Source organism: Pantoea agglomerans NBRC 102470 (assembly GCF_001598475.1).
GTDB lineage: Bacteria > Pseudomonadota > Gammaproteobacteria > Enterobacterales > Enterobacteriaceae > Pantoea > Pantoea agglomerans.
In genome coordinates this window covers 287,975-345,645 of the sequence record NZ_BCZA01000004.1, presented here as the reverse complement: position 1 = coordinate 345,645, position 57,671 = coordinate 287,975, and the positions used below count along the sequence as shown (strand labels likewise).

General features: G+C 52.5%; 50 protein-coding genes, 1 tRNA gene and 4 pseudogenes (2 of these 55 running past the window's edge). 32 read left to right on the top strand and 23 right to left on the bottom strand.

The features are described from left to right. Window positions 1-154, top strand: the 3' portion of a protein-coding gene (locus PAG01S_RS10045; RefSeq protein ID WP_062758482.1) for a UxaA family hydrolase. The gene continues 1,337 nt to the left of window position 1, outside the view; the window shows 154 of its 1,491 coding nt (coding positions 1,338-1,491); its start codon lies beyond the left edge, outside the window; the stop codon is at window positions 152-154. Between the two features lie 196 nt (window positions 155-350). Here PAG01S_RS10045 and sstT read toward each other — a convergent pair whose 3' ends face one another. From sstT to PAG01S_RS10030, 3 genes are all read right to left on the bottom strand, one after another. Beyond that, the gene (sstT, locus tag PAG01S_RS10040) at window positions 351-1,583 is read right to left on the bottom strand and encodes a serine/threonine transporter SstT (protein WP_033785571.1); all 1,233 of its coding nucleotides are present in this window, start codon (window positions 1,581-1,583) and stop codon (window positions 351-353) included. Between the two features lie 235 nt (window positions 1,584-1,818). Continuing rightward, a complete protein-coding gene (locus tag PAG01S_RS10035) occupies window positions 1,819-2,787 on the bottom strand; it encodes a TerC family protein (protein WP_010699777.1) in 969 nt (322 codons plus the stop codon). A 257-nt stretch (window positions 2,788-3,044) separates the two neighbouring features. Next, window positions 3,045-4,031 carry a Gfo/Idh/MocA family protein gene (locus PAG01S_RS10030; RefSeq protein ID WP_031590933.1) on the bottom strand — a complete coding sequence of 329 codons (987 nt, stop codon included), beginning with the start codon at window positions 4,029-4,031 and terminating at the stop codon, window positions 3,045-3,047. A 146-nt stretch (window positions 4,032-4,177) separates the two neighbouring features. On the opposite strand from PAG01S_RS10030, the gene PAG01S_RS10025 reads away from it, so the two are divergent. Beyond that, window positions 4,178-5,866 carry a chloride channel protein gene (locus tag PAG01S_RS10025; RefSeq protein WP_022623916.1) on the top strand — a complete coding sequence of 563 codons (1,689 nt, stop codon included), beginning with the start codon at window positions 4,178-4,180 and terminating at the stop codon, window positions 5,864-5,866. Here the strand turns inward: PAG01S_RS10025 and PAG01S_RS10020 are convergent. After that, on the bottom strand, window positions 5,863-6,366 hold the full coding sequence (locus PAG01S_RS10020; RefSeq protein ID WP_010256568.1) for a M48 metallopeptidase family protein: 504 nt from the start codon (window positions 6,364-6,366) through the stop codon (window positions 5,863-5,865). The two genes, PAG01S_RS10025 and PAG01S_RS10020, sit on opposite strands and share 4 nt — an antisense overlap. 83 nt (window positions 6,367-6,449) lie before the next feature. Here PAG01S_RS10020 and rlmG point away from each other — a divergent pair, with 83 nt between their 5' ends. Then, window positions 6,450-7,568 carry a 23S rRNA (guanine(1835)-N(2))-methyltransferase RlmG gene (rlmG, locus tag PAG01S_RS10015; RefSeq protein ID WP_010256571.1) on the top strand — a complete coding sequence of 373 codons (1,119 nt, stop codon included), beginning with the start codon at window positions 6,450-6,452 and terminating at the stop codon, window positions 7,566-7,568. On the opposite strand, the gene PAG01S_RS10010 is transcribed toward rlmG, so the two are convergent. Further along, complete coding sequence (locus tag PAG01S_RS10010) at window positions 7,569-9,587, bottom strand: NADPH-dependent 2,4-dienoyl-CoA reductase (RefSeq protein ID WP_062758479.1); 2,019 nt, start codon at window positions 9,585-9,587, stop codon at window positions 7,569-7,571. Window positions 9,588-9,854: 267 nt separating this feature from the next. Further along, window positions 9,855-10,562, bottom strand: a complete 708-nt coding sequence (locus tag PAG01S_RS10005) for a purine nucleoside phosphorylase YfiH/LACC1 family protein (RefSeq protein ID WP_052271973.1) — start codon at window positions 10,560-10,562, stop codon at window positions 9,855-9,857. A gap of 106 nt (window positions 10,563-10,668) precedes the next feature. On the opposite strand from PAG01S_RS10005, the gene PAG01S_RS10000 reads away from it, so the two are divergent. From PAG01S_RS10000 to PAG01S_RS09985, 4 genes are all read left to right on the top strand, one after another. Beyond that, entirely contained in the window at window positions 10,669-11,478 is an 810-nt protein-coding gene (locus tag PAG01S_RS10000; RefSeq protein ID WP_062758476.1) for a 5'-nucleotidase, lipoprotein e(P4) family, read from the top strand. A 580-nt stretch (window positions 11,479-12,058) separates the two neighbouring features. Further along, window positions 12,059-12,694 (top strand): carbonic anhydrase, encoded by a 636-nt coding sequence (locus tag PAG01S_RS09995; RefSeq protein ID WP_029519418.1) that lies wholly within the window; start codon window positions 12,059-12,061, stop codon window positions 12,692-12,694. Further along, complete coding sequence (locus PAG01S_RS09990) at window positions 12,691-14,166, top strand: SulP family inorganic anion transporter (RefSeq protein WP_062758473.1); 1,476 nt, start codon at window positions 12,691-12,693, stop codon at window positions 14,164-14,166. The genes PAG01S_RS09995 and PAG01S_RS09990 overlap by 4 nt, the downstream gene beginning before the upstream one ends. Window positions 14,167-14,435: 269 nt before the next feature. Further along, on the top strand, window positions 14,436-15,857 hold the full coding sequence (locus PAG01S_RS09985) for a GGDEF domain-containing protein (protein ID WP_062758470.1): 1,422 nt from the start codon (window positions 14,436-14,438) through the stop codon (window positions 15,855-15,857). A gap of 20 nt (window positions 15,858-15,877) precedes the next feature. On the opposite strand, the gene ddlA is transcribed toward PAG01S_RS09985, so the two are convergent. Next, a complete protein-coding gene (gene ddlA / locus PAG01S_RS09980; RefSeq protein ID WP_010699767.1) occupies window positions 15,878-16,975 on the bottom strand; it encodes a D-alanine--D-alanine ligase in 1,098 nt (365 codons plus the stop codon). 225 nt (window positions 16,976-17,200) lie between these two features. Next, on the bottom strand, window positions 17,201-25,786 hold the full coding sequence (locus PAG01S_RS09975; protein ID WP_062758558.1) for a GH36-type glycosyl hydrolase domain-containing protein: 8,586 nt from the start codon (window positions 25,784-25,786) through the stop codon (window positions 17,201-17,203). 308 nt (window positions 25,787-26,094) lie between these two features. Here PAG01S_RS09975 and PAG01S_RS22510 point away from each other — a divergent pair, with 308 nt between their 5' ends. Next, the gene (locus tag PAG01S_RS22510; protein WP_216844881.1) at window positions 26,095-26,250 is read left to right on the top strand and encodes a YnfU family zinc-binding protein; all 156 of its coding nucleotides are present in this window, start codon (window positions 26,095-26,097) and stop codon (window positions 26,248-26,250) included. Between the two features lie 118 nt (window positions 26,251-26,368). Here PAG01S_RS22510 and PAG01S_RS09970 read toward each other — a convergent pair whose 3' ends face one another. Further along, entirely contained in the window at window positions 26,369-26,641 is a 273-nt protein-coding gene (locus tag PAG01S_RS09970) for a hypothetical protein (RefSeq protein ID WP_223566104.1), read from the bottom strand. A 1,062-nt stretch (window positions 26,642-27,703) separates the two neighbouring features. Between PAG01S_RS09970 and PAG01S_RS09965 the strand changes: the two genes are divergently transcribed. Further along, complete coding sequence (locus PAG01S_RS09965; protein WP_062758467.1) at window positions 27,704-29,512, top strand: hypothetical protein; 1,809 nt, start codon at window positions 27,704-27,706, stop codon at window positions 29,510-29,512. Window positions 29,513-29,653: 141 nt separating this feature from the next. On the opposite strand, the gene PAG01S_RS09960 is transcribed toward PAG01S_RS09965, so the two are convergent. After that, the gene (locus PAG01S_RS09960; protein WP_062758464.1) at window positions 29,654-30,679 is read right to left on the bottom strand and encodes a phage integrase; all 1,026 of its coding nucleotides are present in this window, start codon (window positions 30,677-30,679) and stop codon (window positions 29,654-29,656) included. Window positions 30,680-30,687: 8 nt separating this feature from the next. Then, on the bottom strand, window positions 30,688-31,308 hold the full coding sequence (locus tag PAG01S_RS09955; RefSeq protein WP_062758463.1) for a phage repressor protein CI: 621 nt from the start codon (window positions 31,306-31,308) through the stop codon (window positions 30,688-30,690). 90 nt (window positions 31,309-31,398) lie between these two features. Here PAG01S_RS09955 and PAG01S_RS09950 point away from each other — a divergent pair, with 90 nt between their 5' ends. From PAG01S_RS09950 to PAG01S_RS09890, 15 genes and pseudogenes are all read left to right on the top strand, one after another. Continuing rightward, window positions 31,399-31,635 (top strand): hypothetical protein, encoded by a 237-nt coding sequence (locus PAG01S_RS09950; protein WP_062758461.1) that lies wholly within the window; start codon window positions 31,399-31,401, stop codon window positions 31,633-31,635. A 63-nt stretch (window positions 31,636-31,698) separates the two neighbouring features. Continuing rightward, window positions 31,699-31,806 (top strand): annotated as a pseudogene (locus PAG01S_RS21670) (phage regulatory CII family protein); the annotation flags it as partial. 10 nt (window positions 31,807-31,816) lie between these two features. After that, window positions 31,817-31,996 carry a phage filamentation protein Fil family protein gene (locus PAG01S_RS09945; protein WP_062758459.1) on the top strand — a complete coding sequence of 60 codons (180 nt, stop codon included), beginning with the start codon at window positions 31,817-31,819 and terminating at the stop codon, window positions 31,994-31,996. A gap of 1 nt (window position 31,997) precedes the next feature. Further along, a complete protein-coding gene (locus PAG01S_RS09940) occupies window positions 31,998-32,378 on the top strand; it encodes a hypothetical protein (RefSeq protein WP_062758457.1) in 381 nt (126 codons plus the stop codon). 74 nt (window positions 32,379-32,452) lie between these two features. Next, window positions 32,453-32,680 carry a DUF2732 family protein gene (locus PAG01S_RS09935; protein WP_062758455.1) on the top strand — a complete coding sequence of 76 codons (228 nt, stop codon included), beginning with the start codon at window positions 32,453-32,455 and terminating at the stop codon, window positions 32,678-32,680. Further along, window positions 32,680-32,907, top strand: coding sequence for a TraR/DksA C4-type zinc finger protein (locus PAG01S_RS09930; RefSeq protein ID WP_062758453.1), 228 nt, complete (start codon window positions 32,680-32,682; stop codon window positions 32,905-32,907). Before PAG01S_RS09935 ends, PAG01S_RS09930 begins: the two co-directional genes overlap by 1 nt. Further along, entirely contained in the window at window positions 32,904-33,725 is an 822-nt protein-coding gene (locus tag PAG01S_RS09925) for a DNA adenine methylase (protein WP_062758451.1), read from the top strand. The genes PAG01S_RS09930 and PAG01S_RS09925 overlap by 4 nt, the downstream gene beginning before the upstream one ends. After that, window positions 33,722-35,983 (top strand): annotated as a pseudogene (locus PAG01S_RS09920) (replication endonuclease). The gene PAG01S_RS09925 and the pseudogene PAG01S_RS09920 overlap by 4 nt, the downstream one beginning before the upstream one ends. Window positions 35,984-36,065: 82 nt before the next feature. Then, window positions 36,066-36,254, top strand: coding sequence for a hypothetical protein (locus PAG01S_RS22600; RefSeq protein WP_062758449.1), 189 nt, complete (start codon window positions 36,066-36,068; stop codon window positions 36,252-36,254). A gap of 16 nt (window positions 36,255-36,270) precedes the next feature. Beyond that, window positions 36,271-36,537: a hypothetical protein gene (locus PAG01S_RS09910; RefSeq protein ID WP_058707109.1), complete on the top strand. Its 267-nt coding sequence runs from the start codon at window positions 36,271-36,273 to the stop codon at window positions 36,535-36,537. A 245-nt stretch (window positions 36,538-36,782) separates the two neighbouring features. After that, complete coding sequence (locus tag PAG01S_RS22435; protein WP_062758448.1) at window positions 36,783-37,250, top strand: hypothetical protein; 468 nt, start codon at window positions 36,783-36,785, stop codon at window positions 37,248-37,250. A gap of 3 nt (window positions 37,251-37,253) precedes the next feature. Next, complete coding sequence (locus PAG01S_RS22430; protein ID WP_062758446.1) at window positions 37,254-37,835, top strand: hypothetical protein; 582 nt, start codon at window positions 37,254-37,256, stop codon at window positions 37,833-37,835. Further along, a complete protein-coding gene (locus PAG01S_RS09895; RefSeq protein WP_062758444.1) occupies window positions 37,813-38,184 on the top strand; it encodes an ASCH domain-containing protein in 372 nt (123 codons plus the stop codon). Before PAG01S_RS22430 ends, PAG01S_RS09895 begins: the two co-directional genes overlap by 23 nt. A 31-nt stretch (window positions 38,185-38,215) precedes the next feature. Next, window positions 38,216-38,656 carry a hypothetical protein gene (locus PAG01S_RS22230; RefSeq protein ID WP_140417631.1) on the top strand — a complete coding sequence of 147 codons (441 nt, stop codon included), beginning with the start codon at window positions 38,216-38,218 and terminating at the stop codon, window positions 38,654-38,656. After that, entirely contained in the window at window positions 38,625-39,014 is a 390-nt protein-coding gene (locus tag PAG01S_RS09890) for a putative phage abortive infection protein (protein ID WP_162268214.1), read from the top strand. Before PAG01S_RS22230 ends, PAG01S_RS09890 begins: the two co-directional genes overlap by 32 nt. 45 nt (window positions 39,015-39,059) lie before the next feature. On the opposite strand, the gene PAG01S_RS09885 is transcribed toward PAG01S_RS09890, so the two are convergent. The 3 genes and pseudogenes from PAG01S_RS09885 to PAG01S_RS09875 all read right to left on the bottom strand — a co-directional run. Next, entirely contained in the window at window positions 39,060-40,013 is a 954-nt protein-coding gene (locus PAG01S_RS09885) for an HNH endonuclease (RefSeq protein WP_081114149.1), read from the bottom strand. An 8-nt stretch (window positions 40,014-40,021) separates the two neighbouring features. After that, window positions 40,022-41,053 carry a phage portal protein gene (locus tag PAG01S_RS09880; protein WP_062758440.1) on the bottom strand — a complete coding sequence of 344 codons (1,032 nt, stop codon included), beginning with the start codon at window positions 41,051-41,053 and terminating at the stop codon, window positions 40,022-40,024. Further along, window positions 41,054-41,659, bottom strand: a pseudogene (locus tag PAG01S_RS09875) (phage terminase large subunit family protein); the annotation flags it as partial. A gap of 62 nt (window positions 41,660-41,721) precedes the next feature. Between PAG01S_RS09875 and PAG01S_RS09870 the strand changes: the two are divergent. Together PAG01S_RS09870 and PAG01S_RS21665 are read left to right on the top strand one after the other, a co-directional pair. Beyond that, a pseudogene (locus PAG01S_RS09870) lies at window positions 41,722-42,830 on the top strand (phage late control D family protein). 62 nt (window positions 42,831-42,892) lie between these two features. Next, entirely contained in the window at window positions 42,893-43,111 is a 219-nt protein-coding gene (locus PAG01S_RS21665) for an ogr/Delta-like zinc finger family protein (RefSeq protein WP_073970661.1), read from the top strand. Window positions 43,112-43,379: 268 nt separating this feature from the next. Here the strand turns inward: PAG01S_RS21665 and PAG01S_RS09865 are convergent, their stop codons facing one another. The 3 genes from PAG01S_RS09865 to PAG01S_RS09855 form a co-directional block, all read right to left on the bottom strand. After that, the gene (locus tag PAG01S_RS09865) at window positions 43,380-44,255 is read right to left on the bottom strand and encodes a hypothetical protein (RefSeq protein ID WP_062758439.1); all 876 of its coding nucleotides are present in this window, start codon (window positions 44,253-44,255) and stop codon (window positions 43,380-43,382) included. 466 nt (window positions 44,256-44,721) lie between these two features. Beyond that, window positions 44,722-44,797 (bottom strand) — tRNA-Ile (locus PAG01S_RS09860). A gap of 202 nt (window positions 44,798-44,999) precedes the next feature. Then, window positions 45,000-45,791, bottom strand: a complete 792-nt coding sequence (locus PAG01S_RS09855) for an SDR family NAD(P)-dependent oxidoreductase (protein WP_062758437.1) — start codon at window positions 45,789-45,791, stop codon at window positions 45,000-45,002. A 138-nt stretch (window positions 45,792-45,929) separates the two neighbouring features. On the opposite strand from PAG01S_RS09855, the gene PAG01S_RS09850 reads away from it, so the two are divergent. Both PAG01S_RS09850 and mug read left to right on the top strand, forming a co-directional pair. After that, window positions 45,930-46,514, top strand: a complete 585-nt coding sequence (locus PAG01S_RS09850; protein WP_062758435.1) for a TetR/AcrR family transcriptional regulator — start codon at window positions 45,930-45,932, stop codon at window positions 46,512-46,514. Next, on the top strand, window positions 46,511-47,029 hold the full coding sequence (gene mug, locus PAG01S_RS09845) for a G/U mismatch-specific DNA glycosylase (RefSeq protein ID WP_033769837.1): 519 nt from the start codon (window positions 46,511-46,513) through the stop codon (window positions 47,027-47,029). Before PAG01S_RS09850 ends, mug begins: the two co-directional genes overlap by 4 nt. A 74-nt stretch (window positions 47,030-47,103) precedes the next feature. Here mug and rpoD read toward each other — a convergent pair whose 3' ends face one another. The 3 genes from rpoD to rpsU all read right to left on the bottom strand — a co-directional run bounded on the left by rpoD (window position 47,104) and on the right by rpsU (window position 51,545). Further along, window positions 47,104-48,933 (bottom strand): RNA polymerase sigma factor RpoD, encoded by a 1,830-nt coding sequence (gene rpoD, locus PAG01S_RS09840; protein WP_062758433.1) that lies wholly within the window; start codon window positions 48,931-48,933, stop codon window positions 47,104-47,106. Between the two features lie 532 nt (window positions 48,934-49,465). Beyond that, window positions 49,466-51,211, bottom strand: coding sequence for a DNA primase (gene dnaG, locus PAG01S_RS09835; protein ID WP_010699748.1), 1,746 nt, complete (start codon window positions 51,209-51,211; stop codon window positions 49,466-49,468). A gap of 118 nt (window positions 51,212-51,329) precedes the next feature. Continuing rightward, window positions 51,330-51,545, bottom strand: coding sequence for a 30S ribosomal protein S21 (gene rpsU, locus PAG01S_RS09830; protein WP_001144069.1), 216 nt, complete (start codon window positions 51,543-51,545; stop codon window positions 51,330-51,332). 278 nt (window positions 51,546-51,823) lie between these two features. On the opposite strand from rpsU, the gene tsaD reads away from it, so the two are divergent. Beyond that, entirely contained in the window at window positions 51,824-52,837 is a 1,014-nt protein-coding gene (gene tsaD / locus PAG01S_RS09825; protein WP_010249066.1) for a tRNA (adenosine(37)-N6)-threonylcarbamoyltransferase complex transferase subunit TsaD, read from the top strand. Window positions 52,838-53,063: 226 nt separating this feature from the next. Here the strand turns inward: tsaD and plsY are convergent, their stop codons facing one another. Further along, on the bottom strand, window positions 53,064-53,669 hold the full coding sequence (gene plsY / locus PAG01S_RS09820; protein ID WP_010249063.1) for a glycerol-3-phosphate 1-O-acyltransferase PlsY: 606 nt from the start codon (window positions 53,667-53,669) through the stop codon (window positions 53,064-53,066). A gap of 108 nt (window positions 53,670-53,777) precedes the next feature. Between plsY and folB the strand changes: the two genes are divergently transcribed. After that, the gene (gene folB / locus PAG01S_RS09815) at window positions 53,778-54,137 is read left to right on the top strand and encodes a bifunctional dihydroneopterin aldolase/7,8-dihydroneopterin epimerase (RefSeq protein ID WP_010249061.1); all 360 of its coding nucleotides are present in this window, start codon (window positions 53,778-53,780) and stop codon (window positions 54,135-54,137) included. 191 nt (window positions 54,138-54,328) lie between these two features. Further along, entirely contained in the window at window positions 54,329-55,147 is an 819-nt protein-coding gene (gene bacA, locus PAG01S_RS09810) for an undecaprenyl-diphosphate phosphatase (protein ID WP_010671134.1), read from the top strand. 15 nt (window positions 55,148-55,162) lie between these two features. Here bacA and PAG01S_RS09805 read toward each other — a convergent pair whose 3' ends face one another. Continuing rightward, entirely contained in the window at window positions 55,163-56,395 is a 1,233-nt protein-coding gene (locus tag PAG01S_RS09805) for a multifunctional CCA addition/repair protein (RefSeq protein WP_033769843.1), read from the bottom strand. 158 nt (window positions 56,396-56,553) lie between these two features. Next, window positions 56,554-57,174: a TIGR04211 family SH3 domain-containing protein gene (locus tag PAG01S_RS09800; RefSeq protein WP_010671133.1), complete on the bottom strand. Its 621-nt coding sequence runs from the start codon at window positions 57,172-57,174 to the stop codon at window positions 56,554-56,556. A gap of 272 nt (window positions 57,175-57,446) precedes the next feature. Between PAG01S_RS09800 and PAG01S_RS09795 the strand changes: the two genes are divergently transcribed. After that, window positions 57,447-57,671: the start of a CYTH domain-containing protein gene (locus tag PAG01S_RS09795; RefSeq protein ID WP_010671132.1), read on the top strand. It continues 1,086 nt past the right edge of the window; only the first 225 of its 1,311 coding nucleotides appear in the window; it begins with the start codon at window positions 57,447-57,449; its stop codon lies off the right edge, out of view.

Genomic DNA, 57,671 nt, shown 5'->3' with positions numbered 1-57,671 from the left:
TAATGCCGGACGGTTGATCGAGGGAATGAGTATGGATGCGATGCTGGAAGACTTTGTCGACAGCATTGTGGCGATTGCCAGTGGTCAGCCGACCAACAACGAGAAGAACGATTTCCGCGAGCTGGCGATTTTCAAAAGCGGTGTGACGCTATAGTTTGTCAGGCAAACAATGGCGATCCTGATGTTGTTATTACCGTCGGTTAATCCTGTGCCCTTCGTGGGTGGCAGAGTCCGATCGCAAAGTCGCTTAAAGCATCCCTGCTCGCTCGGCCCGCGCCTTCCCTGGCGCGGGACGCTTTGCTTTTCGGACTCTGCCACCCACTCTTTGAGCTTTTGAGCTATCTGAAAGGTTAAGCCCGGCTGGTTTCGCGCTCCGCTTCTGCCTGACAGACGGCGGCGGTAAACAGAATATCGGTTGAGGAGTTCAGCGCGGTTTCCGCCGAATCCTGCAGGACGCCGATAATAAAGCCGACCGCCACCACCTGCATTGCCAGATCATTCGGAATGCCGAACATGTTACAGGCCACCGGGATCAGCAGCAGCGAACCGCCCGCCACGCCAGATGCACCACAGGCACAGAGTGATGCCACCAGACTCAGCAGAATCGCCGTCGGCACATCAATGCTGATCCCCAGCGTATGCACCGCCGCCAGCGTCAGCACGGTAATGGTAATCGATGCCCCCGCCATACTGATGGTTGCGCCCAGCGGAATCGACACCGAATAGGTATCCTCATCCAGATCCAGACGTTTCGCCAGCGCCATATTCACCGGAATGTTGGCGGCAGAACTGCGGGTAAAGAAGGCGGTCACGCCGCTTTCGCGCAGGCAGGTGAAGACCAGTGGATAGGGGTTGCGACGGATTTTATAGAACACCAGCAGCGGGTTCACCACCAGCGCCATCAGCAGCATACAGCCCAGCAGCAGCGCCAGCAGATGCGCATATTGCCACAGCGCGCCAAAGCCGGTAGACGCGAGGATCGAGGCCACCAGACCGAAAATACCAATCGGCGCGCAGCGAATCACGCAGCGTACCAGCCAGGTCACCGCATGAGAGGCATCATTGAGAAAGGCGCGGGTAGTGTCACTGCTGTGACGGAAAGCCAGCCCGAGACCAATTGCCCACACCAGAATGCCGATGTAGTTGGCATTCATCAGGGCCGTGATTGGATTCGACACCATGCTCATCAGCAGTCCGCGTAACACTTCGGTAATGCCGGATGGTGGTGTGATTTCCGTGGTGCCCACCGCCAGCGTCAGCGTCTGCGGGATCAGATGGCTGAAGACCACCGCGACCACCGCCGCGAAAAAGGTGCTCAGCAGATAAAGCATAATAATCGGCCGGATATTGCTCTTCTGGCCCTGCTGGTGGTTGGCAATCGAGGCGATTACCAGCATCAGTACCAGCAATGGCGCGACCGCTTTCAGCGCACTGACAAACAGTTCACCCAGCAGACCGACCGCGATCGCGGCATCGTGTGAAATCCAGGCGAGCGCCACACCGGCGATCAGCCCAATCATGATTTGCTTCACCAGGCTACCGGCGAGCAGCGTACCCAGACGTGCGGAGAGAGTTTTCTGCATAATATTTTCTATATTTTGTCGCGGATGTAGTTTCAGACGCGATGTTTTGCATCGGCTAAAACGGTTTGCCCGGCGGAGTATAAGGAAAAGATCGGACGAGAAAAGAGAAAGTTCTGTCACTGTGGAGCAGGTCAGATTTTTATTATGCTGGATAGTGGAAGTGTGACAGAGGGATGAAATGGCGTGACAGGCTGCCACAAAATAAAACAGGGGCATCGGCTGCCCCTGCAGGTAATTATGGTGCGAGCTTTTTCTGGTCTCTTTTGCGGTTAACCCAGGCATTAATCAGCAGGGTTGATGCCAGAATGGCACCGACCACACCCAGCGAGATACCGACCGGGATATGGTAGAGGTCGACAATCAGCATCTTAAAGCCGATGAACACCAGCACAATCGCCAGGCCATACTTCAGCATCGAGAACCGTTCCGCCACGTTTGCCAGCAGGAAGTACATGGCACGCAAACCCAGGATAGCGAACAGGTTTGAGGTCAGTACGATAAACGGGTCAGTGGTCACGGCGAAGATCGCCGGGATACTGTCGACCGCAAAGATCACGTCGCTGATTTCCACCATGATCAGCACCAGCAGCAGTGGCGTCGCAAACAGCACGCCGTTTTTGCGGGTGAAGAACTTCTCGCCGTCGAGATCGTCAGTCATGCGCAGATGCTTACGCAGCCAGCGCACCACAGGTTTTTCGCCCACCGCGCTGTCATCCTCTTTCGCCAGCGCCATTTTCACACCGGTGAACAGCAGGAAGGCACCGAACACATAGAGGATCCAGCTGAACTGCGTGACCAGCCAGCTACCGGCGAAGATCATGATGGTACGCAGCACGATAGCGCCTAATACCCCATAGATCAGCACCCGGCGCTGCAGATTGGCCGGAATAGAGAAGTAACTGAACAGCATCAGCCAGACGAAGACGTTATCCACCGCCAGCGCTTTTTCCAGCACGTAACCGGTCAGGAAGGCGAGCGTCTGCGTGTTAGCGACTTCACGTCCCGCGCTGCCCTCCAGATACCACCAGAAGGCGGCGCTGAACAGCAGTGAGACTGAAACCCAGATCAGCGACCAGACGGCCGCCTGTTTGAAAGACATGGTCTGCGCGCCACGGCGTCCCTGCAACAGCAGGTCGATAGCCAGCATGATAAGCACCACAACCGCAAAGCTGCCCCACAGTAAAGGCGTACCCACAGTTTGCATATTCGTATCCTGTCCGAAAAATAAAAAAAAACGGCTGAAGTCAGAAGACGTCAGCCGCTTATTTTTGTGTAAGCAAACCTCGCCTTCCGGCAAGGTCTCACTTACAACACAGAAATTGATTCCGGGTTGCCTGATGACCGGATGCTTTCGCATCGTAATGACGATCAATCAGCTTACAAGTTACTCCCCTTTGCAGGAGGGTAAGTTACGGTTTAGCCGCACAGGAAGCAACACCTCTCAGACATATTTAGAAATATTTACACAGCAGCCTGGTCGGCCGGGAAGATCACGCCGGTCTGGCGGCGTATCTCAGTCAGCAGCGATGCAGTAATCCGCGAAACCTCAAGCGAAGGGTGGTCCACCTGGCGCTGCTCAACCAGCCGGGCAAAAGCGGCGGCCTCATACAGCATAGTGTTGATATGCTGCGGCTGGCTCAGCGTCTGCTTTTCCGCGCCCCGCGGCACAAACGTCAGCTGCTGGCACTCCGATAACTTCTCTATCACCAGCGCGCCCGCTTCACCCTGAATCTCGCTGGGGAGGCTGGAATCACTCACCTTCGAATGCAGAATCGTCACATCGAAATCACCGTAACTCAGCACCACCACGCCGTGCGCGTCCACGCCGCTCGCAAGCAAAGTCGCGCTGGCCTGCACGCGATCTGGCTCGCCCCACAGCGTCACCGCCGAGGCCAGGCAGTAATAACCGATATCCATAATTGAGCCATTCGACCAGCGCGGATCAAAGGTATTGGGGTTCTCACCGTTGAGATAGCGTGGGTAGCGTGAGGAGTACTGGCAGTAATTCAGCAGCGCTTTTCGCAGTTTACCCACGTCAGGCAGTGCCTGCTGCAGCCGCAGGAAATTAGGCAGGCTGGCAGTTTTAAACGCCTCAAACAGCACCACCTGATGCTCACGGGCGCAGGCGATCATCTGTTCCACTTCTGCCAGGTTAGAGGCCAGCGGTTTTTCGCAAATCACATGCTTGCCGTGCGACATAAACAGCAGCGCCTGCTGGCAGTGCAGGGCGTTGGGGCTGGCCAGATAGACCGCATCGATCTCCGGGCTGGCGGCCAGCGCTTCCAGTGAGGTAAAGGTCTGTTTGCAGGGATAATCGGCGATAAAGGCCTCAGCCTGCTGCTGACTGCGTGAATAGACCGCACAGAGCTTCATCGCTCCGGTTTCATGAGCGGCATCAATAAACTGGCGTGTAATCCAGTTTGTTCCCACAATGGCAAAACGAATCACGTCATCTCTCCGGCAGCTGTAAAGCGGCAGAGTAACATCTCACCCACGCTGTGCAATGGTGCCGGGCGGGCAGGGATTGATCCTGCGATCCGCATTCCAATAATATGCGGAAGCGATGATGTTTATGTACCAACCAGGGAGCGCAGGTGAAAGCAAGTAAGCACGCATTAAACTGGACCACACTTCTGATCGCCATTCCGGTCGGGTGTGCGGCGTCGCTGGTGACGCTGGCTTTCCGCGGCGTGATTGAACTGATCAACCATCTGCTGTTTGCCCGCAGTGGCGAAATAACCGAATCCCTGCATCTCTGGCCGTGGATATTCTGGCCGCTGCTGGTGGGGGCGGGCGGCGTACTGGCGGGCTATTTTCTGCGTTATGCCGTTGCCATCGAGCAGCAGCAGACGGTGAAAACGGATTACCTTGAAGTGATCAACGCCCGGCTGGATGCGGTGCCGACCCGGACCTCACTGTTCCGCGCCTTATCGTCGATTGCCAGTATCGGCAGCGGCGCCTCGATAGGTAAAGAGGGGCCGATGGTGCAGCTCTCGGCACTGTGCGGCAGTGCGATTGGTCGCCTGTTACCGGCCTCACTTAACCTGAAAAACAGTGACGTGGTGGCGATGGCGGCGGCGGCGGGCCTCGCGTCGGTTTACCATGCGCCGCTGGCGTCGGCGATTTTTGTGGCGGAAATCGCCTTCGGCATTTCTGCGTTGCAGCGGCTGATCCCCCTGATCATCGCTGCCGCCACGGCGGTGATGACCATGTGGACGCTGGGTTTTCGCAGCGCGCTCTATCCGCTGGCAGACGCGAACTTCGCCATGGATCTCAGCAGCCTGCTGATGACGGTGGTGATTGGTCTGTGCGCCGGTCTGGCGGGCTGGATCGTGATTAAATGCATCGCCCGCAGCAAAGTGCTGTTCAGCCGGGTCGCCTCCCTGCCGCTGCGCCTCGGGGCGGGCGGCTTTGCGGTCGGCTTACTGGCGCTGATCTCCACTGATATCCTCGGCAACGGTTACGAGGTGATCGTCAAAGTGATGGCAGGGCACTACCTGCTGCCGGGTTTGCTGCTGTTGCTGGTGCTGAAAACCCTCGCTACCAGCCTGTCGGTAGGCTCGAACGCCGTCGGCGGACTCTTTACCCCTTCGCTGCTGATTGGCGCGCTGCTGGGGGTGATCATCGCGACGGTGGGTGCGGCGCTGCATCTGCCGCTCGGCAACGTGCTGCTCTATGCCGCGATTGGTATGGCGGCGGTGCTGGCAGCGGTCAGTCAGGCGCCGTTGATGGCGATGCTGATGGTGCTGGAGATGACGCTCAACAGCAGCCTGCTGTTTCCGCTGATGATCGCCACGGTGCTGGCGTCGATGGTGGTCTATCGCCTGCAATCCGCCAGTACCTATCCGGTCGTGAGTCATCACTTCAGCCGTTCAGAAGCGAAATATGATTTCGATAATATGCGCATTGCCGAGCTGATTATTGCGGGTGCGGCGTTGCAGCCGGAGGAGTCGGTGGGGCAGGCGCTGGCGGTCAGCTCCCTGAAGCGTGAACGCTATGTTTATGTGATCAACGCCGCGGGCGCTTTCCTCGGTGTGGTCTCGATTCATGAGATTTCGCGCCGGGTGCTGGCACAGGAGATCACCCTCGACTCACCGGTGCAGTGCGTGATGGATCAGGATTTCCCGGTGGTGTATCAGAATCAGAGTATGCGTGAGGGATGGGAAGCCTTTGCGGCGGTGACACTGGAGCGGTTGCCGGTGCTCAACAATCCGCAGGAACGGCGCTTTCTGGGGGCGCTGACCAAAACCAGTCTGATTCAGAAAGCGCAGGAGTTTCTTTAAGCCGCGTTGCCGCGCATCGCCTGGTCCGTCATCCACAGTCGCGCATCAAATTCGAGCTGGTGATAATCCGGCTCCATATGGCAGCAGAGCTGGTAGAACGCCTTATCGTGATCTTTCTCTTTAAGGTGTGCCAGCTCATGCACCACGATCATCCGCAGAAACGGCTCTGGCGCGAGGCGGAAAAAGGTCGAGATACGGATTTCCGCTTTCGCCTTAAGCTTACCGCCCTGAATCCGCGAGATGGCTGTGTGCAGCCCGAGTGCATGCTTCATCACCTTAATCTTGTTATCCCACATCACTTTGCTGATCGGCGGCGCATTGCGCATATAGCGATTTTTCAGCGCCTGCGTGTAGTCATACAGCGCTTTATCACTCATCACGTCATGAGTGTCAGGATAACGTTCCTGCAGGAACGCACCTAAGCGCTGATGGGCGATCAACGACTGAACCTGCTCAAGAAGGGGGGCAGGATAACCCTGAAGGTAGATCAGTGAGGACATTAGGGATTCCAGGCGAAAGACAGTATACTGCGCCCCCGATTTTGGGGCGAAAATCAACCAAAGTGTACCACGCCGGAGAATTCATGAGCCAACTTGAACTGAACGATCGCACACTGATCCTGCATCGCTTCCCGCAGATGCGTGACGAAAGTCCATTACAAGCCTGGGATGCGGCTGATGAATATCTGTTACAGCAGGCGCTGCCAGAGGGGCCGGTGCTGGTCTTCAACGACAGTTTCGGGGCCTTAACCTGCGCCCTGAATTCGCGTACCGTCTGGCACGTCAGCGACTCCTGGTTGAGCCAGCAGGCCGCCCGTCAGAACCTGACCTTTAATGGGCTGGATGACAGCGACGTTCACTTTGTTGATAGCCTGGCGGAACTGCCTGCTTCACCTGCGGCTGTGCTGATCAAGGTGCCTAAAACCCTGGCGCTGCTGGAGCACCAGCTGCGCGCCATTCGCGAAGTCGTCACGCCTGATACGGTGATTCTGGCGGCAGCGCGCGCCAAAGAGATCCATAACTCTACCCTGCAGCTGTTCGAACAGATCATTGGTGAAACCAAAACCTCACTGGCGTGGAAAAAAGCGCGTCTGATCTACAGCCAGTTCAGCAAGCCTGCACTGCGCGAGGCCACGCCGACGCTGGTCTGGCCGCTGGATGGCACCCCTTATCAGATTCACAACTACGCCAACGTCTTCTCGCGCGCTTCGCTGGATATCGGCGCACGGCTCTTTGTGCAGCATCTGCCGGAAAACATTGAGGGCGAGATTGTCGATCTCGGCTGTGGTAACGGCGTGGTGGGACTGGTGGCGCTGGAGCAGAACCCGCAGGCCGAGGTGCATTTCCTTGATGAGTCTTACATGGCGGTCGCTTCCAGCAAGCTTAACGTGGAAGTGAACCGTCCTGAGGATCTGTCACGCTGTCAGTTCCTGGTGAACAACGTGCTGAGCGGCTATCCGTCAGATCGGCTGCACGCGGTGCTGTGCAACCCGCCGTTCCATCAGCAGCACGCGGTGACCGATCACCTGGCATGGCAGATGTTCCGTGATGCCAAACGCTGCCTTCAGTATGGCGGCGAGTTGCGTATTGTCGGCAACCGCCACCTCGATTATCACCACAAGCTGAAGAAGCTGTTTGGTAACTGTACGCTGATCGCCTCTAACCAGAAGTTCGTGGTGCTTCGCGCGGTGAAAATGCGTTAGTCAGACGGTTAATGCCAGCTGCGTCGCCTGCGCAATCGCACGGCGCGCATCCAGCTCCTGCGCCACATCTGCACCGCCGATGACTGTCACCCTCTGTCCTTTTGCACGCAGCGCGGCTTCCAGTTCGCGCTGCGGCTCCTGTCCGGCACAGATAATCACATTATCGACCTCCAGCAACAGCGTTTCGCCGTTGCGCCGCAGATGCAGGCCGCTGTCATCAATCGCCAGATACTCAACGCCGCCCCACATCTCAACGCCCTGCGCCTGCAGACTGGCGCGATGGATCCAGCCGGTGGTTTTTGCCAGTCCGGCACCCGGTTTTCCCGATCGCCGTTGCAGCAGCCAGATTTGCCGTAACGCGGCAGGCGGCTCGGGTTTCATCACGCCGCCACGCTGCGTCAGGCTGTGGTCGATGCCCCATTCGGCATAAAACGCCGCCAGATCCTCGTCATGGGATGGCTGTGACAGATACTCCGCCACATCAAAGCCAATACCGCCTGCGCCGATAATCGCCACCCGTTTCCCCACCGGGCGCTTATCGCGCAGCACCTCCAGATAGCTCAGCACGCTGGGGTGGTCGATGCCCGGAATATCGGGCGTACGCGGCTGAATGCCGGTCGCCAGCACCACTTCATCGGCGTCACTCAGCTGATCCGCCGTCACCCGACAGCCCGTCTGAACCGTCACGCCTGCGGCCGCCAGCTCATGCCGGAAATAGCGCAGCGTTTCGCTGAACTCCGATTTGCCAGGAATCAGCCGGGCAATATTGAACTGGCCGCCTATCTCCGGCGCGGCCTCATAGAGGGTTACCTGATGGCCGCGCTGCGCCGCCTGTAGCGCAAACGCCATGCCGGCCGGACCGGCGCCCACTACGGCCAGCCTGCGCGGGGCGGTGCTGGCGATGACCGGCATCAGCGACTCATGGCAGGCGCGCGGATTGACCAGGCAGGAGGTGATTTTACCGGCGAACACCTGATCGAGGCAGGCCTGATTACAGGCAATGCAGGTGTTGATGCTGTCCGGTTCACCGCGCTGGGCTTTAGTGACAAAGGCGGGATCGGCGAGAAAAGGGCGCGCCATCGACACCATATCGGCGCAGCCGGACTGCAACAGCTGCTCGGCGACGGCGGGATGGTTGATGCGATTGGTTGCGATGACCGGCACCTTCACCTGTTCACGCAGGCGCTGCGTCACCCACGCAAAGGCCGCGCGCGGCACGCAGGTGGCGATGGTCGGGATGCGCGCCTCATGCCAGCCAATACCGGTATTAAACAGCGTGACGCCGCACTGCTCCAGCTCGCCCGCCAGCAACAGCGTCTCCTCCAGCGTACTGCCCTCTTCGATCAGGTCGAGCATCGACAACCGGAAGATGATGATAAAGGCGTCACCGGTCGCGGCGCGAACGGCGCGGGTAATCGCCAGTGCGAATTGCATCCGCTGCCGGAAGTCGCCACCCCAGCGATCGGTGCGCTGATTGGTGTGCTTCACCAGAAACTGATTAATCAGGTAGCCTTCGGAACCCATGATCTCCACGCCATCGTAGCCCGCCTGCTGTGCCAGTCGGGCGCAGCGGGCAAAGTCATCAATGGTCTGTTCAATCGCCGCCTCGCTCATCGCCTGTGGCGTAAACGGGTTAATTGGCGCCTGGCGTGCCGAGGGCGCAACCAGATCGGGCTGATAGCTGTAACGACCGGTATGCAGGATCTGCAGGGCGATTTTGCCCTGATGCTGATGTACCGCCTCCGTAATCTGCCGGTGCCAGTCACATTGCGTCTCGTCGGTGAGCATCGCGCCATGCGCGGTGGTGACACCCTGGGCATTGGGGGCGATGCCGCCGGTGACGATCAGCGCGACACCTTCACGCGCCCGCTCGCCGTAGAAAGCCGCCAGCCGGGCTGCGCCATCCGGGTGTTCTTCCAGTCCGGTGTGCATTGACCCCATCAGAAAGCGGTTTTTCAGTCGGGTAAAGCCAAGGTCAAGCGGCGTAAACAGCGCAGGATAATCAGGATTGACGGACATGATAGTCACTCACGGTAAAGTGGTCGGATGAGTTCACTCTAGCCACTTCTGCGTTAAAAAAAAGTGAAAGAATGTCAGGGTGTGAGTGAAATCATAAACAACGGCAGGGGAGTGAGGTGAGTAACAAAGAGTGGGCGGAGCTAGCCCGTGCCTTGCGCAAAGAAGTTAAGACCGCCATCCGTGGCCCGCGTCGCTTTGCGACAGGCGTCAGCGCCCGTCGCTGTTAAGATCACGCTAACTGCTGTCAGCGCGGTGCCAGAAAACCCATTAACGTCGACGGATCCACGAATAGCGGGAGTGATAGCCGCTACCGTGGTGGGTATTGAAGCGGTAGCTTGAACCGCTTTCGGCCATGCAGTAGGTGCAGACATTGACGTTATCGATCTGCGCAGCCGGCACACCCGCCTGCACCAGTAAATGCGTTGCCAGCGCAGGCAGATCGAACCAGACACCCTGCTGGCGGGCAGCGGCCTGTGGACGTTGCGCCAGAGGATTAACCGGCTGGTTCTGGTGCCAGCGCAGCCCGCTGGCCAATGCCGGGTTCTGCGCAATCTCCGCCAGCTGCGGTTCGGCCAGTTCATAACAGCAGGGGCCCATCGCCGGACCGATCGCCACCATCAGGTTCTGCGGCTCACAACCCTGTTCGCACAGTTTTTCAACCGCGCGGGTCAGCACACCCGCCAGCGTACCTTTGAGTCCGGCATGAACCGCGGCCACGATCCGCTGCTGGCGATCGGCGAACAGCACTGGCAGGCAGTCGGCAGTGTAGACCGCCACCGGGCGCGTCCCGCTGCCGATCACGCCGTCAGACTCGCAGCTTTTGGGTGGGATGTTCTCAATATCGGTGACCACGGTCGCGCTGTGGCGCTGATGTCCATAGGCGGCATCAGCGGGTGGTGGCTCTCCGGCTGGCTGAAACGCATATTCGAGCCACTCCAGCGAATCGAGCAATGGCGAGCGCGGGATCACGGCCATAGGAATCTCCTGTTATAACAGCGTGCGTTGGGCTGCCCACAGCTTACGTTAACTGCTACATTTTTGAAGCTTCTCCTCAGACCTTTCTCACCTTAAGGATGAAATGATGAAAACCTCCGCAAAACTGGCTGCATCCGGACTGGTCGCGCTGCTGCTTACCGGCTGCGCCTCGTCGACACATCAGACCGCGCAACAGCAACTCGGCCAGCAATCGGTGCTGGCGGTAAACTGGTTCCAGCAGTCTGGTGAATATCAGGCGCTGACCTGGCAGGCATTTAATACCGCGCGTATGGCGTTTGATCAGGCCCCCTCGCTGACTGGCAAACCCAAAGCGGTGATTGTCGATCTGGATGAGACGATGCTGGATAACAGTGCCTACAGCGCGTGGCAGGCGAAGAACGGCCAGCCGTTCAGCAGCAAAACCTGGTCAGCCTGGACACAGGCGCGGCAGGCGAAAGCGGTGCCGGGCGCGATAGAGTTTGCGCGTCATGTCACACAGAATGGCGGCACGCTGTTCTATGTGTCGAACCGCGATCAGAAAGATTACGCGGCCACGGTCGCTAACATGCAGCAGCTCGGCTTCCCCAACGTCAGCGATAAAACGGTACGTCTGAATACTGACAGCTCCAATAAGCAGGCGCGTTTCGATGCCATTAAAAATGCCGGCTATAACGTGGTGCTCTACGTTGGCGATAACCTCAACGATTTTGGTGGCGCGACCTGGCATCAGGGTAATCAGACGCGTCGTGATTTTGTGAATCTTAACCATCAGCAGTTTGGAACGCAGTTCATCGTGCTGCCGAATCCGCTCTACGGCGACTGGGAGAGCGGAATGGCGGAAAACTACAATAAACTGACGTCCGAACAGCAGCTGTCTGTGCGGGAATCGCGCCTGCAAAGCTGGAACGGTAAATAATTCGTCAAGAAAAAGAGCCTGACCGTGTCAGGCTCTGTTAAAACATGGTCCTGATTTACTTTCTCCCGTCACTATTTTGCTGCAAATTAAATTAATTATCTCTTGCTTCATTCTTATCTAAAATCAGGCATATCTGACTGGCTATCAGCAATTAAGCCGGTTGATCGTGCTAATGGTTAATTTTTTAATTAAGAGTATTCCTGGTAAAAAGCAGGCCGGTTGGTATGGCAGTGAATATCCCCTTGGTTAATGATTGTATTTTTTTGTCAGCAATAACTTTAGTTTATTATCTTTTATATTTTAATCTATTGATATTATTGATCTTAAAATGGTTTCCGCTAATTATTTCACTTCTCTGCTGCTTAATTAAATTTACTTACCCCTGACTCTTACTGACGCCGGATTGACAAATAGCATGATGTTAAAGTGCTGTGAAATATTGCTCGTGCATTGGTAATGGTTAGCGGCTATAACCTTTTTCTGTGACTCAGTTCTTATTTACCTGGCGGCTCACGCTTTATTTGTGAGCCGATACACTTTGTGGTTAGCCAGGATGCGACATCCCGGTAGTAGAGAGAAGATGATTGTGACGACACTTAAACCCTTATTAGCGAAAAATCGCAGTTGGGCATTACAGCGCCGCCAGCGTAATCCAGACTACTTTAAAAAATTCCTTCATCAGCAAAAGCCGCACTCGCTCTGGATAGGTTGTTCTGATAGTCGCGTTCCGGCAGAAGTCTTAACTGGCTCCCATCCTGGCGAACTCTTTGTGCATCGTAATATCGCCAACATGGTGATTGAGGACGATGACAATTTACTGAGCGTGCTGCAATACGCGCTCTTCTTTCTCGGTGTGAAACGCATTGTATTAAGCGGCCACTATGGCTGCGGTGGGGTGGAAGCCGCGCAGAATCTGCCGGGCAGCGTGCTGGACGGGCAGGAGAGCGCGCTGGCGAGACGCATTCAGACGTTGCGTCATGATATTCAGCATGGCCTGGCGGAAAGCCCCCCTTCAGACGCGGAGCCGGGTGAACAGCTCGATCGGCTGGTTGAGGCCAACGTTAAGGCGCAATTCGCCAGACTGGTGAAATCTGAACCGGTCCGGCAAATCTGGCAATCGGGCCAGGAACTGGAGGTGTTTGGTTGTGTTTATGACCTGCGCTCCGGCCATCTTAAAGAGCTGATTCATCAATCTGCAGAGGAACCTTCATTATGAACCTCGATACCCTGCGTCGTGATATTCCTGCGGGTCTGGTGGTGTTTCTGGTCGCCTTACCGCTCTGTCTTGGCATCGCACAGGCCAGCGGATTACCGCCGTTTGCCGGTCTGCTGACCGGTGTGATTGGCGGCCTGGTGGTCACATCACTGAGTCCGTCCCGGTTTGCCGTCAGCGGCCCGGCGGCAGGCCTTGTCACCATCGTCGTCGCCTCAATGGCGTCTCTGGGCAGTTTTTCCGCCTTTCTCACCGCGCTGATTATCGCCGGAGCACTGCAATGTCTGTTTGGCCTGCTGCGTGCCGGACGGTTTATTTCGCTGGTGCCGGGCAGCGTCATCAAAGGGATGCTGGCAGCGATCGGTTTGCTGCTGATCATGCAGCAGATCCCGGTGGCGCTGGGAGCCGCGGGCGATGCGGAGCTGGTTTCACTGGTGACCGGTGAGATGACCTTCTCGCTGCCTGCGGTAGCGGTAGCGGGTGTCGGCCTGGCCATTTTATGTCTCTGGACCACCGCACCGGTGAAGCGGATCAAAGCGCTGGCCTGGATCCCTGGGCCGCTGATTGCCGTGCTGATAGGCTGCCTTGCTACCGTCGTGGGTGGACGGCTGTTCCCGGAGATGACCAGCGGTCTGGCGCGCATTTCGTTGCCCGCTTTTGACAGCATTTCCGCGCTGATGGCAGAGCTGGAAAGGCCCGACTGGATGGCCTGGCAGAATCCGCAGGTCTGGGTTGTTGCGGTAACCTTAGCCCTGGTCGCCAGTCTGGAAACGCTGCTGAGTCAGGAGGCGCTGAAAAAACTGCGTCCTCAGACGCCCGCGCCGTCGCCTAACAAAGAGATGTTCGCGCAGGGCATCGGTAACCTGGCGGCCGGTTTTCTTGGCGCGATGCCGATAACGGCGGTGATCGTGCGCAGTTCGGTTAACGTCAGTGCGGGCGCGCAGACCAAACTGTCGATCTTCATTCACGGTGTGCTGCTGCTGATTTGTGGTATGTGGTTCAGTGAGATGCTGAACGCCATTCCGCTGGCCAGCCTCGCTGCCGTGCTGCTCTATACCGGCTACAAGCTGGCGACACCCAAACTGTTTATTGAGCAGTTCCGGATGGGCGCGCAGCAGTACGTGCCGTTTCTGGCCACCATCGTCGGTATTATCACGCTGGGCATGCTGGTCGGGATTGGTATCGGCATCGCCACGCAGATCCTCTACAGCATCTATAAAAGCCATCGCAACGCGCTGCAGCTCACCCGCTATGACGACCACTACGTGCTGCGCTTTCAGCAGAACCTGACCTTTATGCACAATCCAAAGCTGCAGGGATTGCTGGATGAGATCCCGGAAAACAGCGTCGTCATCGTCGATAACGACAATGCGGAATATATCGATCCCGACGTTAAAGCGGTGCTGAAAGATTTTGGCGATAACGCCGACAAACGCGGCATTCGCCTGAGTCAGTGGCCGGTTGCCGTAAAATAGCGTTTAGCGCAACGGTAAAGTCGTCAGAACAGCAAAAATCGGATATCTCGGATATCCGATTTTTTTATTTGCGATGCATAATAGAGCCCCAGTTTTTGCTGTCATCTGATGGGTTTAGCCTCAAAACGGTAACTTTTCTGAGTTAGCCCATGAAACGAGGTTTTATCGCCGGATGACATTGAGGATATTCAGGATTTAATCATTCTGACACCACGCGCCTGCCCAGGCTGGCGTGGACAGCCAGCCTCTCTGTGACAAGGTCCGGATGTATGCGCATACAGCTGTTTGAAGAGCACAACGTTAAGAAGAACGCATTTTCACTGTTTTTAATCACGTTGCTGTTTTGCTTTATCGGCGGACACCTGCGCTTTCCACAGGAGCTGTCGCTGTTCTGGCCGGTCAATGCGATCGTCACTGGCGTGATCGTCCGGAATCCTTTTCTGCATCAGACCCGCTATTACCTGGCCACCTTTGCTGCGATGGTGTTTAACGACACCGTTTTTTCAGGCTGGGCGCTCTCTGCTTTTACCCTCAACATGGCGAATCTTCTGTTTGTGCTGGTGGCGGTGACGCTGCTGGTAAAGCATCTTCAGCACGACTCCGGCAGCGAGCGTATAACCAGCGTGCTGCGCATTTTTCCGGCCTGTCTGCTGGCCGGACTGGCCTGCGCCAGCTGGGGGGCGCTGGCGCAGCAGGCCGATTTTAACAGCGGGCTGGTGACGGCCTGGGGCGAATGGTTCAGCGAACAGTTCTCAACCGGGCTGATGCTGCTGCCCTTTTTGCTGACGCGCGACTGGGCGTCGCTGTCGCCCCGGCAGTTTATGCAGATGCGCAAGCTGGCACCGGTTGTCGCCGTGATTTTTTCGCTGATGATTGGCGCGATGATGGGCGGCGCAGGCAGCCTGACGTTCCCGGTTCCGGCGCTGGTCTGGTGCGCCATCGTGCTGCCGATGCCGCTCACCAGCCTGGTGATTTTGCTCACCGGCATTAGCGAAATCATTCTGGTTTCGCACGGTGTGATGAATATCCAGGGCGATGACAATATGCTGCCGATCACCCATCTGACCTCGGCACGGCTGGGCGTGGCGACCATTGCGATCAGCCCGCTGATTGTGGCGGTGAGCATGGATGCGATTCGCCAGCTCAACCAGCGTCTGGCGCTGCGCGCCAACTATGACTTCCTGACCCGGCTGCTGTCGCGTTCCGGCCTCTATGAAAGTCTGCGTGCTGAGCCGATCTTCCCGGACCGCCGGGTGGGCGTGATCCTGCTGGATGTCGACTACTTCAAAGCGATTAATGACAATTTTGGTCATGATGCGGGTGACAGCGTGCTGGAAGAGATCGCCCGCCGTATGCAGCGCGTTGTGGGTAAAGAGGGGCGCATCTGCCGTTTTGGCGGCGAAGAGTTTGCGGTGGTGCTGTTCGACCAGAATCCGGAAAAGCTCTACTTTCTTGCTGAGAGCATCCGGCAGAAAATGGCGAAAGAGAAGTTCTGGCTGCAGGGCAGTACGGCCACGGTCACCGTCAGTCTGGGGCTGGCGCATGGCAGTGCCGGTGAGGCGACGGAGTGGCACCGCGTGATCAACCGGCTGATTTCCGCAGCCGATAAAAACCTCTATCTGTCGAAACGCAATGGCCGCAATCAGACCTCGCCGGTTAACTACCGTGCCATCACCAGCGACGTGGCATAACGCCACGCCGCCGGGTTCTGTCAGCTGACGCTGCTTTTCAGGGTACTGGCCTGCTGGTGGCGTTCAATCGCCAGGTCGATCAGACGACTGATCAGATCCTGATAGCTGAGTCCGGCTGCCTGCCACAGTTTCGGATACATGCTGATATTGGTGAAGCCGGGCAGGGTATTCACTTCGTTGACGATAATTTCGCCATCGGCAGTTAAAAACACATCGACGCGCGCCATGCCAAAGCACTCCAGCGCGGTAAAGGCCTTGATGGCAACCTCACGTATCGCATCGCTGGTTTCCGGTGAAATGGCTGCCGGGACCACCGTCTGCGCACCGCTCTCAGAGATATATTTGGTGTCATACGAGTAGAAAGCGTCATGCACCACCACTTCACCGCAGGGACTGGCTTCAGGGGCATCGTTGCCCAGCACCGCACACTCGATCTCGCGACCTTTGATACCCTGCTCAATCAGCACCTTGCGGTCAAAGGAGAAGGCCAGCGCCAGCGCGGCATCAAACTCTTCAATGCTATCCACTTTGCTGACGCCCACGGATGAACCCTGGTTGGCGGGTTTGATAAACAGCGGCAGGCCAAAGCGGGCAATGACTGCGCTGGCGTCCAGCTGTGCACGCTGGGCCTGGGTGACGCTCACCCACGGCGCGACGTTGAGGCCGGCGTCGCGCAGCAGGCGTTTGGTAAAATCTTTATCCATGCTGACCGCAGAGCCCAGCACGTCGGAACCGACAAAAGGTAACGAGGCCATACGCAACAGGCCCTGCAGGGAGCCATCTTCACCCAGCGTACCGTGCACAATAGGGAAGATAACGTCGATCTGCGACAGCGGATGGGCGTTATGACGGGTGATGATCTGCTGCTGAGTCGTGCCGGGCACCAGCGCCACATCTTCAGCGGCGTGATTCAGCGCGATCAGCGCCGGATTTTCAGCGTTAAGTAAGAAGTTTGAAGCATCGTTAAGACGCCAGTGTCCCTGCTTATCAATGCCCAGCAGCACCACGTCAAACCTGGTTTTGTCGATCGCCTCAAGGATATTTTTGGCCGACTGTAACGACACCTCATGCTCAGCCGATTTCCCGCCAAACACGATCCCTACCCGCAACTTTGTCATCAATTTTGCCCACTGAAAAAATCAAAACCACAAGATAGCATGGGCTTCGCGAGGGAAAACAGGGCAGGGCGACAGATAATTGTGAGCAGGCGATTAACCCTCGCCACTCACCAGATCGCTGTCGTTGAGCTGCCCGTGCTGACGCGGGTGGCAGCTCAACGGCCCGCTCGCAAAGGTCACTGAATCTCCTCTTTAACCTGATGCAGGCGGGGTGTCAGGTTTAACTTAACCTGATGCAGAGCCCAGCCTGACTTCAACCTGATGTTCCTGGCGATGGCTTTCCAGCGCTATTTCGTCACCGTCACACCGTTTGCCATCCAGCCACAGCTGATAGGTGCTGTCACCGCGAGTGACCCGGATGTTGTAGATCCCTTCCCCCTCACGGTAGACAATTTTTATCTCTGACCAGTCAGCGGGAAGCTGTGGCCGGACAGACAGCGCGTTGCCGCGCCGGGTTATCCCAAGCAGACTCTCACCGATAAGCTGATAGGTCCAGCCTGACGAGCCGGTATACCAGGTCCAGCCGCCTCGCCCGCTGTGGCCTTCGGCCGCATACACATCCGCAGCCATCACATAAGGTTCCGCTTTGTAGATCGCCATATCCTGTTGATTGCCACTATGATTAACCGGATTAATCATAGAGAGCAGGGACCAGGCGCGCTCTGTTTCACCCATCGCCGCAAAGGCCATAATCGCCCACAGAGCCCCATGGGTGTACTGACCGCCATTTTCCCTGACGCCCGGTAAATAACCGCGAATGTAGCCCGGATTTGGCCCTGCACCATCGAAAGGCGGAGTGAGCAATTTAATCAGCCGGTTATCCTTATCAACCAGATGCTGATAAAGCGCCGCCATCGCTGACCGGCATCTGGCGTCCTCGCCTGCGCCAGAGAGTACCGACCAGCTCTGGGCAATGGCGTCTATCCGGCACTCACTGTCAGCATGTGAACCGAGCGTCTGGCCACTGTCAAAAAAGCCGCGCAGATACCATTCGCCATCCCAGGCCGCATGGTTAAGCGCGGTTTTGAGCGTCTGCGCGTGCTCCTGACAGTGGCGGGCGGTATCGGTATCGCCGAACCGCACAGCCAGCGCGGCAAAGCGGTCCAGAACCGTATAGAGGAAGAAGCCGAGCCAGACGCTTTCACCCTTGCCGGCAATCCCGACGGTACTCATACCATCGTTCCAGTCCCCGGAGCCCATCAGCGGGAGGCCGTGCTGACCGAAAGTAAGGGCGTGGTTAACCGCGCGAACGCAGTGCTGCCATAGCGGTTCGTTAATCTTACTGACGCCCGGAAGCTCATAGACAGACTCTTCGTCCTCAGCCAGCAGGCGACCTTCAAGGTAGCTGACGGGCTGTGACAGCAGCGCAATATCATCGGTTGCCTGCACATAGCGGCACAGCGCATAAGGCAGCCACAGGTAGTCGTCGGAGCAGCGGGTTCTGACGCCGCGACCAGCAGGCGGATGCCACCAGTGCTGTACATCTCCCTCGATAAACTGGCGGGATGCACACAACAACAGCTGATCGCGCAGGCGCTGAGGGGCAGCGTGGGTCAGCGCCAGCGTATCCTGCAACTGATCGCGGAAACCAAAGGCACCACCGGATTGGTAATATCCGCTGCGCGCCAGCAAACGGCTGGCCAGCGTCTGGTACAGCAGCCAGCCGTTTGCCAGTAAATCGACCTCCGCTGCCGGTGTCTGGATTTGCACTTTAGTCAGTAGCTGGTGCCAGTGCTGTTTAACTTTGGACAGCTCGTTCTGAGCCTCCCCGGTGGAGAGGAACTGCTGCATCAGCGCGGTCACTGCACTCTCATCCTCACCGACGCCAAGGGCAAAAACAAAGCTGCGGCTGTCGCCGTCAATCAGTGTCGTCAGCGTCTGCAGCGCGGCGCAGGGATCCATTCCTGCCCCGGTGTTACCCGACAGACCACGAACATTCATCATCGCGGGCTGCCGTGTGGTGCCGTTACGACCCAGACACTCAAGCCGGTTGCCGCTGTGCGCAATCCGGGTACCTGTGACGGCAAAAAAAGCGGTCCGCGCAGAGCCCGTGCTGTTATAAAAGTTTCTGGCCAGAACCGCGCTGCCTGTCGCGATAGCGGCAGGGGACGTCACCACATGCCTTGCGGAGCGGCTTGCCAGCTCACCCAGAACCCATTCGACGTATCCGGTAATCGACAGATTACGCGTTTTGCCAGAGAGGTTACTCAGCGTCAGCAGGGAAAGTCTGACCGGCGCCTCCTCTGCCACGAACACCGTTAACGTGCTGCTGATGCCATACTCCGTGTGTTCAAACGTGCTGTAACCGAAGCCATGACGGGTCAGATAATCCCCCTTGCCGCGAACCGGAAGCGGCGTCGGGGACCAGACATCACCCGTCTCTTCATCACGCAGATAAAGCGCTTCGCCAGAGCTGTCACTGACGGGGTCATTGTGCCAGGGCGTCAGACGATATTCATGCGCATTTTCATACCAGCTATAGCCCTGACCACTCTCGGAAATGACGGTACCAGACTGGCTGTTGGCCAGCACATTGCACCACGGCGCAGGCGTCTGCTGCTGGCCGGAAAGAATGATGTGATATTCGCTGCCGTCCTCGTTGAAGCCACCAGTGCCATTAAAAAACTGCAACCGCTCCGGCGAAAAGGTGACGGCTGCAGGCGGCGGCGTCTTACTGACCGATGGAAACGCAAAAGCAGGCGGGGTGCGCACCGGTTTTAACAGCGTGCTGAGCTGATCGGCGAGGCTACCGTTCCTGCCTTCCAGCACGACAGCCGCAACGCTCAGCAACAATTGCAGATCGTCAGCGGAAAAACTTTCGGCTTTGCGGATAAATATGCCGCCAGGTTTGTCCGCCTGCTGCCGTTCATCTCCTGCAGGGATCAGGGTCGTGAGCTGATTGAACAGGTTCTGCTGGTAGCCGCCCTGGTCGCTGTTCAGGATGAGCAGATCGACCGTCAGCCCTTTTTGTCGCCAGTACTGATGCGCCTGAATGAGGGTGGTGACCAGATCGAGCTGATTAATGTTTTCTATCCGAACCAAAAGAATCGGCAGATCACCCGAAATCGCATGACGCCACAATGACTCCTGGCCCAGCCGGTTCTGCATCAGCGCGTCTGATTCGCCACGCATTTCGGCACTGGAAAACAGCACGGCACTGGCCAGCTGATTAAACAGGCTGGTATCTTCGGTGCGGATATTCAACTGACGCAAGGCGACCTGACTATGAGACCACGCCAGTTCAAACACCCGATCGGCGCTGATGTGGTTACGGTACTTCTCAATCAGCGCAATAGTGGTGTCACGTTTAAGTGTCACACCGTAAAGCATATCGATGGTGACGGCCTCTCCCGCTTTTAACGTCACTGACTGGCGAATTGATAACACGGGATCTAACACTGCCCCCTGCTGACCCGTTAATTCACTGCCCGGCATCAGCGCCTGAGCATCGGCTGGTGTCCTGCCGCGCCCGAGAAAACGAGCCCGGTCGGTTTCAAAAGAGGTCTGGCGGCCGGTATTGCCATGTATCGCCATCGCGTGAAACATCCATGCCGTCACTTCATTCTCTTCACGTGGCCGACGGTGAGCCAGAATCGCTTCCAGCCTGTCAACGATTTCAGTCTGGACGAACAGATTACTGAACGCAGGGTGGGCCATATCGCTGGCTGCTGGCGCCAGCACCACTTCGGTGTAGCTGGTGATATCGAACGGGCGGGTCTGACGGGAACGGTTAGTGACCGTGATGCGTCTGATCTCCACATCATCTTCCGGGGAGACCACGATATGCGTGTGAATGCTGAAGGTGGTGCCTGAAGCGTCAAACTCAATCCCGGCATCATTGAAACGGGTTTTATAATGGGGACGCTCGCAGCAGGTCGGCTGATAGCTATGAGCAATCACTTCGGCGGATTGTTGATCGGTAACGTAGCAGAACGTTCCGTAGTTGTTGCTGGTGCTATCCGCACGCCAGCGGGTGAGTGCCAGCCCCTTCCACTGGCTGTAGCCTGTCCCCGCGTGTGTCACCATCAGATGATAATCTGCATTGGAAAGCAGCTGCAGTTGTGGCTGGCGCGGATCTGAACCACTGAATTCACGCTGGTCGGGAATGCTGCGCTGCTGTTTAGGGTCACTGTTTTCGACAAAACTGCGGCGTGGGGTATAGAGCTCAATATCATCAGGCACTTTTTCCTGCAGCAGCAAACGCGAAGACTGAAACAGTGCGCTGGACATAAAGCGCGCGACCATGGGCGCATCCAGCAGCTGGTGAGAGAGTGCTAGCAATCCCATCGCCTGGTGATGGGCCATATATGATTTGACGATCGAAAACGGCTGACCGGGAGCCAGTCGATCCGCGGTGAAATCCAGCGCTTCGTAATAACCGTAGTCACCGCTGGCACCCATTTTTTTAAGCCTTATCAGATTAGCCGTCGCCTCCTGCGGCAGCACCATCAGCGCCAGCAGCGTCGCATAGGGCGCAACAACATGATTGTCATTCAGGCCGCGTTTCAGACCCAGTTCCGGCGTACCAAATGCCCGATACTGGTAGTTATGATTGACGTCAAACGCAGCGTAACCCGATTCCGAAACGCCCCAGGGCGTATCGGTGCTGTTACCCGAGGCTATCTGTTGCCTGACCGCCGATAACGCCATCTTTTCCAGCAGCGTGTCGAGGTAAACCGGCATGACCAGGTGCGGCATCAGGTATTCAAACATTGAGCCGCTCCATGACATCACGGCGGGCTGGTTATTCAGCTGAGTAAATAAGCGACCCAGTACAAACCAGCTCTTGGCCGGAAGCTGGCTGGTGGAGATAGCAAAGTAGTGCGTCAGGCGGACTTCTGAAGGGAAAAGGTCATATTTGCTGGCGTCCAGCAGACCGCTGTCCATGTTATAGCCCACGCTGAGTAAAGATGTGGCCGGATAATAGAGAAAGCGGAAGTCCATACTGGCGTGATCGCTGAGGCGGCTGTCCAGCTCCAGCAGGGCAGCCATCCGTTCGCGGGCGGCCCATATCGCAGTCTCTGCCTGTTTTTCCGGGAGCCCGGGGCGGTTCAGGTTCAACTCAGCGAGCCACAGCAATGACGGAATGTCGGCAGGCAGTGGCGCATCCGGGCTAACCCAGCTGAAAAGGAGGGCCCACTCCTGAGTAAAATCGACCAGCTGCTGGTGGAAAAGCGCCGGCCAGTTTAACCGCGTTGTCGGAAGATAAGCCTGTTCTGCCACCACGCTTAATGCCAGCAGAGCCTGCATCCCGGCGTGAAAATCGGCGGGTGAAGCGCGCTGCATCAGGCTTAGCTTAGCTGCGATTTGTTCCACAATGTCGCTGCGGGTGTCGCTCCGTTGGTCTTTAAGCAGTGAGAAGGTATCGGAGAGACCTTCCAGGATACAGGGGAGAGACATCACCGGCTGGTATTTCCACTGCGCCAGGCCAGCCTGAAGGGTCACAAGGTGAGCCGCCATATTACCGCTGTCTACCGTTGAGACGTAGCGTGGGTTCAGCGGTTTTAACGTCTGGGTGTCATACCAGTTATAAAGATGTCCTCTGAAATGCTCCATTCGATCAAGGGTATCGAGGGTGTCGAGCGTCCGGCTGATGACCCGATTCTGGCTGATATAACCAAAATCCCAGGCCGTCAGGTTTGCCAGCAGCGACAGGCCAATGTTGGTCGGTGAGGTCCGGTGGGCCACCCGCGACTCCGGAATCTCCTGCAGATTATCCGGCGGCAAATGGTTGTTATCACTGCTGGCAAATTCGTTAAACCAGGCCCAGGTTCTACGCGCGGTGCGACGCAAAAAGAGGCGCTGTTCCGCTGAAAGGCTGCCTGGCTGAGCGCGTTTAGGCTGGCTCATGCGGCTCAGTAACGCGGGGGCGACCGCCCACAATAAAGCGAGCGCCAGTGCGACATGCGTCATCAACGGCATGCTCAGGCTGGTCAGGAATACCAGAGCCGCGCCTGCTACCGGATTAATCCACATGCGGCGGTAGAAATGGCGCACATCAGGCTCGACAGGTTTCTGTGATGAAGCGCTTTTCCACTCGTTCAGAAAGCGGTGGCTGATAGTCAGGCGCCATAAGGTTACGATAATCGCCTTCAGCGACCAGTAACTCTCGTGAGGCAGGATGGCCAGCGCCAGGCCAGCGCGGGAGAGGCGGTTAAAGGCATCGGTGACCAGCATGGATAAATGCTGCCGCCAGGCACGCGTTTTACTTTTCGTCACCCCGTCGATTACCAACGCTGGCAGTCCCGGAAGCAGCAGAAAGAGCATGATGCATCCGACCCAGAATGCCGGGTTCGGTACTATCGTACACAGCATAAATACCAGCATCAGCAGGGCTGGTGCCACCAGGCTGCGGCGCAGATTGTCTGTTAATTTCCAGCGGGAAAGCGCACTGAGCGGGTTCTTTTGACGACTGCAATCTTCCTGCCGCACCTGCAACCGTAGCCAGTTAAGGAGCTGCCAGTCGCCCCGCACCCAGCGAAATCGTCGGGCAACATCGCTCAGATAACTATCCGGATATTGTTCATACAGGACGACGTTACTGACCACACCGGAGCGGGCATAGCACCCCTCAAGCAGGTCATGGCTCAGCACCAGATTTTCCGGACAGGTATTGCGTATCGCCCGGCTAAAGGCAGCGACATCGTAAATACCCTTGCCGACAAATGAGCCTTCACCAAACAGATCCTGATAAATATCGGATGAGAGTGAGGAGTAAGCATCATTCCCCGGAATGCTGCTGCACAGCCGGGCATAGCGGCTCTGACCGTTAACCGGTATCTCTTCAGCCAGACGAGGCTGCAGGATGGCATAGCCTTCAACCACCCGATTTTTGACATCGTCGAATACCGGCGCATTGAGCGGGTGGGCCATGACGCCAATCAGCTTATGCGCTGTCTCACGCGGCAGTATTGTGTCGCTGTCGAGAGTAATCACATATTTAACGCTGTGCAGCTGCGTCTGCGTGGCACCTACCGTGACGCTGAAGGCGTTTTCTTCACCCTGAAGCCAGCGATTCAGGGCATGGATCTTACCGCGCTTGCGTTCATACCCCATCCAGACGCCCTGAGAAATATTATGGGTGCGGTCACGGTGTAACAGGGAGAAGAGCGCAATGTCCGATTTACCCCCGCTGTAGCGCCGATTCAGCGCTTCCGTTTTCAGCACGGCGTAACGGATAAGCGCGGCGTCATGATGATGGTCCTGTTCGACGCTATCGGTAAAGTCGGTCAGCAACGCAAAACTGATATTCGTTAAGGCGTTACCGAGATAGCAGATTTCCAGAGAGCGCAACAGGGCGTCTGTTCCCTCATTGCTGCTGAGTAAACAGGGGATAACTACCAGTGTGCGGTCATGCTCCGGTACCGCCAGAGAATAATCGAGTCGGGGCAGGGGAAGGGGATGGCGGCTACGGGTGGTTAACTCGCTCAGCAACTGTAAGGCTAGCTGGCTGCTGACAATGATGGCGGGCAGCACCAGCAACCAGAGTAATGACGCCATGCCCGCCTGATGGGTGCTGTAGAGCATCTCGGCGGTAAACGCGGTTGTCAGCAGTAAAAGGCTGCCTAACCAGGAGAGTAAAGGAGTCTGGCTCAGATGCTGCCGGCTCCTGTTCAGCCACGTTACTTTAACGTCAAGCTGCTGTTCCAGTTGCTGAAATCCTTTATCCAGCAGGTAATAGCCGACATGCTGCTGACGCAGGGGAAGATCAGGCTGGCTGGCCAGCGTCAGCACAGCCTGGGCGACTTCACGTTCATCAAAGCGACTGTGCCGTGCCAGACGTTCAATCACGTGGCGGTAGTCATCGCGACTGTCAAAATGCATCAGCGGGTATGTCCCGGTGGGATCCTGCTGCAGGACTTTCTCAACCAGGCTGACGGATTCGACAAAGGCCTGCCAGTCAATTTCGCCGAGTTGCCGCAGGCCGGTAATACTGTTGCTGACAGAGAGCTGACTCAGGGCCAGCTGCCGGTTGAACTGCTCAATGACTTCCGAGGTTTTCCGGCCGGTATTTTCCAGCTGTTGTTCGACCCAGGTTAACGCCAGAGTATTGTTCTGGCCACTTAATCGCCGTTCAAGTTCAGCGACGAAAGCGCCGGAAACCTGCGGGTTCTGGCGGGCCATATCAGCGATGACCAGAATAACTTTTGACGCATCTTCGGCGGCAGTGGAGAGGATATCGCTGATCCACTGCTCCGCTTTATTACGTTCCTGATGTACCCTGGCGACGTCAGCCGCAATCCGGGCCAGATTGTTGATAAGCGCAAACCGTAACATGGCAGGCAGGGCCCACAGTTCGCCGAGCAGCAGGGGCGTAACGCGCTGGTAGGCAGCGATAAAAGGATGCAGGACGCTGGTTTCCAGTCTGCCATCGCTGTGCTTAATCATCTCCTCGGCGATAGCCTGGATGCGCAGGTAATGAGCCGACTCCTCCAGCATGGGCAGTCCTTTACCGAATTTGGCCGGTAACAGGTGCCGGACCAGACGGATCTGCTCTTCAATGATGTAAAAATTATCCAGTATCCAGACGGCCGCCGGTGTCTGGCTGCGTTTATCACCTTCACTCAGGATCTCTGCGCTGCGCGTCAATGACAGTTCATTATCTGCCAGCTGCTGCAACAGTCGGTAGGACCATTTTCCACCCGACAGAGTATGCGTTTTCGCTAATTTTTCGCCGTAATTATCCATTTGTTCAGCCGAAAAAATATCTGACCGGTGGGCCTGATAAATACCTTCAGTCGGGAACAAAGGAAAATGCTCATCGGGTAATTCACTTTCCCGGCTGAACCACGTCGTCAGTTTTATTTTCACACTCATTTCCTTGCGCTTGCGCAGCAGCTGGATCCGGAAAAAAAAGAAAGGATGACAAAAAGGAGCCAAAAGAAGGGCTGGAGATGATAAACAGGTGTAGATGATATTGATTATAGTCCTGTTTCCGTTATTCGTAGCTATCCTGATTAACCGGCTGGCGTTCTCTTATGGCGATAAAATAAAGTTAAAAAAAATAAACAGCTGCCTTCTCCTCACCTTAGCCCTGTTTAACATCAGAGCCGACAGATAAAAAAATTAATTTACCTCCACTGTGTTACGCTGATGGCAACATTTCAGAGGATAACGACATGACCTGGTTGAGCTTTCTCTTCGACGCGCTACACAGCAGCGAAACCAATACACAGTGTCCGGTGTGTAAAAAGTTTTCCAGACAGTCTGTAGCTAAAAAGAATAAAGGACAGGCAGTCTTATGCCCTCACTGTAAGTCATTGTATGTTATATAAAGTCCGTCGTCTTTTTATGTTGCGATCACCAGGCAGCAGCAAGTCATACTGTTTAACCCTATCCCTCATTGAGGCAATATCTTCGTAACATTAATTTCAATGTGCTGATAACTCTGCATTATCTTTCGTACTCGGTGAAATAACGCTTTGATTCACCCTGGTCGAGAAATTCGAATGGTGACAGTTGAATAATATCTGGTCCTGCAGACCACACTTCATTAACTCTTGAGATAATATCGCCTTCCTGAAGCGTCAGAAGGTTATTAATGCGTAACACAGCAAATCTGCCATTTTCAAATTCGACCTGATACAACGCAACTTTCTTCAGCGGCATGATGGTTCTTCCACGAATTACCCGGCAGCAGAGTTCAGCACTTGATGAACTTTTCATGATAAACCTCTAATCTATTCATACTCTTCTGTTCAATAAATTAATCTGCAGCATTGTGTATCTGACCTCAGTGCACACGTTGTGCAGATTTCAATTGGCCCGTTTTGACTGCATTTGTTCATATCCGTAAATATAGCGGGTTTATGAAAATAATCTGATACACCCTCTGCAGGGTTAAAAAGTGACTCCGGGGTATCAGTCGGGTTATCAGAGTGAGCATGAGTGGCGTCTTTTACAGGGAAAATGGTGGGTATGAGAGTGTGAGGTTAATCGGGGAAAGGGAGAGGTGAAACTACTGACGCGGCAATATACTGAAGCCTTTATCTCCCTAACGTAGTTTACCCGGCACGGCCCCGACCAGTGGAGATATGCGCACTAAGGCATCATCACGCCGCCTGTTGAGTTCGCGAAAGGCCGAACTTTCCATCTGATGGAATCGGACATCAATCAGCAGATTTCCGGCCTGCCGGGTTAGCTGGCGGTGGCTTAACAGAAAAATTTCAGATTTTTATAGGAAGAGAGAAACAAGGAAGGGGGATTTGAAGGATAAACAAAAAAGCCACCCTGAAAGCTAGCTTCAATATGCTGATTTAACAGGTAAAATTTGGTGGCCCCTGCTGGGCTTGAACCAGCGACCAAGCGATTATGAGTCCCAATTTAACGCGAGTTAAATCAGTAACTTACTGATTTTTATCTTTTATTTAGGCCGAATAATGATGAAAAGTGGCACATAGCGTTGCGCTCTGCTGCCACTTTGCTGCCAATTGGAATGGTCTTATGAGAGATAATTTCATTGAATTTATATGACCATTATAGAGACGCTGCGAAAATGAAAACTATTGACCAACTGAATAATTTGATTGTTAATAATGGTGGGCTTTTTTAGCTTATCGCTAAACCTGTTTAGATGTCCAACAAAAAAATTTAAATCTAAGCGATCAAGAACTGTAATGTAAAATGGTTTCTCAACAAAATTTCCATTGAAAAGATCATATTAGTCTTAGTAAGATAGTGAAATATAATTATTTGTGGAAGTATGATATCAAAAACAAGGAGAATATGATGTCAAATTCAAGCCTTATTAGTCTCGATAAAAAAATTGAAGAGTTGAAAGGTATTACTGAAAATCTTGATATTTTCAGTGTTTGCAATGTTCTTTTCCATAAAATGTTAATGTTTTCACAGGCAGCTCAAAGGATTGAGTTAAATTCACCAGCCCGGCAGATGTCATTTTTAATGGGCATAATGGTATCTCAAAAAAACAAAGGTGAAAAAGAATTTTCCGACGGTGATTACTCGAAAGTTTGTAAGATATTAAATGATGTGTTTTTCAAATATTTAAACGCCTATTTTCCGAGTAAAAAAGAAATTAGTCATGGCTTAACTGAGTCTTGGATTCAATCTAGGAAGGTTGCAATGCCTGCCTTTATTTCATACTTTTTCGAAAGCCAAAAGATAGCCACAGATGAAATTAGATTAAATATATTAGAGACAAACTTAAATTTTGAAAAAGAGATAGTAGAACACTTCGGCATATCACATAAAGATATGGTTTTAATTACAGATAGAATAGGTGATTTAATTCAATCTAACATGGATCGTATCCATGATATTGTCCATCGATTGAATGAAAAAAGGCTCGAGTTTGCAAATTCCGATGTTGAAAGATACTATGAAGTTTTGCAGGATTTACGAGAAACGTGTCCTCCATTGATGGAAGAATTCGCAAGATTAACAAATGAAAGTGCTTCATTTGAATTAGATGACATTGATGGGGTTAGTGCGGAGGTTTTAGAGCGATTTAAAGAATTATTTGTAGTTGTTAAAGGGAATGGTGGTGAGGTAAAATATATTACTGAAGAAAATGTGATTGATAGTTGCCCTATAATTACGCAAGATGGTTCTCGGTTTGCATTAACATCAGTTAATAATCTTTTCTTTGCTATAGAAAAAAGAATTGAACTTTTTTTCAAGGGCAGTTCGTCATATTCCGATAGATATAGAAAGGCTCGCGATAAAAAGTTAGAAACAGATGTTAGAAAAGCCTTTGAAGAATTGTTGCCAGTTGATGCGATTGTTTTAGAGAGTGTTTTTGAAAATAATAAGTCATTTAATGAACACGATATGTTTATTAAGGTGGGAAGAACAATTTTGATTGTGGAGGCTAAGGCTGCCCCACGTCGTGAGCCGTTAACGGACCCAAGTCGAGCGTTCACAAGAATTAGAGATGACTTTAAAAGAAAGTCGGGTATTCAAAGCGGTTGCGATCAGGCGTTAAGACTAAAAAAATTAATACTAGATAATGACGTCACGACCCTTTACGATAAAAAAGGAAACGAGTTATATACAATTAATAAAATGGATTTTGATGAGATTTTTTGTATTTGCGTGACAAAAGATGAATTCGGTTTATTAGCTACAGACTTGTCAATTCTTTTAGATAAGCCAGATGGTACTGATTACCCTTGGGTAGTGAAAATTACTGATCTAAAATTCTATTTTTCATGTCTGAGATATGTGGGCAAGAATTGGGATTATTTCATGAGTTACTTAAGGCAGAGAATTGAATTCATGGGGCTAATATTTTCATCTGACGAACTTGAAATAGCTGGATATCATATTAAGTATGGAGGCTTTGGGGATATCAAAAAAGAAGGGAATATATTAATTCCTGATATGAATGAGTCGACGATCTTTGATGAAATCCACATGGCTAAGTTTGAGGGAAAAGAATTTAAATTGCAATCAATGTTATCTGACTACAAAGAATTGGATAAAAGAAAAATAATCAACAAATTGGATAATAAAATTAAATCTGTAAAGAAAAGTAACAAAGATCAGAGGAAGGCTCGAAGAAAAAACAGAAGGTAATTTTTCAGAGCCTATTAATAATTGGTTTTAAGCTCCTAAAGAGTATTTTTCTGTAAGTTATTAAAAGCCGATTCATGCAGAAGTTAAAATTTAATCACATGTATGTTAATCGGCTCTGCATAATCTAATTACATGATTTTTTTAATTAAAAGCTGAAATTTTAGTAAGAGGATTTAGCAGCATTGCTTCAGATAGATGATCCGGGGCAAAGTGCGCATATCTCATAGTCACTTTGATATCCGTATGTCCTAGAATTCTTTGAAGCACCAGAATGTTGCCTCCATTCATCATAAAGTGGGATGCAAATGTGTGGCGTAAAACATGAGTAAGTTGGCCCGGCGGTGTTTCAATCCCGGCACGCTGCATTGCCTTTCTAAATGCTGAATAGCACGCCGCTAAGAGCGGCTGCGCTTTTCTGCTCGATGGCAATTCAGCCTGTAATTTTTCGGTTATCGGCACCGCTCGGTTTTTCTTGCCTTTAGTTTTCACGTAGATGATCTGACCGGCGCGGATTTGGTTCCCCTTCAAGCCTTCGGCCTCACTCCATCGTGCGCCAGTTGCCAGGCAAATTTTCACAATGGTCGTCAGATCTTTAGAGCGGCTGTTTTCACATTCGGCGAGTAGGGTCTTAATTTCCTCAATGGTGAGATACGCCATCTCAGATTCACTGATTTTAAACTCGCGCACGTTCTCTAACGGGTTTGGCGCGGCCCATTCATCTAACCGGCGTAGCTCGTTAAACATCGCCTTAAAATATGCCAGCTCTAAATTAATAGTGCGCGGCGTAACCGTCTTCACTCGGCTGGAGCGGGTGATCTTCCCGCTTAACCGTTGCTCGCGATAAGACGCAAAAATTTTTGCGTTAAACTCGGTTGCAAGTGGGTTCCCCATCGCCTCGCAGGCGAACGCCATTGTGGTTCGCCGCTTCTCACCATCCGCCAATGTAATGCCATGCGTGTTGAACCATAATTCAACCAGCTCAATTACCCGCCGCTTATCTGCCTTCTCTCCCAGCCAGGGCTTATCTTGAGCCTGCTCTTTTACGAACTTCTCATAGGATTGTGCTTCGCCCTTCGTCGCAAACTGGCGGCGAATCCTTTTGCCGTCACGGCCGTTTGGGAAAATCTGTGCCTGCCATTTCCCGTTGGGTAATTTGTTTATCGCCATTCCATGCCTTAAAGGTATTCGGTTCTAGTGATCACTTTGCCTAAAACTACGATGTCACTTGATTGGCATTCAAATGACGATTTCCCATTCTCAACACGTATTCTTCCACCGGGAAAACGTACCAGCTCTCGGATGCTGACTAACTTATCAATCTCGATAAGCCACAGCCCATCGACGATCTCGCCTTCATAGGTATCAACCAAATAAGTGCTTCTATCTGCATTGATCACAAAAGGGGCATTCAAGCCTTCGGGTAGTGATGCTTTATCCAGAATGAAATCATCCATGACTTCTAAGATCCCATTTGAAATTTTTTTGTGTGTAGCAATCACAACGCGGGATTCCTCCACTTCCATAAAGCGAGCACCTTTACCTGTAGTAAGCCAGGTAAGTGATGCTCCCGTTTCCACATGGCAGATGATCACCCAGTCAGCAGGGAAGGTATCGCGGGCTGAACGGTTGGCTAGCGTGCTTTGCGAGACGCCAAAATGGCTGCATAACGCCTGACGGCTGCTGAATCCGTATGCCTCAACTAAGCGAAAAATCACATCTTTACCACCCCGGTTACTCTCTACCGCTTCACGAACTAACTTTGCATTATGGCGATTTGTGTTTTTTGTCGTTGACATATCCGATTTGTGATCCTGCTCTTCGGTCTGTGATGAGATGAATAGCGTTTAATAGTGATATCTAATACCTAAACTGGGGAGTACTGCATCATGACTCGTAAACTTTCAACGCGCCCTTCAATCAATCTCGTGATTTCAGAACCGTACATTACTGTCGAAGAGTTCTGCCGCCGCACTGGTTACAAGGAGGGCGCCGTTCGTCAGATGTACCGCGAGAACCGTTTGCCCATCAGGAAGAAGGAGGGCTTAAACGCGCTTATCGAAATCAACATGGTTGCTCTCACTATCGAAGCCGCTTCCGGCTGCGAAATCACAATGCAGGGTTGATGTATCCATATTGGGATATATAAAGGGATTAATCATTTTTGATTTTCGTGTGTCCACACATACCTGAGCCTCGCAGCTATAGCAGTACAGGCCCGCATTCATTCCAATCCCACTATGACCTCCACCGTTGACGCTATCAGCGGCCTCGGCGCATCCATTGGCCTGAGCTGAGGGACTGATAATGATTTCACTGGCATCACGTCTTAAGCGTCAAAGCCCGTCCGTAGCTTACGGTAACGGCTGGGTCATGGGTGATAACGGCAAGCCATGGCATCCGTGCAACAGCCAAAAGCAACTGCTGCAGGGGCTGACCAGCAAACGCAAACCCGCCGGTTTCATGGCGCGTTTATTCAGGGGGTAACATGCAGCGAGTAACAGGCAACACAACCGCACAGCAAGGCCCGGCATCTTTTGCCAAAACTCATTTAACGGGCAATCGTGCTGATGCTGTTAACAAAATGTCGTTTGATGAGTTTCGGAAAAGCTGGCGGCAGCAGCGTGACAATAACGCTAACCCGTCACTGCGTTATTTCAACCGTCAGAATGACGAGTTTAAATTTTGCGTGTTAACCCTGGCTAACCGCGAAAATCCTAAAACATTTTCACAGGAGGAAATCGGAAAGCCGTTTGAATCCTTCTACGAATACCGCCGCGAATTAATCATCATGGCAATGAATAAAATGGCGCGCTGGGGAAAAATATTACCCCGACAGTTTTCTACCGCAGACTGTTTTTTTACCTGAGTAAATAAGACTCAAAAAATTAATGGCGTAAACCCGCCGGGCATTCTTTTGCCCTGAATCTGGAGAATTGGACGATGAGAAATACTGAAACCCGTAATTTTGAAGCCGACGCAGACACACTTAATGCACTGCTGAGCAAGGCCAAAACAGAACAGCGCAGCGATGATGTGCTGGCCGTGTCAATCCGCATCGCGGCGCTGGTCATCCATGCCCGCAAGCACGAAATGAGCGCACCGGAAATTATTGAGCTGCTGGATAAAGAGGCAGAACGTTTTGAGCATCAGGCGCGGGAGCTGCACTAATGGCCGATTCAATGGATTTAGTCCAGGCGCGCGTTGAGGAAGAACTGCAGCGCAATCTCGCTAATGCACGTCGCCAGCCCGCCGGGGCTGGTGAGTTCTTTTGCCTAGCCTGCGATGAGGCGATACTGGCTGCCCGTCGCCGCGCCGTGCAGGGCGTTACTCACTGCGTAACCTGTCAGGAAATCATCGAGCTGAAAAGCGCCCATTACAAAGGCGGTGCCGTATGAGTACGATACTCAAATGGGCGGGCAACAAGACTCGCCTCATGCCTGAGCTGCTTAATCATCTGCCGCTGGGGCAGCGACTTGTTGAGCCGTTCGCAGGTTCCTGCGCGGTGATGATGGCAACGGATTACCCGGCTTATCTAGTGGCTGACGTTAATCCCGACCTGATTAATCTTTACCGCCAGATTAAAGAGCACACGCGCCCATTTATCGTAGTGGCGATGAGCCTGTTTACCCAAAACAAAAGGGCAGAGGATTATTACCGCATCCGCGAAGCGTTTAATCACAACCCTGCCTTACCACTCCTTGAACGTGCCGCGCACTTCCTCTATCTGAACCGACATGGCTACCGTGGGCTTTGTCGTTACAACCGTAAGAGTGAATTTAATATCCCTTACGGAAACTATTCTGAACCTTATTTCCCCTTGGAAGAAATCGAAACGTTCGCAGCCAAAGCCCACCGTGCAACGTTTGTCTGGGCCGATTTCCGCGAGACGCTGAGCATGATACAGACCGGCGACGTCGTTTATTGCGATCCGCCCTATGACGGCACGTTTAGCGACTACCACGCAGGCGGATTTGATAAGGCCGCGCAGCAGGACTTGGCGAGCATGTTAACCAGCGTGTCAGATCGCTGCCCGGTCATCGCTTCAAACAGCGATACCGACTTCACGCGCACGCTTTTTAATGCCTACGAGCTGACCAGCATCAGGACTGCCCGCGCGGTTGGTGTGGCTGCAGGTGACGGTAAAAGCGCGGCAGAAATCATCGCCGTTCGTCGTCCTGCATCTGCCAGGGCTGCAGATGAGGCCGCTGCATGATAGAGCAGTACGCTTACCCGTGGAATGCACCACGGGAAGCCATCACCAGCCCTTATCCCACCTATGAGGAAATGCACAGCCGCAGTCAGATGATTGCAGGTTTAGTGCGTGCGCAGGAGCTGCTTGAGCTGCAGCCGACGCTGATCCAGATTGACGTTAAGCGTCGCATGAACGAGCTGGAAAAGTCACAGGGCATTGCCCACGCCAATGCGTACTTAACGAAAACCTTCGTCGAGCGCACATTGCCGCGTGTTGAATGCGTTAACGAGCAGTACCGGGTTAAGACTATGGACGTCAGCACCTTTAACCTGTTGGCGCAGAACGCCCCGAAAGAGAATGGCGCAGCGCGTGCCGGTGGCCAGCTGTGGGAGCTGATGAAGCGTTTTAACCGCCTGGCTGATATGTCGCGTGCCGATGTGGATTTGCTGGCCGGTGATATTGCCAGTTTCATTCTGGCCGAGCTGGTACAGGCACACGCGCAGGCAGCTGATGAATCAGATTATAAATACACGCACCGCGTCTACATGACAGCGGCGGCCATCACCCGCGAATTTAATCAGACGCCGCCACTGTGGGACAGGGTGACGTCCCGTTTCTTTGATCCGGAGGAAGTCACGCCCGCCGTGCTGCGTATGCAGACTGAAAAATGGTGGACGATGCGGCTACGCCGCGTGGCTGCGTCATGGCGGGAACACCTGCAGATTGCCCTGGCTAACGTCAGCAAAAAGCACACCCCCTACGCCAGCAGAATGACGGTTTCAGAATGGCGGGAACAGAAACGCCGTACCCGTGAGTTTTTAAAGGGCATGGAACTGGAAGACGAGGAAGGCAACCGCATCAGCCTGATTGAGAAATACGACGGCAGCGTGGCAAATCCGGCAATACGTCGCTGTGAGCTGATGACCCGCATTCGCGGCTTTGAAAATATCTGTAATGAGCTGGGCTATGTCGGGGAGTTTTACACGCTGACCGCGCCGTCACGCTATCACGCCACAATCAAAACCGGCCATCGTAACCGAAAATGGAATGGTGCCAGCCCCGCAGACACGCAGCGTTACCTTTGCAGCGTCTGGCAGCGCATCCGGGCAAAGCTGCACCGTGATGACATTCGAATCTTTGGCATTCGCGTTGCCGAACCCCACCACGACGCAACGCCACACTGGCACATGCTGATGTTTATGCGTCCCGAAGATGCGGATCAGGTGCGCCAGACAATCCGTGATTATGCCTTTCAGCAGGACAGCAACGAGCTGACCACGGATAAAGCCCGTAAAGCGCGCTTTCATGCCGAGGCCATCGATCCGGAAAAAGGCAGCGCTACGGGTTACGTGGCTAAATATATCTCTAAGAATATCGACGGTTACGCGCTGGATGGCGAGCTGGACGATGAAAGCGGCAAAGAGCTGAAAGAAACCGCCCCCGCCGTTTCTGCCTGGGCGGCCCGCTGGCACATCCGCCAGTTTCAGTTTGTCGGTGGTGCGCCGGTTACGGTTTACCGCGAGCTGCGCCGCATGGATGACGCCGACACCGCCCACGGCCTGAGTGTTTGCCGCTGCGCATGACGCGGCCGACGTGGGCGATTGGGCGGCCCGTTCGTGCGTCGTGATGAGCTGGCCGTGCGCACATGGTATCAGTCGGGCGATGAACTGAATGAGTACTGTGAAGAAACCGTGCGTATTAAGGGGATCTACGCAACTGAGGTTGGCGCAGATACTCCGATTTTAACCCGTCTGGCACAGTGGAAGATTGTCCCGAAACGTGCCGTTGATTTTGGTTTTGACCTTCAGGGCGCGCCCACGCCCTCTCGGAGTTCTGTCAATAACTGTACGGGGCGTTTGAGATCTGAGGATTCAAACCCGCCGGAAAGTGTGGAAGAAATAGACTTCACAGGGATGAGCCGTAAAGAACGGCGGCGGCTGCTGGCCCGACTGAGGGCAAAAAAGCCGGATAAAAAACACTTAGCGTTGCGGCGTCCAGACAAAATCGAGGCCGCGTGTGACAACGTGATCGGCCAGGTCAGAGATTTAAGCGGCGAAACCATCAGTCGCGGTCTGGCCGTGCGGCTGATAGGCGGTACGCAGACAGAAATTGCGGGAAAACTGTTCCGCAGTACCTGTTACGGTGATTTAGTGCGGCCATTCAAAAGCAAGGCTGACACTTCACGTAAAGACGAAATACTAATCCGTTTCAACAGGCTCGCTGAAAGGGCAAAGGCAGCCAACTTACTTAAAGCAGAAAGCGAAGCGCACAAAAAGTAAAGTTAAAAGTAAAAAAAATTTCACTTTAATAATTCTCTAATACACTGTGTTTATGTACAGTTTTTTGTAGGGAGAAAATGTTATGCAGGATTGTTTCTTTGAGTCATTGAAGTTACAGCGTATTGATTTATCTATGAAATTAGTCGCATCGAGCGATTGTAGTGAAGATGAAAAGAATCTGCCGTTCCAATGGGTGTCTGAGCTGACTGATGAGCTTATGAAAAAGGTCAGAAGCCACGAATATGCCCGTTTGATGGAAGTATCTGAATAGAAGGGCAAGGCTGGATATGGGCGGAAAAGACAGCTTTTACAGGATTGTCTATCACGGCCAGGTTCTTGAGCATTACAAAGAAGGTGAGTTCATTTTCTTTCAGCGCGCTAAAGAACAAGGTGGCGGCTACTGGTTGGGGCAGACGTTTGATGGCGTTTTTGTATTCACGCTGCCGCACCCAACAAAGTTTTGGGACGGTTGGGAATACCTGATCAGGTACGCACGCAGGCCGCCGCCAAAGCCTAATGTGATCGAATCCGGTGACACCTTCCCCCTTTTCTGAGCGCTGATGCGAGAGTGCATGTCTATGCTGCATGAATCCGCATGATCCCAAAAGGATCGTTTACCCTCTGGCCCACCAATATTGGTGGGCTTTTTCATAGGTCATGCAGGTGCATGAAAACCACTACGTAAAGCGGGCAGGCGTGGCAGGGGTACGAGCGCGCGCTGGCATGCTTTCTGTTTACTACAGGCGTAATTCATTATATTTTTTAATCCAAGGAATTTTTCATGGGCTAGGTGAATGAAATGCCATTAACAAAAATGCGCTTCGAACAGATAAATTTGTCAGATCCTTTCTTTGATTCTCTCAAAGATGATTATGAAGAGTTTGAAGATTGGTTCAAACGTAAGAGTGAGCTTGAAGCTTATGTCTCGCATAATGATTTAGGATTGATAGATGGGTTTCTATATTTAAAGGTAGAAAAACAAGCTTTAGATGACATGATCCCCATGCATGGGGTGAAAACTCGTGTCAAACTAGGTACCTTTAAAATAGATGCACATGGTACAAAGCTAGGTGAGAGATTTTTAAGAGTTATGTTTGATTATGCATGTAGAAATAGAATTAATGAAATTTATGTGACTATATTTGATAAACACGCAACATTAATTTCTCTTCTTACTAAATATGGCTTCGAGCTTGTTTCCAGAAAAAACAAAACTACAAAAGATGGTCAAGAAGGTGTATACTTTAAGACATTAATCTGGAGATGAATTGTGAACTTCAAAAATTACCCAATGGTGAAGCTTAATGGTAGGAATTTTCTATTAAGTATCTATCCGAGCTGGCATACAAGATTGTTTCCTGAATCAATCTTGAACAATGAAGACCCATCAACCATCAGGGATGTACCTTATACAAATAGTATTTTCAAAGTTTTTCTTTCTGGGATTAAAGGTCTTGAGAATTTGAAATGCGGAGACAATCTATTAATCTACAGGACCAGCGATGGTCAGGGACCAGCATTGTATCGTTCTGTCGCTACATCTGTATGCGTTGTTCAGGAAGTTAAACATATATCTGAGTTTAGCTCATATTTAGACTTCAAAAATTATTGTGCACCGCATAGTGTTTTTGAAGAATACGAACTACAAATGCTCTATAAAAAGAGAAATTATCCAAGTGTATTGAAGTTTACCTATAATTTCCCTCTTGAAAAAAGAGTTATCAGAAAGGAACTGATTGAAATTACAGGTTATGGTAACGATGATTATTGGGGTTTTTTAAAACTATCTGATGATCACTTCAAACAAATTCTTCTTGCTGGAAATGTTTATGAAAGTCTTATTGTCGATTAAGCCAGAATATGCTTATCTTATTTTGAAGGGGGTTAAAAGGTTTGAATTCAGAAAATCTATTTTTAAAAGAAAAGGTATTAAGACGGTAGTGATTTATGCAACGATGCCTGTTGGAAAGGTCATCGGTGAGTTTGATGTTGGTGAGGTCATTTCGTTGGAGCCTCAAAAACTTTGGCAATTAACAAAACCATATGCTGGCATTACAAAAGATTTTTTTGATGATTATTTTGGTACGAAAAAATTAGCTTTTGCTATATCGGTGGAGAATCCTAAGGAATATAAGAATCCACTCGCGATCGATGATTTTCTCCCAGGTGCCACACCACCTCAGTCATATAGATACATTTAGTGGTTAATTTTAATTTTTTTTGGATTTTTTTATGTTTGACAAACTTATACGTTTCTTGCGTTCAAAATCTTTAAATATACTTATCCTTTCAACTGTTTTGTCTACATTTGTATTTGCTTTTTATGCCGTATGGAAATACTGGAACCAATTCCATATTTATGGACTGAGTGAATCCACGGAGAAATGGGGGCAATTTGGGGATTTTGTTGGTGGAACCCTTAATCCACTGTTAGGCTTGGCATCTATTATCATTGTTTGCGTTACCTTATATACCACGTCAAAGTTTGGTGCCAAACAATCTTTTGAAACTTTACTTTTTGAACTAATAAAAATCCACAGGGAAAACCTTTTTTCTATTGAGATAGTTTATCCAGAAAACTCTGTTAAAGGCAGGCAGTGTTTTGATGATTTCTTGAATGAAATTAGATGGAATTATGACCATGAATTATATGATGTATTGGGTACTAACTAACAGCGCCACTCGCCTAACTGATTCTATTAACAAGTTCTTTGATGACTTCAATAATCAGAATGAATTGGGCCACTATTACAGAAATCTATATCTTATATTTAAACATATTGATGAGAGCTATATTCTTTCCAAAGCTGAAAAGAGTAAGTATGCTAAGATTGTTAGAGCCCAAATGTCATCCGCAGAAACAAATTTTCTATTTTTCAATTGCATGAGCACCAGAGGCGCATCTTTCAAGAAATTTATTGAAGAATATTCTTTATTACAAGGCTTGAATTCAGAATTGCTTGGTAGCTTAGGTGTCAATAGTACAATGCTATCCGCTGCCTTTAATGAAAAGGCATACAAAGACAATTGATTAATAGCCTAGTTAATAGGCTATATTTTTTGGCTATTATACATTCTAAATGTAATGAAATAACTTCCATCTTTCTATGATTGCTTCAATAGATATTTGGTGTTTAATGTCTATCTTTTTTTTGTCAAGATTGGCGTATTCTGATTTTTCTAGATTTTTTGCTATTCTTAAAGTCATGTCGCTAGGATTAATTGCGATTAAGTTTAAGTCAAATAGTGTGTGAAGATCAGCTCTCAATAACATCCCATTGCTAATGTGATTATGCGTTTTATTTCTGTATGGGAATATGTGTGCTGCCTCAAGTATATCAACGATCTTCGATTTGCTTATTGCGCATTGGGGGTGTGACTTGATTAATTTTTCTCGGAAAGATTTTTGTCCTCTTCTTTGTTTAATGCTCCTGTTAACGACGTCACGATAGTCTTCTTTTGAAAAAAGAGCTGGCGCCTCCATCGAATCATCTGATGATAATTCCTCAAGATAGTTTTCAACACCATTCAATAGACTCAATGCCCAATCAGTTCTTACTTCTTGGATGGATAGCTGTTTGTTGTGATTGATTATTTTGCTTTCCAGTAACAGATAAGGTTTTTTTAATTTAATAAATGATCCAGAGTAAAATGCCGAAAACTTCGTAATTGGAATGTGTTCAGTTTTAGCTTCTGCGAATTCATGTCCGTTGCTACATCTCCATTTGGGTTTTTTTTTGTTTCTTTTTCTAATTTTATCAGTATTGCAGTTGGGTATGATGCAGTCATTTATCTCTTTCGTTGTTTTTTTTCTTGATATGAAATCTATTTTTGTTACGCCTAGAATCTCACTCCTGTTATATACAATAACAATATCCCCTTCCTTCACTTGTTTGTGATTTGCCACTAAATTATCGTAAGAGTAGCTTTTAGTGGGGTTATCATCATAACCATTGTTTCCTTGATAACGTAATTCACTTTTCTTTATTGTTTTAAATGCCCAAGCTTTCAATACTGGCGTGTCCATCATTTCTCTCTTTAATCAAGCTTATATTCTTTGAATTTGATAATTTCACTACCCACCCAATTATTTAACTCGAGTAAGCGCGATTGTAAAGGTAGTAATTCATTTCTTACGAATACGAGACTGGCTTTCTCAATATCACCAAATCCCCCAACATTATTCGGCATTATACCCATCATTTGCGGCGGCACGTGGTGCGCGGCCATCATGTCGTCACGGCTCACGTTCTTGATATTCAGAAACTCATCCTTAGCCGCCACTTCTGACAGTGGGATGATCTGAATCCCGTCCTTCTTCCCGTTCGGCGAGTACATAAACAGATTGCGGAAGTTGCCCGGCCCCTTGGCGCTTTTCATCGCCTGGCGGATATTGTTCACGTCTTCCTGATTCTGCGCGGCGTCGGTCATGTACATGATGAAACCGGCGTGGCTGCCGTTAAGGTAGTATTTGCGGCGGAACAGCGTTGCCGACTCGTTTAGCAGGGTGGACGGGATCGCCGAAAGATACTCCGGCAGGCCGTAAACCTCCTGATTCAAATCCGGCTCCATCAGGTGAAACACGCTGCCCGGCGTGAACTGGTAGGGCTGCGTAGTCACGCTGTATTGCACAAACCAGTAGGTGTCTAAATCGGTGCCGCGTCGGGTGAATTTTGCCAGTGCCGGCTCAAGCGACAGCACGCCGCCGAGCCTGTTGGTGCGCTTCTCCAGATAGGCGTTGCCGAACACCAGATAGTCCTGCACAAAGCGGCTAAACGCCTGCTGGCTCAGCAGCGGGTGAGGAATGAAGGTGCTGGTCAGGATGTTGCGCTTCACGTTAATCGGCGAGCTGTGGTGCACGGCGGCGCGGAACGTGCGCGCTAGCCCGTCAAAGCTCACCGGCGGTTCGTACCATTTATCCATGACCACGCATTCCACGTAGTCGAGCAGCTCGCGACGGTCCAGCACCGGCACCGGGTCGCCAAAGGTGAACGCTTCTGCCGCCGGGCCACCGGTCATCTGTTCCTGCTGCACGAACTGCGTGCGCGTGCGGTTCCTGCGTTTGCTCATTTAAAAAATCTCCATAATGTTGCCGGTGTGGGCGGCTTCGCCCTGTAGCGGTTCGTTTGCCAGCGCATGCATGGTCGCCCACGCCAGATCGGCGTGGCTGGCTTCCTCGCTGCGGCTGGCTTCGTAGGTCGGGCGGTTGCCGCTGGCCGTGGTGGCGCGGCGGATTGCCATAAATGACTGCGCGATGTCGAGATGTCCGGCGTCGAACTCCAGACGCCCGCTGCTGATGATGTCGAACGCCTTCAGCACCAAGGCGTTTTTCACGTTCGGGTTGTAAACAAACTCCTTCACCGCCGGATAAAACATCTTCACGTTCTCGTATACGCCGAGGCCGACGCCGGTGGAGTCGATGCCGATATAGGTCACGTTATACTGCTGCGTCAGCTTTTTGATGGACTCGGCCTGCGCGCGGAAGTCCATGCCGCGCCACTGGTGGCGTTCCAGTATGCGGAACTTACCGCCCGGCACGGCAGGCGGGGCGATCACCACGCACCCGGCACTGTCGCCGTTCTGCGTACCTTTTGCCGGGTCGTAACCGATCCACACTTCGCGCCAGCCGAACGGGCGCAGCGCCAGCGCTTCGAAGTCGCTCCAGATTTCCCAGCTATGCAGGGCGCGGCCACCGATGCCGCCGGTAAAGTCGGCGCGGCAGTGGGCGGGCTGTTCTCATGATGGCGGGCAGCTGGATTAACGGCCAGGCAAACGCGCCCGCGTTTCGCCTGACGCTTGCCGGTGCGGACGTTACGCAGAAGATAGAGCAGCGGCTTATCAGCCTGACGCTGACCGATAACCGCGGCTTTGAGGCGGACCAGCTGGACATTGAGCTGGACGACGCGGACGGGCAGCTGATGATGCCGCGCCGGGGCGTTGAGCTGTCGCTGGCGCTGGGCTGGAAAGGGGAGGCGTTTTTCCCGAAAGGTACCTACACCGTGGACGAAATCGAGCACAGCGGCACAGCGGCACGCCGGACCGGCTGATCCTGCGCGCGCGCAGCGCGGACTTCCGCCAGACGCTGAACACGAAGCGCGAAAAGTCGTGGCACCAGACCAGCGTGGGCGAGGTGGTGAAAGAGATTGCCGGGCGGCACAAGCTCAAAACGGCGATGGGCGATGACGTGGCGAAGATGGCCGTGGACCATATCGACCAGACCAACGAGTCAGACGCCAGCTTCCTGATGCGGCTGGCGAAACAGTGCGGCGCGGTGGCCTGCATCAAAAACGGCAACCTGCTGTTTATCCGGCAGGGACAGGGCAAAACGGCCAGCGGCAAAGTGCTGCCCGCCATCACCCTCGTGCGCAAAGATGGCGACGGCCACCGCTTTACCCTGGCTGACCGTGACGCTTACACCGGCGTTATCGCGAGCTGGCTGCACACTCGCGAGCCTGAGAAGAAAACGGAAACCACGGTTAAGCGTAGACGCCGCAAGCCCGCCGCGCAGAAGAAGGAGCCGGAGGCGAAGCAGGGCGACTACCTGATCGGCACGGATGAGACCGTCCTGGTGCTGAGCCGCACCTACGCGAACCGGGCCAACGCCGAACGCGCCGCAAAAATGCAGTGGGAGCGTCTACAGCGCGGGGTGGCGACGTTCTCTATTCAGCTGGCGCGTGGTCGCGCCGATCTCTACACGGAAATGCCGGTAAAGGTGAGCGGGTTCAAGCAGCCTATTGATGCCGGGGAATGGATTATCACTACGCTGACGCACAACCTGAGCGCGGAAAACGGTTATACGACAAGTATTGAACTTGAAGTGAAAATAGATTCACTTGAAATGGAATAGTGCTATCGCAAAATGGTTAATTTGAGTAATATTTATCTCAATTGGGTTATGGAGACGACATTATGATGAATTGCCCTTTGTGCGGGAATGCCGCACATACCCGCAGCAGCTTTCAGGTATCAGCAACAACCAAAGAACGATATAACCAGTGCCAGAACATTAATTGCAGCTGTACGTTTAAATCTCATGAGACTGTATCAGAGATCATTATGAAGCCTGGAGCGGTCAAACAAGTGCCTCCACATCCGGGAAGAAATCAACAGCAACCATTGTGGCTATAATATATTTAGTATTTGTAAGTACTGTAAGAGCCGGTATTAATATTTTGTATCAAAAGGTCTAATTACTCTCAGGAAAAAAGAGAAAGTTGGATTTGAATAGAAAAAATAAATGAATATTTATAGCAGTTAAAGTTTGATGAAGTTTTATTAAAAATATCATGAAACATAAATTAAGAATGATTGGAAAGTAAAAATTGACGAAACCATCAAGATGGTTTCGTCTATTCATTAAATCATTGTTAAAAAACACTCTTCAACTATAAATTTTTTAAGGTATATCAAAAATTTCCTGCCATGAAGATGGAGATCCACTGTAAAATCTTGCTTCTTCAGAATCATCATCCTCATCTTCATTGTCCGCATCCCAAACACCAATAAAGTCCTCAGTCTGGCCCTCTGTCATAGTCAACATGATACTGTAAGGGGTTGAACCTTTACGCCTTAAATAATCTAATCGCTGATGATCTTGACGATCATAATAGCTGTTTCCTTCAATCTCGACATGGTAAATACTGCTCATGTGTTCATCTAGCACAACAAAATTTGCAGGGTCAGAGTGTTTTAATACAGCTTTGTGCAATAAAGCTGTATTAAACTGTGCTACTTCAGCAAGCAATGTACAGAAATAAATAACTTCATCTTGAATGCGAATATTACCATCTCCGCTTGCGGGAGCTTTGTATGATAATAGCTCTCTATTAGATTTAAGTTTTTTAAACATAATATCAAAACGGTTAGCAAGATCTCTATCGTATCTTGCAAGCCACTCGCGTGTCTTAATTCTGGCGCTTTTATGAGAAATGCTAAGAACATCTTCCTTGTCCCAATCTTCTGTTGGGAGAGTTAATACTACGCACCGTAAAATCGATAGCATGGCATAATAATGGAAATAAGGAATTGCAGCTCTTAAATTTTTCTCTTCTGCAAATTCAGATTGTTTAAGGATAACTGTAGCATTGAGAATCATCTTCGTACAAAAGTAGATGCGGCACACCCATTGTGAATTTCGCTCTGGATTCCATTCCTTAGCTAATGCTGAGTATTCCCGCCGGAACTTATTAACAACCGTAATAATTTTATCTTCACTAGTAATAGATTTTAATTCTCGATAAGAGTAGCACTCATCAACATCATCAATGATCATTTTAAATTCCTATAAGTAAGGCTGAATGGTTGAGCTTTATAATTTTGCTGTTTAGAATAAAGTGAATATTATAATTAATTAAATGATAATGGAAATGTATAATATCTAAAAATTTACCTTATCACTATCCTAGTTAAGGAAAATTTTCTTAATTAAAATTCAAAAAAAATTAATACTTATCAACGTTCGATGTCACATGTAATTTTGTGCGTTGAACGCATATCCATATTGTCCAGTGGGGGGATTTACCATCCCTTGATATCGGAAAAAATTTATCTAACGTTTATAAGGAAACCAATAGCCAAGGGGGGCTGAAACCTGAGGCATGAACCAATTTACAATACATCCTACGATAGCAGACAGGGTAAAAGAAATTCTGCTGCCATTTTGCTGCCAAAAGCAGATTCGCGCTACAAAAAAGCCACCTCGAAAGGTGGCTTAAAAGCATGATTTACATCACTAAATTTGGTGGCCCCTGCTGGGTTTGAACCAGCGACCAAGCGATTATGAGTCGCCTGCTCTAACCACTGAGCTAAGGGGCCAGCGGAGCGGGGATTATAAAGTATCTCTTCAGGGCAATCCAGCACTCAGCCACCGGTTGCTGAAATAAGCAGCAGTGATTTACCTGCTGATTTCTATAACAAATCTGGCGAACCGCGATCCTTAAGTCGCAAACAGGCACGGATTATGCTTCTCCGCGCCTTTAGTGAAACCGGACTTCAGTCATTATGGCTGATGGCTGACTCAGCGCTGACGATAACGGGATGCTGATTGATTCCGTGAAAGGTAGGGAACCATTGTGCCACGTGCCTGATCGTAGTCGTGCCACATCTGCAGATCTTCCAGCGCCGGAATGGTTACCGTCTCCTTGCTGTCGAGTCCGGAAAGCGCGGCGTCCACCATCTCATCAACGTCCATCAGCATTTCAGCCGGGATGTCATTAATAGACTGGCCTGCGCGGTCGAAAATCTCCGTACGGGTCGCACCGGGTAACACCGCCTGTACCTGCACGCCGCTCTCTGCGAGTTCACGCTGCATCGCACGCGTCAGAGTTAGTACATAAGACTTAGTGGCGTTATAAGCGCCGTTGAACATCTCGTGCACCAGCGACAGCACCGAGGCGATATTGATAATGATGCCGTTACCGCGTGCTTTGAAAGCCCGGCCAGCCGCCTGTGCCAGACGGGTGGGTGCCAGAATATTTAACGCCAGCATGCTGTTAATGCGTGTGATGTCCGCCTCCAGAAACTCACCCTCAACGTTCATGCCCGCGTTGTTCAGCAGCAGCGTAATCTGTGCGTTGTTCGCGAGCTCCGACTCCACGCGTTGCAGATCCTGCTCGTGCGTTAAGTCAGCCGCCATAACCGTCACCCGAATATCGTGCTGCTTTGCCAGTGCGTCAGCTAGGGTAGTGAGCCGCCCCTGATCGCGTGCGACCAGAATCAAATCATAACCGCGTGCTGCCAGTCGTTTTGCATAGGTCGCACCGATACCGCTGGATGCGCCGGTGATTAAAGCTGTGCCTGATTGTGACATCTCTTTTTCCTCGTATGATGGTCGTCATAATAGCCATCAATATGACGATCATCATATCTGTCGTCAGGCTGGAATATGATGACCGTAATAATTACTATAATAGCCAGACGCTACGTAGCAGACACCGCAGGAGATGAGATGGAGAAGCAGAGCAGCAAAGCGCATACGCGGCGGCGTATCCTTGAGGAGGCGGCGCGCGTGATGCGTGAAACCGGCACCGAAGGAATTGGTGTATCGGCGCTGATGAAGCGGGTCGGTCTGACACATGGCGGTTTTTATGCGCATTTTACCTCACGCGAGGAGCTGGTTGAGGAGGTACTGAAGCATATGTTTGCTGAAGCCGATACCTTCAAGCCCGCGGAGTCCGTGACCCAGCCAGCGCAGCAGCTGGCAGATTTTATTGATAGCTATCTTTCCGAGGCGCATCGCAATGCACCGGCGCAGGGCTGTCCATTAGCCGCTCTGGTGAGTGAAGTAGCTCATCTTCCACAGCCAACGCGGCAGATCTTCGCACAGGGCTTTAACGCGATGCATGCCGGTCTGGCGCAGATATTGCGTGAACTGAGGCTGCCCGATGCGGAAGCGCTGGCCTCCAGCATGCTCGCAGAGATGGTTGGTGCGCTGGCGCTGGCGCGAGCCTGTCCGGATGCTGAGCAGGCCAGCCAGATGCTGCAACGCAGCCGCGATGCGCTGAAGCAGCGTACGCTGGAGGTGGCGGCATGAGTGAACACGCGATCCGCGACATCATCAGTTCCGGTCTTGATGTGCTGTTCTGTGGCATTAACCCGGGTCAGTCAACCGCCCATCAGGGGTTCCACTTCGCGCATCCCGGCAACCGGTTCTGGAAAGTCATCCATCTGGCGGGATTCACCCAGCAGCAACTGAAGCCGGAAGAGGAGCAGCGCTTAACGGAGACCGGCTGCGGCATCACCATGCTGGTTGAGCGGCCCACGGTGCAGGCGAGTGAATTAGCGCCTGATGAGCTGCGCGATGGCGGCAAACGGCTGATGGAAAAGGTACTGGATTACCAGCCGGCTGCACTGGCTATCCTGGGTAAGGATGCGTTTCGTCGTGCTTTTAAGCAGAACAAAGTCGAATGGGGCAAACAGCCGATATGTATGGGGAAAACGCAGGTGTGGGTGTTGCCGAATCCCAGCGGCCTTAATCGCGCATCTCTGGACGAGATGGTAGAGGCGTATCGTCAGCTCTATGTGGAACTGCATGCGGGGAGCGAATGAATCTGCGCAGGGCAGGGGAGAGGCAGTAACAGGCAGGCATAAAAAACCCCGGCGAACCGGGGTTTTTGTCTGACTTAATCGTCGAGGAAGCTGCGCAGCACTTCCGAACGGCTCGGATGGCGCAGTTTACGCAGAGCTTTGGCTTCAATCTGACGAATACGCTCACGCGTAACGTCGAACTGTTTGCCCACTTCTTCCAGCGTATGGTCAGTGTTCATATCGATACCGAAACGCATGCGCAGCACTTTCGCTTCGCGCGCGGTCAGGCCAGCCAGCACGTCATGGGTAGCAGAACGCAGGCTCTCTGAGGTAGCAGAATCCAGCGGCAGCTCCAGCGTGGTGTCTTCGATAAAATCGCCCAGATGTGAATCTTCATCATCACCAATCGGCGTCTCCATAGAGATCGGCTCTTTAGCGATTTTCAGCACCTTGCGGATTTTATCTTCTGGCATCAGCATACGTTCAGCCAGCTCTTCCGGCGTAGGTTCGCGGCCCATCTCCTGCAGCATCTGGCGTGAAATACGGTTGAGCTTGTTGATGGTCTCAATCATATGCACCGGAATACGGATGGTACGCGCCTGGTCGGCGATAGAGCGGGTGATAGCCTGACGGATCCACCAGGTCGCATAGGTTGAGAACTTGTAACCACGGCGATATTCAAACTTATCTACCGCTTTCATCAGGCCGATATTACCTTCCTGAATCAGGTCAAGGAACTGCAGACCGCGGTTGGTATATTTCTTGGCAATCGAAATAACCAGACGCAGGTTAGCTTCCACCATCTCTTTCTTGGCGCGACGTGCTTTGGCTTCACCGATCGACATGCGACGGTTAATGTCTTTGACCTGTTCAATGGTCAGACCGGTCTCTTCTTCAACCTGCGCCAGTTTCTGCAGGGAACGTGTCACGTCGTCCTGCACTTCCAGCAGTTTTTCAGACCACGGCTTGTTCATGGCCAGAGCAGCTTTGAACCAGGTTTCATTGGTTTCGTTGCCGGTAAACAGCGTGATAAAGTTTTTCTTCGGCATTTTGCACAGCTCAATACAGAGCTTCATGATCAGACGTTCCTGCGTACGAACGCGTTCCATCATGGTGCGCATGCTGCCTACCAGGTAATCGAACTGCTTCGGTACCAGGCGGAACTGCTTGAAGACATCAGAGAGGTTCTGGATTTCAGCAACGGCGGCAGCATGACTGCGACCTTTGCTTTTAATCACTGCGCGGGTAGTTTCATACTGCTTACGCAGGTCAGAAAACTTCTCACGCGCCAGTTCCGGATCGATTGAGTTATCGTCGTCGGAGCTGTCATCATCCTCCTCATCTTCTTCTTCATCGTCCTTACGATCGGCTTCAGAAAGTTCAGAGCCCACGTGCGTTGCCGTTGGGGCGATATCTTCTTCTGCGTTAGGATCGACGAAACCGGTGATCAGATCGGAGAGGCGTGATTCGCCTGCTTCAACTTTGTCGTACTGATCCAGAAGATACGTAATCGCTTCAGGGTATTCGGCTACAGAACACTGAACCTGGTTGATACCGTCTTCAATACGCTTAGCGATGTCAATTTCGCCTTCGCGCGTCAGCAGTTCAACGGTACCCATTTCACGCATATACATGCGGACCGGGTCAGTGGTACGCCCGATTTCAGATTCAACGCTGGATAACACCTGAGCGGCATCTTCGTCAGTATCGGAGCTGTTTTCGTTCAGCATCAGATCGTCGGCATCCGGGGCTTCTTCAACCACCTGAATACCCATGTCGTTAATCATCTGGATGATGTCTTCGATCTGATCTGAGTCGACGATATCTTCCGGCAGATGGTCATTGACCTCAGCATAGGTCAGATAGCCTTGCTCCTTACCACGGGTGACAAGAAGCTTGAGCTGTGACTGCGGGTTTTGCTCCATAAGACGGTATCCACACTTCTGTTAAATTAGATTGGTGTCGGTCGGCAGCGAGCCAACAATAGCAGTAAAGGCATTTAATTCTTGCCGCTGCCTTCGTCGCGGCGTGGGCTTTGCCCATCAGTAATCGGCACTTAAGCCGCTTGTATAAACTCTGTGCTAAGGGCCTGGCTTACTTGCCATTCTTGTCCCCGGCAGTGCTCGCTTTCCTCACGTACTTCAGTACGCTCCGGAAGCTGTGCGCTGGCGGTGACCAGACTGGCTTCGACGCCTGCGGCCTTTAAATTTTGTGCTGCTGGCCTGGCTTACTTGCCATTCTGCTCCCCGGCAGTGCTCGCTTTCCTCACGTACTTCAGTACGCTCCGGAAGCTGTGCGCTGGCGGTGACCAGACTGACTTCGACGCCTGCGGCCTTAAAACTATATGCTGCGGGCCATTTCGATCCCGGACTGTTCACGGTAGTGAAACAGCTGGCAGCACTAAAACAGGCAATCTGCCCTTTCATCTGTCAGAACGGGCAGCGTGCTGAAAAACAGTTACTTTCTGGCAAACGCCTGACTGAGAGTCCAGAGTTCCCGGCGCTCATCGGCGCTCAGTCCCTGGGTGCGTTCACGCGCAATCAAAAACTCCAGGCGCTCTTCAAGAGCAGAGTCGTAGATGCTGGCCAGCGAGTCCTGGAACACCGCTTCGGCTTCCTCATCTACTATCATGTGGTTCCAGATCGCCAGTGTTTCAAGCGTCTGACTAAAATTTGTTCCGCGATATAACTCTAGTAGCTGACCGGTGGTCAATCCAGGATTCTCATTACAACGGCCCACTAATTCAATAAATAGCGGTAAACCCGGCATTTTTGACTCAGACAGCCCATCAAGCGAAGGCACCAGGGTGGCCAGCTGCGGACTCTGAATCAACAACGCGATCAGCACGCGCATAGTGGTACGCTTCAGCGGTGGCGCTACCGGCGTCGTTCCGCTTGCGGCCAGCTTCGGCATCAACTTTTCAAGCTGATTGTCGTCAAGAATACCCAGTTTATTCCCCAGTTCCTGACGCATATAAATACGTAAGGTCTCACCAGGGATCTGCGTAATCAGCGGTAAAGCCAGCGTGCTCAGGCGCGCTTTTCCGTCGCGTGAGCTCAGATCCACCTGCGGCAGCAGACTATCAAATAAAAACGAAGAGAGCGGCATCGCCTGCTCCATCCTCGCTTCGAAGGCGTCTTTACCCTCTTTGCGTACCAGCGTATCCGGGTCTTCACCATCGGGTAAAAACATAAAGCGTAGCTGACGACCATCATTCATGTAAGGCAATGCGGTTTCAAGCGCACGCCATGCCGCTTCACGACCCGCCCTGTCGCCGTCGTAGCAGCAGATCACGGTGTCGGTACTGCGGAACAGCAACTGAATGTGTTCAGCAGTGGTGGAGGTGCCTAATGACGCGACGGCATAATCTATCCCGTACTGCGCCAGCGCAACCACGTCCATGTATCCCTCAACCACTAACAGGCGGGCGGGTTCAGGATGGTTCTTAACGGCTTCATAAAGGCCATAGAGCTGGCGGCCTTTATGGAAAATAGGTGTTTCCGGCGAGTTCAGATACTTCGGCGTATCGTTACCCAGCACGCGTCCGCCAAAACCTATGACGCGTCCACGCTTATCGCGAATCGGAAACATGACGCGGTCGCGAAACCGGTCATAAGTACGGCCTTTGTCATTGCTGACCAGCATGCCCGCTTCCATCAATGACTCGCGATCTTCCGATTGCTTACCAAAACGCTTGAGAACGTTATCCCAGCCGGCTGGCGCGTAACCTATGGCGAAGTGATTGATGATTTCGGCGCTCAGACCACGACGATCAAGATAGTCGCGTGCTGGCTGCGCACTGGATTGCTGCAGACCCTGCTGATAAAAACCGTTCAGGTTCTCCATCAGCTGATACAGGCTCTGGCGCTGATGGCGTTCCATCTGGCTGGGCCCGCTGCCTGCTTCGTAAGGCACGTCTAAACCGTGGGAAGTGGCTAACTCTTCAATACTTTCCACAAACTCCAGACGATCAAAGTTCATTAAAAAGTCGATAGCGTTGCCGTGTGCACCACAGCCGAAACAGTGATAGAACTGCTTTTCGCCGTTTACGGTGAAAGAGGGCGTTTTTTCATTATGGAAAGGACAGCACGCATGGAAATTCTTACCCTGCTTTTTCAGCTTAACGCGGGCATCGATAAGATCCACGATATCCGTGCGGGCAAGTAAATCGTTGATAAATACGCGTGGAATTCGTCCAGCCATACGCCCCAGATTTTCAGCTCATAAACGGCAACAAGCCGCGCTTCCTTTCGGAAAGCACGGCCTTTTACTTGACTCTGTCTGCGTGAATCACGCGGTGGAGGCGAACCTCCGGAACGACTTAGTACAGACGAGTGCGGCGTGCGTTTTCGCGAGCCAGTTTCTTGGCGTGACGCTTAACTGCTGACGCTTTAGCGCGCTTACGTTCGGTAGTCGGTTTTTCATAGAACTCACGACGACGAACTTCAGCCAGAACGCCTGCTTTCTCGCATGAACGCTTGAAGCGACGCAGTGCTACGTCAAATGGCTCGTTTTCACGTACTTTAATTACCGGCATGTAACTCTCACCTCGATAAAATTCGGTTTTTGCTGCTGACTGCGGCGCCAGCACATTTCAAAATGGTGCAGCATTTTACTCCAACTCAAGTTGGTTTGTAAAGCACCATGGATAATTTGAAACCAACAGGAGCGTTTGCCTGTGCGGCTGCCGGTTTTTCCAGGGGCGGGAGTATAGCGCACTCTTTAGCCGACAGAAAATGACTTTTTACGGTGGATGCCCGCGCTGCACATCCAATTGCTGTGATAAACTGCGCGCCGCAAGAATGAGGTGATGCAATGCGAATTCTGGGTATTGAAACGTCGTGCGATGAAACCGGCATCGCAATCTATGATGACGAGGCCGGATTACTGGCTAACCAACTCTACAGCCAGGTAAAACTGCACGCCGATTATGGCGGCGTGGTGCCGGAACTGGCCTCACGTGATCACGTGCGGAAAACCGTGCCGTTGATTCAGGCTGCGCTGAAAGAGGCCGGTCTGGAGCCACAGCAGATCGACGCGGTGGCTTACACGGCAGGCCCTGGACTGGTCGGTGCGCTGCTGGTTGGTGCCACCATTGGCCGCGCCCTGGCGTTTGCCTGGAAAGTCCCCGCCGTGCCGGTCCACCATATGGAAGGCCACCTGCTGGCGCCGATGCTGGAAGAGAATCCGCCGGAATTTCCGTTTGTCGCACTCCTGGTGTCGGGCGGACATACGCAGCTGATTAGCGTCACCGGCATTGGTGAATATGCGCTGCTGGGTGAATCGATCGATGATGCGGCGGGTGAAGCGTTCGACAAAACGGCCAAGCTGCTTGGGCTGGATTATCCGGGCGGACCAATGCTGTCGAAGATGGCGCAGCAGGGCACGGCGGGACGTTTTACCTTCCCGCGTCCGATGACCGATCGTCCGGGCCTGGATTTCAGCTTCTCTGGCCTGAAAACCTTTGCCGCTAATACCATCCGCGCCAATGATGATGATGCTCAGACTCGTGCTGACATCGCCCGCGCTTTTGAAGATGCGGTGGTAGATACGCTGTCGATCAAATGTAAGCGTGCGCTGGATCAGACCGGCTTTAAGCGTCTGGTGATTGCCGGTGGCGTCAGCGCTAACCGCACACTGCGCGAGCAGATGGCGATCATGATGCAAAAGCGCGGCGGCGAAGTGTTCTACGCCCGCCCGGAGTTCTGTACCGATAACGGTGCGATGATCGCGTATGCGGGCATGGTGCGGTTAAAAGGCGGAACGCGGGGAGAGTTAAGCGTCAGCGTGCGACCGCGCTGGCCGCTGGCGGAACTGCCCGCCATCTGATGTGAAAAAAGCCGGCTCACAAGCCTGCATCTGGGGGAATCTGGCCGTAACGGATAAGCTCAACGCGCAGGGAACAGGGTCAGAGGAGGAAAGCGTCACGCGCCATGGATGGCGCGGGCCGAGCGGTCAGGGATGACGGCTTTTGCGTCTTTCCGATCTGACCCTGTTTCCTGCGCAGTCGCGGACATAAAGCCAGACTTTGTCGACACCTTCAGGCCAGCTTTTTTTATGGCTGAGATTTCTTTTTGCGCTTCCAGATCTTGCCTTCCTGGCCCCGCCACAGCCGCTGAATATTATCGTGATGACGCAGCAGGATCAGACAGGAGAGCATAGAAACCGGGAAGGTGAACTGCGGTTTGAACCACCAGACATAAAAAGGCGCGATCAGCGCGCTGACGATGGCACCCAGCGAGGAATAGCCGCTGAGTAAGACTGTTAACAGCCAGGTGCCGGTCACCAGCCCGGTTAAGTCCCAGCCAATCGGCGCAATCGCGCCAAATGCCGTCGCCACACCCTTGCCACCGCGAAAGTGAAAGAACACCGGATAGATATGACCCAGACAGGCGGCAATGGCGGTCAGGCCGAGATAGAGCGGAGTCACGTGCATCAGATAGGCCAGCCAGACCGGCACCATCCCTTTCAGCACATCAAACACTAATACGCTGGCTGCTGCGGTTTTACCGCCCAGACGCAGGACGTTAGTGGCACCCGGATTGCCGGAACCGTGTGTGCGCGGATCGGGCAGGCCTGCGAGTTTGCAAACCAGAATCGCACTGGAAATCGAACCGCAAAGATACGCGAAAATAATCATACCAAGCGCGAAAGCACTCATAACACCGTACCGTTCCCTTTAGGGTCGTTTTGATCTCTTTAACCGTGGATAATACGCATAATCAGCCGGAAGTGGTATCCGGCTTAGCCAAAAACAGAGACTCTCATCATGGATATCGTATTTATAGAACAACTCACGGTCTTCACCACTATTGGCGTTTACGACTGGGAACAGGGCATACAGCAGAAGCTGGTGCTCGATGTCGAAATGGCCTGGGATAACCGTCTGGCGGCCAGCAGCGACGATGTGAAAGATTGTCTCAGCTATGCGGATGTCTCCTCGGCGATTCTGACGCATCTTACCGGCAGTCGTTTTGCGCTGGTTGAACGGGTTGCTGAAGAAATCGCGGATCTGTTGATGAACCGTTTCAATTCGCCTGGCGTCCGCATAAAGGTAAGCAAACCGGGGGCTGTAGCCCAGGCAGCACAGGTTGGCGTGCGAATTGAGCGCGGGACTATTCCTAAATAAATACGATGTGATTGCCATCACAATGAAACCAAACCAAATTACTGTCTGTCATAGCGTGTACCGTTTCGTTACAGCAGGCGAAATGGTGTAGACCTTAAGGTTTAATTCAGGCTGATAGCGGCATGATTTCAGGCGATAGCCACGCGCTACCGCCTTTTTAATGGTTTTGAAACGGATAGAGGAAACATTTGATGGCAGATATTCATCAGCTTTGGGTAGCTGCAATCCTGGGCGTTGTGGAAGGGCTGACCGAATTTTTACCGGTCTCTTCCACAGGGCACATGATTATAGTGGGTCACCTGCTGGGCTTTGAGGGTGAAAAAGCCGAGACCTTTGAAGTTGTGATCCAGTTAGGATCGATTCTGGCTGTGGTAGTGATGTTCTGGCGCCGTCTGTTTGGCCTGATTGGCATCCACTTTGGCGAAGTCAAACATGAAGGCGTCGGCACTGGCCGTCTGTCGCTGATCCATATCCTGCTGGGTATGGTACCGGCGGTGGTCGTGGGTCTGGTGCTGCACGATCAGATCAAAACGCTGTTTAATCCAATCAACGTGATGTACGCCCTGGTGGTAGGTGGTGTGCTGCTGCTGGCAGCTGAGTACCTTAAGCCGAAACAGCCGAAAGCGGTGGGCGTCGATGATATTACCTATCGTCAGGCGTTGATGATTGGCTGTTTCCAGTGCTTAGCGCTGTGGCCGGGCTTCTCACGTTCCGGTGCAACCATCTCCGGTGGCATGCTGATGGGCGTGAGCCGCTATGCTGCGTCGGAGTTCTCCTTCATCCTGGCAGTGCCAATGATGATGGGTGCAACCGTACTGGATTTGTACAAGAGCATCGGCTTCCTGACGATGGCGGATTTCCCGATGTTCGCGGTGGGCTTTGTCACGGCGTTTATCGTGGCGCTGATTGCAATTAAAGCCTTCCTTCAGCTGATCAAACGCATCTCGTTTGTTTCGTTCGCGATCTACCGCTTTATTGTGGCAGCCGCGGTTTACATGGTCTTCATGTAAAGCCCACGCAGCCTGCTAGTCAGGCTGCGTAATCGCCAGACCCTGCGCGACGGCGTCAATCCGTCGTCGCGTCAACTCTTCCCGCACTTCTGCACCTTTAAATCCCGCTTCGACCACCGCTTTGGTCGGCACCGCCTGCGCCAGCGCAAAAGCACGACGCAGATAGTCACCCTGCGGATAAGGCATGCTCTCCAGTCCGGCTCGCCCGCGCGCATCCGCTTCACTGGTCAGCGCCATCTGCTCAACGCGCTGTGGCTTACGCCAGGCATCGATCCGGTCAAACAGTGCTACCAGCGACGCGGCAGATTGCCGTTCAATGGTGTGCACCACGTCGTGAAATTCGGTCACAATCAGCGCCAGATCGCGAATCGCGTTTGGCACCCGCAGTCGCTGGCACAGCGCCTCGACCAGCGGAACGCCCGCCAGGCCATGACCGTGGTGGCTGGGCCACAGCTCAGGCGGCGTCAGCGCCTTGCCGACGTCATGGAACAGCGTGGCGAAGCGCACCTCGATCTCACTGGAGAGGGCGGCGGCCATCGCCAGTGTCATCAGCGTATGGACGCCGGTGTCGATCTCCGGGTGCCACTTAATCGGCGCAGGAATACCAAACAGATTATCCAGCTCAGGAAACAGCACCTGCAACGCACCGCAGTCGCGCAGGACCTGAAAATAGACCTGCGGATTACGGGAACTCAGCGCCTTTTCCGTCTCTTTCCACACCCGCTCAGCAGTGAGATTCGACAGCTCGCCGCTTTCGGCCATCTGCTGCATCAGCTGCTGGGTTTCGGGGGCAATACGAAAGTTGAGATGGGCAAAACGCGCCGCAAAGCGCGCAACGCGCAGTACCCGCAGCGGATCTTCACTGAAGGCGTCGGAGACGTGACGCAGCAGGCGCAGGGCAATATCACGCTGGCCATTATAAGGATCAACCAGCACGCCGTTTTCATCCTGCGCAATCGCATTGATGGTCAGATCGCGGCGCTGTAAGTCCTGCTCCAGCGTCACGTCGGGCGCGGACCAGGTGACAAAACCGGTGTAGCCTTTCCCGTTTTTCCGCTCGGTACGTGCCAGCGCATACTCTTCGCGACTGACGGGATGCAGGAAAACGGGAAAATCGCGACCGACCTGGTGATAGCCCTGCTCAAGCATGGCTTCGGGCGTGGAACCTGTCACCACCCAATCTTTGTCTGTAACCGGCAGATTCAGCAGCGCATCACGCACCGCACCGCCAACAAGAAACGTCTTCACGCAAAACTCCAGAGAAAAAGAAATGACCTGCACGCCGGGCGCGTCCCGCGCCTGAAATCAGCGGTGCATATCATTTTATTGTTGCACAGATTCCCCGGATTGCAGACATGCCAAAAAGGGGATCCTGCGATCCCCTGCTCAAATCCGGCTAAATGGTGTCAGTTCATCCAGCGATCGCTTTTCTTACGGCGCGGCAGCATGTGCGGCAGTAACAGGCCCAGCAGCAGGCCGACGCCCAGCACGCCGCCGCCATACATAAACCACTGCATGATGATGGTGCGCTGCTTATCATCCAGCTGAACGTTAGCGGCGCTGACTTTCTTCTGCGCGACGATCAGCTCATTTTTCAGCTTCTGATTCTCGCCTTTCAGCCCGTTGATAACGCCGTCGCTGCTGGCGACTTTGTTCTGCATCTCAGCCGTGCGCTGGTTCCAGCTGTTGTCGATGTTATCCAGTTTGGCGGTCAGATCTTTCACCTGCTGCTCAAGCTGAGGCACCCGGGTGCGCAGGCTCGGATTAGCACTGAGCTGCGACAGGGGAATCCAGGTGGTACGGCCTTCCGAATCACGGATCTGGCCATAATGCGTGTCATTGTTGGTCTGTAACAGCTGCACCTCTTCCCCGGCGTTCAGCTTACCGAGCAGGCGAAACTGATCGCCCGGTCCGCTGCGAACCCAGGTTGAAAGTTCATCAGAAACATAGCGTTTTTCTTCGGCATGGGCAGGTGCAAGGGTGCTAAGGGCAAGCAAAGTGAGTCCAGCGAGAGTAATTTTTTTCATTCGATTTCGTTTGGCTTAGTCTGACTAAAAATTTACCGGCACAGTCTGGAGAGGCCTCGCATAAATCTGAATGAGAACTATCCTGGTCTCATGAGAGTGCGAAAAGGTCTGCGAAAGAGCAAAGAAAGCAGAGACAGCGCGGCTTCTGTGCATTAATCTTCGCCTGATAACCCCTTGCCCTCCAGGCGACAGCTTGAGTAACCTGCTGATAATCGCCTGAAATATGCAGGAAACACCCTCTTAAGTGCCAGCGGCGTAGTGAATAAAAAATTATGACCATCGAAATCGAACTAAAGTTCATTGCAACTCCACAGGCGGCCGGGAAACTGGCTGAACTGCTCTCCACTCTGCCGCATCAGCATCAGGCTGCTCGCGAGCTGACCAACATCTACTTTGAAACCGACGACAACCAGCTACGACGCTGGGATATGGGATTGCGTATCCGCGGCGTAGACCAGCGTTATGAAATGACGCTGAAAGCGGCGGGGCAGACGCTC

Coding starts and splice junctions, on each gene's coding strand:
- ddlA (WP_010699767.1), bottom strand. CDS start 16,975: ATGACAAAGTTGCGGGTAGGGATCGTGTTTGGCGGGAAATCGGCTGAG.
- PAG01S_RS10010 (WP_062758479.1), bottom strand. CDS start 9,587: ATGTCCGTCAATCCTGATTATCCTGCGCTGTTTACGCCGCTTGACCTT.
- PAG01S_RS09890 (WP_162268214.1), top strand. CDS start 38,625: ATGAATTATATGATGTATTGGGTACTAACTAACAGCGCCACTCGCCTA.
- PAG01S_RS09865 (WP_062758439.1), bottom strand. CDS start 44,255: ATGATCATTGATGATGTTGATGAGTGCTACTCTTATCGAGAATTAAAA.
- PAG01S_RS09960 (WP_062758464.1), bottom strand. CDS start 30,679: ATGGCGATAAACAAATTACCCAACGGGAAATGGCAGGCACAGATTTTC.
- sstT (WP_033785571.1), bottom strand. CDS start 1,583: ATGCAGAAAACTCTCTCCGCACGTCTGGGTACGCTGCTCGCCGGTAGC.
- PAG01S_RS10000 (WP_062758476.1), top strand. CDS start 10,669: ATGAAAACCTCCGCAAAACTGGCTGCATCCGGACTGGTCGCGCTGCTG.
- PAG01S_RS10020 (WP_010256568.1), bottom strand. CDS start 6,366: ATGTCCTCACTGATCTACCTTCAGGGTTATCCTGCCCCCCTTCTTGAG.
- PAG01S_RS09855 (WP_062758437.1), bottom strand. CDS start 45,791: ATGTCACAATCAGGCACAGCTTTAATCACCGGCGCATCCAGCGGTATC.
- rpsU (WP_001144069.1), bottom strand. CDS start 51,545: ATGCCGGTAATTAAAGTACGTGAAAACGAGCCATTTGACGTAGCACTG.
- bacA (WP_010671134.1), top strand. CDS start 54,329: ATGGCAGATATTCATCAGCTTTGGGTAGCTGCAATCCTGGGCGTTGTG.
- PAG01S_RS09965 (WP_062758467.1), top strand. CDS start 27,704: ATGTCAAATTCAAGCCTTATTAGTCTCGATAAAAAAATTGAAGAGTTG.
- plsY (WP_010249063.1), bottom strand. CDS start 53,669: ATGAGTGCTTTCGCGCTTGGTATGATTATTTTCGCGTATCTTTGCGGT.
- PAG01S_RS09950 (WP_062758461.1), top strand. CDS start 31,399: ATGACTCGTAAACTTTCAACGCGCCCTTCAATCAATCTCGTGATTTCA.
- PAG01S_RS09930 (WP_062758453.1), top strand. CDS start 32,680: ATGGCCGATTCAATGGATTTAGTCCAGGCGCGCGTTGAGGAAGAACTG.
- PAG01S_RS21665 (WP_073970661.1), top strand. CDS start 42,893: ATGATGAATTGCCCTTTGTGCGGGAATGCCGCACATACCCGCAGCAGC.
- PAG01S_RS22510 (WP_216844881.1), top strand. CDS start 26,095: ATGACCTGGTTGAGCTTTCTCTTCGACGCGCTACACAGCAGCGAAACC.
- PAG01S_RS22435 (WP_062758448.1), top strand. CDS start 36,783: ATGCCATTAACAAAAATGCGCTTCGAACAGATAAATTTGTCAGATCCT.
- PAG01S_RS09895 (WP_062758444.1), top strand. CDS start 37,813: ATGAAAGTCTTATTGTCGATTAAGCCAGAATATGCTTATCTTATTTTG.
- PAG01S_RS09935 (WP_062758455.1), top strand. CDS start 32,453: ATGAGAAATACTGAAACCCGTAATTTTGAAGCCGACGCAGACACACTT.
- PAG01S_RS09995 (WP_029519418.1), top strand. CDS start 12,059: ATGATTGTGACGACACTTAAACCCTTATTAGCGAAAAATCGCAGTTGG.
- PAG01S_RS10005 (WP_052271973.1), bottom strand. CDS start 10,562: ATGGCCGTGATCCCGCGCTCGCCATTGCTCGATTCGCTGGAGTGGCTC.
- PAG01S_RS09970 (WP_223566104.1), bottom strand. CDS start 26,641: ATGAAAAGTTCATCAAGTGCTGAACTCTGCTGCCGGGTAATTCGTGGA.
- rpoD (WP_062758433.1), bottom strand. CDS start 48,933: ATGGAGCAAAACCCGCAGTCACAGCTCAAGCTTCTTGTCACCCGTGGT.
- folB (WP_010249061.1), top strand. CDS start 53,778: ATGGATATCGTATTTATAGAACAACTCACGGTCTTCACCACTATTGGC.
- PAG01S_RS09910 (WP_058707109.1), top strand. CDS start 36,271: ATGGGCGGAAAAGACAGCTTTTACAGGATTGTCTATCACGGCCAGGTT.
- tsaD (WP_010249066.1), top strand. CDS start 51,824: ATGCGAATTCTGGGTATTGAAACGTCGTGCGATGAAACCGGCATCGCA.
- mug (WP_033769837.1), top strand. CDS start 46,511: ATGAGTGAACACGCGATCCGCGACATCATCAGTTCCGGTCTTGATGTG.
- PAG01S_RS09850 (WP_062758435.1), top strand. CDS start 45,930: ATGGAGAAGCAGAGCAGCAAAGCGCATACGCGGCGGCGTATCCTTGAG.
- PAG01S_RS09955 (WP_062758463.1), bottom strand. CDS start 31,308: ATGTCAACGACAAAAAACACAAATCGCCATAATGCAAAGTTAGTTCGT.
- PAG01S_RS09945 (WP_062758459.1), top strand. CDS start 31,817: ATGATTTCACTGGCATCACGTCTTAAGCGTCAAAGCCCGTCCGTAGCT.
- rlmG (WP_010256571.1), top strand. CDS start 6,450: ATGAGCCAACTTGAACTGAACGATCGCACACTGATCCTGCATCGCTTC.
- PAG01S_RS09885 (WP_081114149.1), bottom strand. CDS start 40,013: ATGATGGACACGCCAGTATTGAAAGCTTGGGCATTTAAAACAATAAAG.
- PAG01S_RS09925 (WP_062758451.1), top strand. CDS start 32,904: ATGAGTACGATACTCAAATGGGCGGGCAACAAGACTCGCCTCATGCCT.
- PAG01S_RS22600 (WP_062758449.1), top strand. CDS start 36,066: ATGCAGGATTGTTTCTTTGAGTCATTGAAGTTACAGCGTATTGATTTA.
- PAG01S_RS09985 (WP_062758470.1), top strand. CDS start 14,436: ATGCGCATACAGCTGTTTGAAGAGCACAACGTTAAGAAGAACGCATTT.
- PAG01S_RS09880 (WP_062758440.1), bottom strand. CDS start 41,053: ATGAGCAAACGCAGGAACCGCACGCGCACGCAGTTCGTGCAGCAGGAA.
- PAG01S_RS09940 (WP_062758457.1), top strand. CDS start 31,998: ATGCAGCGAGTAACAGGCAACACAACCGCACAGCAAGGCCCGGCATCT.
- dnaG (WP_010699748.1), bottom strand. CDS start 51,211: ATGGCTGGACGAATTCCACGCGTATTTATCAACGATTTACTTGCCCGC.
- PAG01S_RS09800 (WP_010671133.1), bottom strand. CDS start 57,174: ATGAAAAAAATTACTCTCGCTGGACTCACTTTGCTTGCCCTTAGCACC.
- PAG01S_RS22230 (WP_140417631.1), top strand. CDS start 38,216: ATGTTTGACAAACTTATACGTTTCTTGCGTTCAAAATCTTTAAATATA.
- PAG01S_RS10035 (WP_010699777.1), bottom strand. CDS start 2,787: ATGCAAACTGTGGGTACGCCTTTACTGTGGGGCAGCTTTGCGGTTGTG.
- PAG01S_RS09990 (WP_062758473.1), top strand. CDS start 12,691: ATGAACCTCGATACCCTGCGTCGTGATATTCCTGCGGGTCTGGTGGTG.